A 57,671-nucleotide genomic window follows, 5' to 3' on the forward strand; every position below is an offset into this window, starting at 1 on the left:
ATCAAGCTGGTTGCCAACCACTAAGAAAGAATGTAAGATTAGAGGTTGGGATGAATTGGATGTAATTCTATTTAGTGGAGATGCCTACGTAGATCATCCATCATTTGGGCCTGCAGTAATTGGTCGTTTGTTAGAGAGTTATGGTTTGCGTGTTGCTATCGTTCCGCAACCAAGTGTTACAGATAATTTACAGGATTTTGAAAAGCTAGGAAAACCAAGATTGTTTTTTGGGGTAACTTCTGGGGTGATGGATTCTATGGTAAGTAATTACACGGCTAGCAAACGAAGAAGAGACAAAGATGCGTATACTCCTAATGGAGATATAGGCTTTAGACCTGATTACGCCACTACTGTTTATTCTAAAATATTAAAAGAAAAGTACCCTGATACTCCAGTTTTAATTGGAGGGATTGAAGCTTCGTTAAGACGTGTTACGCATTATGATTTTTGGTCTGATGCTTTAAAACCAAGTATTTTGGCTGAATCTGGGGCTGATATTTTGGTGTATGGAATGGGAGAGCAACCTTTGAAAGAGATTGTGACCTTAATGCAAAAAGGAGTTCCGTTTAGTTCTTTAAGAACCATTAAGCAAACGGCTTATTTGCAACCTAAAGAAGAACTCTTACAGAAAAACAAGAATTGGGTAGATAAAAGATTAAGCTCTCATGAAGATTGTCTGGCAGATAAAAAAACATTTGCGGCTAATTTTAAAGTGGTAGAGCAAGAGTCTAATAAGACTTATGGAGGTAGAATTTTACAAGATATTGGTGATGAGCTTTTGGTGATCAACCCGCCTTATCCAACCATGTTGGAAAAAGAAATAGATGCTTCTTTTGATTTGCCTTACACACGTTTGCCACATCCTAAATACAACAAGCGTGGACCGATTCCGGCGTTTGAAATGATCAAGTTTTCAATCAACACACATAGAGGTTGTTTTGGAGGGTGTAGTTTTTGTACCATTTCGGCACATCAAGGAAAGTTTATTGCAAGTAGAAGCAAAGAGTCTATTTTAAAAGAAGTAGATCAGGTAGCTAACATGTCAGATTTTAAAGGGTATTTGTCAGATATTGGAGGGCCATCGGCCAACATGTATCAAATGAAAGGAAAAGTACAGGAAATTTGCGACAAATGTGTGGCTCCTTCTTGTATCAATCCAGTGATTTGTTCAAATTTAGATACCTCTCATGCTGCTATGACAGATTTGTATCAATCGGTAGATAAGCATCCTAAAGTAAAAAAATCATTTATTGGTTCTGGAATTCGATACGATATGTTGGTGCCGGATTTTAATAAAAATGCGGATCCAAAAGAATTGGAGGCTTATACAGAAGAGGTGATTACACATCACGTGTCGGGTCGTTTAAAAGTAGCACCAGAACATACTTCGGACAAAGTTTTAAAATTGATGCGTAAACCATCGTTCTCAAACTTTCATGATTTTAAAAAGATATTTGATAAAATCAATTTAAGAAAGAAATTAAATTTACAGTTGATTCCTTATTTCATTTCAAGTCATCCACAGTCTGAATTGGAAGACATGGCAAATATGGCCGCAGAAACTAAAGATATGGGATTCCAATTAGAGCAAGTTCAAGGATTTACTCCTACTCCAATGACGGTAGCTACGGTTATTTATTACAGTGGTTATCACCCGTATACATTGGAAAAAATGGATACTCCAAAAACAGCCAAGGAAAAAGAAGAACAACATCGTTTCTTTTTCTGGTATAAAAAAGAAAATCAAGCTTGGATTCGAAATTCTTTGACAAAAATTGGAAGACAAGATTTGATTAGGAAATTATTACCAGATGGAAAATTTAAAAATGCACCTAAAAATTTCAAAGCTAAAAATACTTTTGATGATGCTGTAGATGTTCCTAAAGGGATTAAAAATAATAAATCTAAGCCTACTAGAGGAAAACGAAATCAAGATGGTTTTGTTAGTGTGCTAGGTGATAAAGATAAAAAGACAAATGTACCACCACAAAAACGCAAACCAAAAAGAAGAAGGCGATAAAAAAAAACTCGTAAATTTTTTACGAGTTTTTTAAAATCAAATTAAACCTTTTTAGACTTTGTTTGTCTTATTAAGGATTACAGTTTTTTGGTTAACTATTGTAGTTTTTTAATCATTGTTTTTGGTAATGATAACGATTAAAATTTGGTTAGTTTAAAGCTCTTAACAGATATGTTAAGAGCTTTTTTATTTTAATACTACCAATCGTAAAGCTAATGTAAAAAGTTTATTTTTGAAATTCAAAATAACTTTTTACTATGAAAAAAAATTATTTCTTTTTTTTACTATTTATTTCTGTGTTTGCAAATGCTCAGAAAAACGATGTTAGTGTGGATCTTTCAAGTCCCTACAAAACAATTTTTACACATCTTTATTTTTTACAGCCAGAGAGTTATGATCAGCAAAAAGCGGCGACAGCTATTTATGGTGAAACAACCAAAAAATCTGAGGAAATTGCGATAAAAATCAAACAAGTCTTGGATGGAAAAGGTCTAAAGGTAGATATGAAGTCACTACCTGTAGATGCTAATTATAAGGATACTATTACGGGATTTAATGAGAAATACCAGTATGTATTATTTCCAAAGGTAATGCCAGAAATCTATTTAGAAAAAATAGGAAACAAGTGGTATTACAGTCCAGAGACAAATGAAAAAATTTTTAGTTTATATAACAATGTGTATCCAGCAGGAACAGATTTTATCAAAAGGATTATTCCAAAAGTGGGGCATAAATCTTTTTTAGGTTTGGAGCTTTGGCAGTATTTGGGAATCATAATTTTTATAGTTGCCTGTTTCTTTCTGTTTGTTGTATTTAATAAGGTTGTTTTTTTTGTACTCCAGCGATTAGAAGGTTTTTTTATTAGGTTTTCACATAATTCTTTTAGCAAAATTTTTGACAAATTGGCAAGGCCGTCGTCTTTGTTGATTGTGTTTTATTTGATAGAAATTTACATTCCTATCTTGTTGTTAGATATTGATGTCAATTCATTTTTGATCAAGGGTTTAGAAATTGGTCGAATTGTTCTTTGGGTATATGTATTTTTAGAAATAGTAAGTGTTCTGATAGAGTTTTTTGTTTCTTATACTTCTAAAACAGACAGTAAATTAGACGATCAATTAGCTCCTATTCTGAGTAGATTGTTAAAAGCGTTGGTGGTGTTTTTTGGAGCTTTAAAAATGTTGACGGTTTTTGGGGTGAATACAACTACAGTTTTGGCTGGGGCATCTATTGGAGGTCTGGCTTTTGCGCTGGCATCTCAAGATACGGTTAAGAATTTGATAGGTACGTTTATGATTTTTTTAGACAAGCCTTTCCAGATTGGTGATTGGATTGAAGGAGGTGGTGTAGAGGGAACAGTAGAAGAAGTAGGTTTTAGGTCTACTAGAGTAAGAGCTGTAGACACATCTGTTTTTAGTATTCCCAACAGCAAATTGTCAGAAATAGTTATCAATAACAAAGGTTTGAGACAATATAGAAGATATCAGACCAAGTTGGGTCTAAGATACGATACGCCACCAGCGTTGATTGAGGCTTTTGTTTTAGGAGTCCGAAGATTGATTGAGATTCATCCAGAAACATTGACCAAGTCTTACAATGTAGAATTTGTGGGTTTTGGAGATTCTGCCTTAGAGGTGTTGGTCAATACCTATTTTATATCTCTAGAATGGGGAGTAGAACAATCGTCAAAACATAGGTTACATATCGCAATTATAAAATTGGCGGCTGAATTGGGTGTAGACTTTGCATTCCCATCTCAAACAGTGATGATTGAGCAGTTTCCAAATGGTGGAACAGTGGATTTGAAATACAACACGGATCAGGGTAGAATAGATGGTATTCTTAGTGATTTGGAGTCTAGTTTTAATAAATAGCAATTTTTTTATTCATTCTTTGCGATTCTAATAAAAAATATACTTATATTTGATATTATTGAAATAAAGATAGATTTTGTTTTGTTAAAAGTCATTGTTTCATAATTAATTGATTTAATTATATTCATGTTGATTATTTCTTCGCTGTCAAGCTGGTTACTTGACAGCGATTTTTTTTGAAATTAATTTGAGGAATCCTGTAAATATTTTCTGTAGTTTGATTTATAGTTGTACTTTTGCGTCCTGATTTTTAATAATAATCATGTATCAAGTAGTTCACATAGTATTCTCATACATAGCAAGTAATACAACTTGTAGTGGTGCTTTGGTGTTTGTTCGTAGGCGACGAATTAGCGAATAGCCTGTTGTTACAGGGTATTCAAAATTTTTAATTCTAAACAATCAAATACGAAAAAAAACTTTTAAAACACCAACATGAAAATTGTAACTGCTAACAAATCACACTTTAAATACGCGGACATTATTTGCGATACTATTGAGACTTCTGCAAGAGTAAGAGGAACAGGTATTGCTAAAAGAACTCCAGAGTATATTAAGAAAAAATTGGAAAGTGGAGATGCGGTTATTGCCCTTGATGGAATTAAATTTGCAGGTTTTTGTTATATTGAGACTTGGGAAAATAAATCTTACGTAGTACACTCAGGTTTGATTGTACATCCCGATTACAGAAATCAAGGATTGGCAAAAAGAATAAAGTCTAAAGTATTCGATCATTCTAAAGAAAAATATCCAGATGCTAAAATTTTTGGAATTACGACTGGTTTGGCTGTAATGAAAATAAACTACGAGTTAGGATATAAGCCAGTTACTTTTTCGGAGCTTACCAGAGATGAGGCTTTTTGGAATGGGTGTAGGTCTTGCAAAAACTTTGATATTTTAGAACGCAACGAACGCAAAATGTGTTTGTGTACGGGTATGTTACACGATCCAAAAGAGGTTGAGCGTAAAGCGGCCAAAGAGCCTAGTTGGGAGTTCAAGGTGAAATTATCCAAACTAAAAGATAAAATCTTTAGTAAAAAATCTTAATTGTTGTTTAAAAAAACGAATCCTACTCAGGATTGGTGTTTTCATAGGTTAATTTTTAATGTTTCATTCACATTCCGTATTTTTGCGGACTGAATATTAAATCATTACTGTTTAAAGGAAAGTGGTCATTGAGTATAGTCAAAATGAATAGTTCTAGACTACGCTCAAATACCTTTTAAAATATAAATATCATGGATAAAGTAGTATTGGCATATAGTGGAGGTCTAGACACCTCTTATTGTGTAAAATATTTAATCAACGAATTAAAGTTGGAAGTACATTCGGTTTTGGTAAACACTGGAGGTTTTACCAAAGAGGAATTGGCAACTGTTGAGAAAAAAGCTTATGAAATGGGCGTAACTTCTCATAAAAACAAAGATATTTTAGAGAAATATTACGATAAAGCTATCAAATACATGGTGTATGGAAACGTGTTAAAAAACAATACCTATCCATTATCAGTATCTGCAGAACGTGTATTTCAATCTATAGAAGTAGTAAAGTATGCAAAGTCTGTAGGAGCTAAATACATTGCACATGGTTCCACAGGAGCAGGTAATGATCAAGTTCGTTTTGATATGATTTTCCAAACCATTGCACCAGAAATAGAAATTATTACTCCTATTCGTGATTTAAAATTATCTCGTCAAACAGAGATAGATTATTTAAAATCTCATGGAGTAGATATGAACTGGGAAAAATCTAAATATTCTGTAAACAAAGGTATTTGGGGAACATCAGTGGGTGGAGTAGAGACTTTAAAATCTCAAAAAGCATTGCCGAGTGAAGCGTATCCAAGTCAGTTAAAAAGAGAAGATGAAGAAGAGGTTACGTTGACTTTTGAAAAAGGACAATTGGTTGCTTTTAACGGAGTAAAAGACACACCGGTAAACAATATTTTAAAGTTAGAAGAAATTGCTTCTGCTTTTGCTATTGGTCGCGATATTCACGTAGGAGATACGATTGTTGGAATTAAAGGGCGTGTAGGTTTTGAAGCTGCTGCTGCAACGGTGATTATTAAAGCTCACCATTTATTAGAAAAGCACACTTTGTCTAAAGCACAACAAATTACCAAAGAAGGATTGGCAACTACGTATGGAACATTTTTCCATGATGGTCAGTACTTAGAGCCTTTGATGCGTAACATAGAAAAGTTTTTAGAAGATTCTCAGTCTACAGTGTCTGGTGATGTCTATGTAACATTAAGACCTTACCACTTTATTACTACAGGAATAGATTCTAAATACGATTTAATGGCTTCTGGATTTGCAGATTATGGTGAAGAAAATAACGCATGGTCTAGTCAAGATGCCAAAGGATTTATAAAAATATATGGAATGCAAAACAAAATCTTTTACCACGTAAATAAAGATTTGTTAGATGCGTAATTAGTTGTTGGCTTTTGGCTGTTAGCCTTTAGCTTACAATAAGTAAATTAGAAACAGGCTAAAAGCCAAGTGCTAATAGCGAATAGCTAAAAAAAATGATAAAAGCAGGAATAGTAGGAGGAGCAGGATACACAGCAGGAGAGTTGATTAGAATTTTACTGAATCACCCTCAAGTAGCGTTAGATTTTGTGTACAGTACTTCTAATGCTGGAAACAAATTATATGCAGTACATGCTGATTTGTTAGGTGATACCGAGCAGGATTTTACAGATACTATTAATAAAGATGTTGATGTATTGTTTTTGTGTTTAGGGCATGGAAACTCAACTTCGTTTTTACAGAACAATACGTTTTCAGACAGTACTAAAATCATCGATTTAAGTAACGATTTTCGTTTGAATGCAGATATGGTATTTGAAGGGAAAGAGTTTGTGTACGGAATGCCAGAAGTACGTAGAGAAGAAATCAAAAAGGCAAATTATATTGCCAATCCTGGATGTTTTGCTACTTGTATTCAGTTTGCTTTATTGCCTTTAGCGAAAGCTAAAAAATTAGGAAACGATATTCATATCAACGCTACTACAGGAGCTACAGGAGCGGGAGTTTCACCAACCTCAACTTCTCACTTTCCTTGGAGAGATAATAACTTTTCGGTTTACAAACCTTTTACCCATCAACATTTAGGGGAGATAGGTGAAACCTTAGAAGGATTGCAGGGAGAAAAAGTTGGAGAGTTGTTTTTTATACCAAACAGAGGAAACTTTAGTCGTGGAATTTTTGCATCCGTTTATACTAAGTACGAGGGGACTATAGAAGAAGCTAAAGAGATTTTTACACGGTTTTATGCAGAGGCACCGTTCGTTCACATTACGGATGCACCTGTAAATATGAAACAAGTGGTGAACACAAATAAATGTGCCATTTCTTTAATTAAACACGGAGACAATTTGTTGATATATTCAGCAATTGACAACTTGCTAAAAGGAGCTTCAGGACAAGCGGTTCAGAATATGAACTTGATGTTTGGTTTTGAAGAAACTGAAGGATTGCATTTAAAAGGAACAGGATTTTAGCCACATTGTGGCATTTTTAAAGTCATCGAGGAGCCTGTACTGAGCTTTGTCGAAGTAGAGTCGAGATGAAAGTAAACCGCCAATAGCTAAGAGCTAAAGGCTAAAAGCTATCAAAAAAAATGAAATTATTTGACGTATACCCATTATACAACGTAACTCCTGTAAAAGCAGAAGGAGCTTATGTTTGGGACGATAAAGGAGATAAATATTTAGACTTGTATGGAGGTCACGGTGTGATTTCTATTGGTCATACGCATCCAACTTACAAAGCAGCAATAGAAAATCAATTGAGTAAAATTGGTTTTTATTCCAATGCGATTCAAAATCCGTTACAGCAAGAATTGGCTGATAAGTTAGGGGAATTGTCTGGATGTGGAGAGGACTATGCTTTGTTTTTGTGTTCATCAGGAGCAGAAGCAAACGAAAACGCTATTAAAGTAGCCTCTTTTTACAATCAAAAATCAAGAGTAATTGCTTTTAAAAATGGATTCCACGGACGTACTTCTGGAGCCGTTTCTATAACAGACAATTCAAAGATCATAGCACCGATAAATTCGCACAATCCAGTAACTATTTTACCGTTGAATGATATTGAATTGGTAAAAGCTGAGATTGCAAAAGGAGATGTGTCTTCGGTAATTGTAGAGCCTATTCAAGGAGTTGGAGGATTGGATCAGCCAACCACAGCATTTTTACAAGAAGTAAGAAAAATTACTCAGGAAAATAACGTGTGTCTAATATTAGATGAGGTACAATCAGGATACGGACGTTCTGGTAAATTCTTTGCCCATCAACATCACGGTGTTAAAGCAGATATCATTCCTATGGCAAAAGGGATGGGGAATGGTTTTCCTATTGGAGGAGTGTTGATAGCTAATCATATTGAATCTTGGTATGGAATGCTAGGAACTACTTTTGGAGGTTCTCACTTGGCATGTGCTGCAGGTATTGCTGTGTTAGATGTAATGAAGGAAGAAAATGTGATGCAAAATGTTGCTGAAATCAATACTTATTTTAAAAAGCAAGTAAAAGATTTATCAGGAGTAAAGCAGGTAAAAGGAGCAGGATTAATGCTTGGGTTGGAATTTGATTTTGAAGTAGGAGAATTACGTAAGAAATTAATTTACGATAAAAGGATATTTACAGGAGGAGCAATGAATAAGAACTTGTTGCGTATTTTACCACCTTTAAATATTACCAAGTCAGATATTGATGTTTTTATCAAAGCCCTGAAAGAATTATTATAAGATATATATTATTAGTAATTTTACAGAGTTCTTGAGCAATCAAGGACTCTTTTTTTGTAAAAAGAAGAAATAAATTAGAACAAGATTCAAAGAATTCCATTTATATGAAACACTACTTATCCATTCACGATTTACCAAGCATTAAAGACACGGTAAAAGAGGCGATTGAGTTAAAGAAAAACCCACTAAAAGACCAAGCTTTAGGAAAAAACAAAACCATTGGTCTGTTGTTTTTTAACAACAGTTTAAGGACACGTTTAAGTACTCAAAAAGCAGCCTTAAACTTAGGAATGGAGCCTATTGTTATGAATTTTGGTGCTGAAGGTTGGCAGTTGGAGTTTGAAGATGGACGAATTATGGATCAAGGAAAATCTGAGCATGTAAAAGAAGCTGCTGAGGTGATTTCTCAATACTGTGATATTATTGCCATTCGTGCTTTTGCAGGGTTGGAAGATAAAGAAAAAGACGAGGCAGAAGAAGTATTGTCTGCTTTTGTAAAATACGCTACGGTTCCCATTTTAAACATGGAGTCATCTGTTGGTCATCCATTACAGGCTTTGGCAGACGCCATTACTATTGAGGAACACAAACCTGCCAAAAAGAAATTAAAGCTAGTATTATCGTGGGCACCACATCCTCGTGCTTTGCCACATGCAGTAGGAAATTCTTTTGCAGAAATGGCTTTGGCTCACGAAGATGATTTTGAAGTAGTGATTACACACCCCAAAGGATATGAATTAAATCCAGAAAGAACCAAAGGAGCTACTATTGAATACGATCAAAAGAAAGCATTTGAAGGGGCCGATTTTATTTATACTAAAAACTGGTCATCATACAATGATTACGGAAAAGTAGCAAATACAGATGCTTCTTGGACCATTACAGCCGATAAAATGGAGGTAACAGACAATGCTAAGTTTATGCACTGTTTGCCTGTCCGTAGAAATGTAATTGTTGCCGATGAAGTGATAGATTCTGAAAACTCTATTGTCATCAAACAAGCCAATAACAGAACTTATTCTGCGCAAGTTGTATTAAAAAAGATTTTAGAGAATTTAAAATAAGGTCATCGATTGGTGGTTACAGAACGTAGTCGAAGTATATTTGTTATATACCTCGACTATGTTTGTGTACCAATTTAATAAATGGAAAATTTGTTAATTTCCTTTAAAATTTTTTTTGCTAAATAGTGGGTGTTAAAATTACTTATAAAATTATTTTTTTTATCAGAAGATTCAACTTCTACAGCAAAGCATGAAAGGTTGTATATTAACTTTGAATTGGCTAAATCATAAATACGAATATTAAACTGAATCTCATTGGAACGAGTTTCATGAATTCCTATTTTTTGCTTCGTAATATTTTGGTTGAAAATGTTTTTAACGGAAGGTACAATGATATAATCATGTTTTGTTAGTTCTCTAATTATTTTAAGATCTTTTTTAGATAGCTTTTCTTTGATAGGAAAGGGAAAAACATATTGACCTTTGTTGTTCTTTAATGTCTCAATTTGCATTAATCGACCCTTTAAAAAAGAATTTAAAGGGTGATTTTTAAATAAGTTATCAGAATCAGTATTAATGATTTTTTGATTTGAAATCAACCATTTTCCTTGTCTAAAATCAATAGTTTTATTGTTACTATTATAATCAAAAGAAGTGTATATGTTTTTTTGAAAAAAACAGGAAATTAAACAATTAATGATTATTGTGTAGATGAATATTTTTTTTATTACCATCCTAAACCAAATCTTAAGTGAATATTGATTGAAGATTCGAAATTGTTAGTCTTAAAATTACGTTGAATACCAAGTCCAAAACCTGTTTCATAGTTTAGGGAATTGTTAATATTTCTTCTAATTCCCCAAGTGATATTACTTTTTAGAATATTGTTTAGGTTGTATTCTTCTCTTTGATTGTTTTTAATAATATTATCTAAATAATATTTAGTCTGAAGACTTATAAAATTAGCACTATTGTTTTTAATGTCTTTTCCTTTGATTTGTCTTTTCTTAATATTATAGTACCATTTAGGCTCAATAGTTATAGATGGATTTGCTATAAAAAAGTTTTTACCAAAACCAATATCTGTTCCTATTTCTGTTCTTAATACTGTATTGTGTATAAGTTGAGTTTCATTGTATGCCCATATTCCGTATACACCTATTTGACCTCCATAAATATTTTTTTCAACTTTGCTTTCTTGTGAGTAAGAAAGCAAAGTGAAAAAACATAAAATAAATGTAATTTTATTATAGTTTTTCATGATAATTTAAAATTAATTTGAACCAATAATTCTTTTACCGTACCACCTACCATTATATAAAGCTGCACCATAAATATCAAAACTTTTTATTTCTTGAATTGTTTTGTAATTTGAAAAAGAAAAATTACTAAAACTAAAATTACCTCCTAGGGTGTGAGAATATCCAATCATAAATCCTAAGTCTATATATTTTTTAATACTATTGTCGCCAGATTTAATATGTTTTATATTACCAATAGTATATAGTTGATTCCAACTATCTTGATTACGTATTTTAAAAGCTGGTTCAGATGTGTTTTTTAAGACATTAGATAGTTGCTTTATCCCATTTTTTAATTGCTGTTGAGCTAAATTATTAATGGATTTATATAAATCTATTTTTGTATAATCTAAATGAATTTCATTAAAAAGAGGGACTTTAAGATTGATGTTAATGATGTTGTTCGGGATATCTACATTTGCTGTATTTAAAGGAAAACTATATATTCTTTCTTTGGAGACTTCTTTACCATAAGAGTCATAATATCTATTATAATACTCAAATTGATATGTATCGTTACTCCAATCGTTGTTGAAGTTATATATGGATGGTTTTTTTCTAATAAGACTCATGTTGTTGATACCTAACTGGACTTTTGAAGGGTATGATTTTTCCCAAAAAGTCCATCTCCAAACTTTTCTTTTTTTCTGAAATCTAACCTCCATTCCAGTAGAGTTAAATAAAAGATAGTTGTTGTCCCAATATTTTATTTTAACTCTTCTATTGTTTGGTGTGTAAACATATGTTGTGTGATTAATTCCTATTTTTTTCTCCCATAAACTATTTCTTCTTTCCTCGTCATAATCTAAATTGGATGAGTTTTCAAATGTCATTTCACTATCATTACTAGTTCTCATAGATGTTAATGGATGCTTAGTCTCATTCTTAATCTCGCCTATTTGGCTGTAATCGGAAATTATATTATTTTGAAGATTAAGTTTAATAAAAGTTACATTATTTTTAGCCTCTTTAATTAAAGATTTTCTAGAATTATTATGGTCTACTATTGGTTGTATATATACACCTTCAGATGTGTAACGGTATAGTTTATTGTCAATTATTAATTCTCTATTTTTATTTAGTAAAACTTGAAAATTTGGATCAAGTATGATTGTTTCTTCAAAGACTATTTCATCTTCGTTGTTTAAATAGAATTTTTCAAGATATTTTAATCTTTCATCATCGTTTTCAAAATACGGCTTAAGTGGTATAAAGCCAGATTGTATATTAGGTTTTACATATTGATTATAATATTTCTCTGGAGTTAATAGTTTTATAGATTCTATTTCTTTAAGGAATTCATTTTTATTATTAAAAGAAATTTTGTTGTCTACAAATTGTAAGTTTTTTATACTTGATACTTTTGTAGGTTTACCTTCTATCAATTCATTGTTTTTAGAACAGGAGGTACTAAATAAAAAATGACTGAGTATTAGTAAATGTATAAGATACCACGTTCTTTGTTTCTTTGTTTCTTTGTTTCTTTGTTTCTTTGTTTCTTTGTTTTCATAACAATTTTAAATTTTAGTTAAAATTTTTTTCTACGAATATATAAATCAATTAATAATTTTACCATCAATATGAAAAAAAAACTAACCATCGTAAAAGTAGGAGGAAACGTGATAAACAATACAGATGCGTTGGAGAGTTTCTTATCTGATTTTGCAGCTTTAGAAGGAAATAAAATTTTAGTTCACGGAGGTGGAAAACGTGCTACACAATTGGCAGGTGATTTAGGAATAGAAGCCAAAATGATCAACGGACGTAGAGTAACCGATGAAGCAACTATTGAAATTGTAACCATGGTGTATGCTGGTTTGTTAAACAAAAACATTGTAGCTACTTTACAAAGTGAAAATTGTAATGCTTTGGGATTGTCTGGTGCTGATGGAAATTCTATTCAGGCTCACAAACGCAAGGTAGTAGATGTCGATTATGGTTTTGCTGGAGATGTAGATGGAATTAATGCCACCAATATTGCTACGTTTATCAAAGGGGAAATGACTCCTGTTTTTTGTGCTATTACCCACGATGGAAAAGGGCAGTTGTTAAATACCAATGCAGATACTATTGCGAGTACCATAGCTGTAGGAATGTCTACATTATACGATGTTTCTTTGGTTTATACATTTGAGAAAAACGGAGTGTTGACATCTGTAGATGATGATAATTCAGTGATTACAGATATCGATTCAGAAAAATACAGTCAGTTAAAAGGAGATGGAATTATTGCCGATGGAATGTTACCAAAAATGGAAAACTGTTTTGATGCTTTGCAGAAAGGAGTCTCTGAGGTGATTATTGGAAATCCAACTGTGATAAAAAATAAAGAACAATTGTTTACAACGTTGACTTTGTAAAATTAGATAAGTTCTCGACTTCGCTCGAACACCATGTTATTAAGGTTATCGAACGTAGTCTAGGTTAAAAGAGGATAAAATAATAAGACAAGTTTTGGACTCTGTTCAAGTTTCATAATTGGTATAGGTCATCGAGCGGAGTCGAGATGTAAACATATTAAAATAGAATGAAAAATTCTCGATACAAATTCATTCCATTTTATTTGATGAAATCACTTGAATAGACAAATAATATCAAATGTCACTTCGAGTGATTTTGAAGAACTAAAAATTGTATCGAGAAGCATATTATGATAGAAAAATTACAAAAAGAAGCTTTAGAATTACTTCAATCTTTAATTCAAACCCAATCTTTTTCTAAAGAAGAAGGTGACACAGCCACTTTATTAACGAATTGGTTGCGTGAAAGAGATGTAGATATTAAACGTGATTTGAACAATGTTTGGGCAACTAACAAATATTTTGATGAAAGTAAACCAACGATTTTATTAAACTCTCATCACGATACCGTAAAACCCAACCAAGCTTATACTCGTGACCCTTTTGAAGCAAAAATAGAAGGAGATAAGTTGTATGGATTAGGTTCTAACGATGCTGGAGGTTGTTTGGTAGGATTGATATCTGCTTTTGTGTATTTCTATCCTCAAAAAGATTTAAAATATAATTTTGTGTTGGCAGCTACTGCCGAAGAAGAAATTTCTGGTGAAAACGGAATTGCTTACATGCAAAACATCATGCCTAAGATTGATGTGGCGATTGTGGGAGAACCTACCTTGTTAGATTTGGCCATAGCAGAAAAAGGCCTGGTAGTGTTTGATGGAAAAGTAACGGGAACTCCAGGACATGCAGCTCATATTCCGAATCATCAAAACCCAATTTTTAAAGCTATCAAAGATTTAGAGTGGATCAATTCTTATAAATTTCCTAAAGTATCTCCGTTTTTAGGAGAGGTAAAAATGACGGTTTCTCAAATCAATGCAGGAAATCAACACAATGTAGTGCCATCAGAATTAACTTTTGTGGTAGATTGTAGAGTGACAGATCAATATACCAATGCTGAGGTTGCAGAAATTATAGCTGAACATACCGAATGTAAGGTGATTCCTCGTTCTTTACGTTTAAATTCTTCTTCTTTAGATCCAAATCATGAATTGGTGAAATCTGGAATTTCTTTAGGTAAAAACACCTATGGATCCCCAACGTTATCAGATCAATGTAGGTTGACTTGCCAATCGGTAAAAATAGGACCAGGAGATTCTTTACGTTCACATTCAGCAGATGAGTTTATATATGTACAAGAGGTTTTTGATGGAGTGGCTTTCTACATAGATTTATTAAAGAAAATAGTTTAAATTTAAAACCGAGCATATTACGGTTTTTTATGAAAGAAGCATTAAGACAATTTATAGATAGTTTTCAATTTCTTACTCCTGAAGAAGTTGATATCATTGTAGACAATACAGTGTTGAAATTTACAAAGAAAGGAGAGTACCTATTAAAAGAAGGAGAGGTTTCTAAAGAGTGCTTTGCGGTTATAAAAGGCTGTATTCGTGAATTTGTTATCAAAGATGGTGTAGAAAAAACAGTGTCTTTTTTTACTGAAGGAGATCCTATAACGGCATTTACAAGCGAAATCACGGGGTGTCAATCCAAATCATACATTCAGTGTTTAGAAGATTGTGTTGTTACTGTCGGAAATGATTCTTTAATAGATGAAATGATTCAACGTATTCCTAGGTTAGAAAAACTCATTAGAGTGGAGGTTGAGAAAGAAGCAGGGAAAATGCAAGATAGAATGTCAGACTTTATGATTTCTACTCCCGAAGAGCGTTTTGTCACCTTAATCAACAATCAGCCTAACTTAATTCATAGAGTGCCCCAAGTGCTGATTGCTAGCTATATTGGAGTAACTCCAGAATCTTATAGTAGAATTAAAAAACGTGTTTTTGAGAAAATAAAACAGCATAATTAATTACAGTCACTTCCTATTGTTTGATGATCAGACAAAGTTAGATAAGGGATATTTTGACTTACTCCTTTTTGAATACAAGTTAATGTTGGATTTCTATCCACTTTTAAATCTACTAATTTTTGATTGTAACTTACGTTTAAACTATTTAGCTGGTTACTGCTACTGTAAAAATGGGTAAGTTCAGTATTGTGTTCCAAATTAATTTCCAATAACTGATTGTCGGAAATTAACAAGGTTTCTAAATCTGTGTTGTTTGTTACATTTAGGGTTGGAGTTAGTTTGTTACTAGCTGCTAAAATATTTTTTAGTCTTGTGGCAGATGTTACTGTGAGTTCTTTTAATAAATTGTGGCTTACATGTAGGGTTTCTATAGTAACATTAGCAATATTTAAATATTCTAAGTTGTTGTAAGAAGCGTTTAGTTTTTTAAGACTCGTTACATAAAAAACACCTTTGATTGTTTCTAATTCATTGGCTTGAACGTCAATCGATTTTAAATTAGGATTTTTAAAAAAGCTAATTTCTTTAAGGCGATTATCCATTAAATATAAGGTGTCTAAAAGTGTGTTTTGACTTAAATCTATACTGGTTATTTGATGACTAATAGCAATTAGTTTTGTTAAGTTTTTAAATCCTTCAACACCAGTTAGATCTTCTATACTTCCAAAATTATGTTCCTTGTTTAAATCCAATACACGAACTTTTTTAGCATCACTTTTTAGAATTTTTCCATTGATAGTTCTGTCAGAATCAATATTTTGGTTAATTAATATTTGTTCGAATTCAGGATCAGGAATAGATACTAATTGTTCTTCAGAACAAGATTCTGTAGTAATATGTTCATTCTTAATACAAGAATTTAAGATTAATATTAGAAGTAGAAATAGGTTGATTTTTAAGATATTCATTTTGATTTATAATTTTCTTTTCCAATACCAGCAATAGCCGATAATAAATAGTGTTGTGGATATTTCTATGGTTGCAAAAAACAAGTAATAGTTGGTAGTTGTTCCTATAAATAGAGTAGCTATCATAGCTAAGGATTTTATACTTGCTGCAATAATGTTTGTCCAACAATTATAGATAGGAGTTAATAATCTTGAAGCTAAAACCATGGCTATAGGCATCTCCATTAAAACAGCAGCAGCTAATAAAAAATTGTTAGACATTTTTAATCCTTCCACTTCACCAGTTAAATATTGATTTAATAGGTTCGCATCCATCAATCCAATAAGATCACAATATAAATAGTTTAAGGTAACAAAAACCCAAAGAGTACTCAGAATTTTCTTTTGTTGATTGAAATAAAGAGTGTTCATACTTTTGATGTTTTTTTCACTAACAAAAGAACAGCAAAACTAATTTCAGAAATAGCAGCAATAGTCAAAAGAATGTTAGAACTAGTAATGATTATACTGTTCTCAATTTCTGTGAAATAGATAGCGCAATCCAACAGGTAGCCAATTCCTCCAATAAAAAGTAATATAGATAATATTTTTGAAAATTGAGGATGCTTACAAGTTAAAATGGATAAAGCAATCATATGTATCCCAAAGAAGACTTCCCAAATGTAAACAGTATAGAAGTGGGCTTGCATGCAAAAATTAAAGATTTCAAGAGAAGCATATGTGGTGTGTATATTATACAGTGGAATAATATAATAAAGCATGTTAATAGCCATTATAAAAGTCATGGCTAGTCTTGAATATTTTGCAATTTCATTCCATACAGTATCGGTTTGTTTAAAAAAATGATATAGTAAAATAGTGATGAACAATTCAAAAACAATCACCATTCCATCTCCCAAAATACTAAGTTTAAATAATAGAATATTTTCCTGAATGTTTGTAAACGTTTGTGGTAGGTTATGGATGTCAATAAGTTCCATAGGAGCATAACCCATGCTAAAGCCGCCAACAACAGCAATGGTAAGGTATAGCAAGCCTATTAATTTTTGATTTTTCATAATACGTTGATTTGAATTATATTGCAAAATTGAAGTGTTTTGAAAAAACTTGCATTGACGTTTGGTAAGAAGTGCTTGCTAGGTGTAAAAAATAACTTTCATCAACAAAAGGTATATTATTTGTTCTGTACTTTTACATTGCAAATAAACAGAGATGAAACAAAAGTACTTAGTACCAATTTTGCTAGTTTTTACGATTGTTACTAGCCATGCTCAGCAAGTTTTAAAAGGAACGGTAGTTGAATATAATACAAATGAGACAATCCCATTTGTTACCATTATTCTTAAAAAAAAGTCAGTTGGGAACTATCGCCAATCAACAAGGAGAATTTACGTTGAAATATAACAAGAGCCAGTTGAAAGATTCTATTAGTTTTCAGGCTGTGGGCTACAAAACTCAAATTTTTGCTTTAAAAGCCATTCAGCAGAAATTTTTAAAGGTTGTGCTAAAAGAGGATATCACAGAAATCAATCCGGTGATTTTGGTTAATAAAAAATTATCAGCAGAAAAAATAGTAGAGAAAATCCTAGAAAAAGAAAAAGACAATTACGTATATCCTAAAGATAAAGTAAATAAGATTTTCTTTAGAAGATTTGACACCAATGATATTGAGCAGTTAGAATCTAAATATAAGAAAGTAGACATTCCTTGGCTGTCAGAAGCAAAGTTAAAAGAAGTAGAGAAGAAAGTGCCAAGGCATAATGAATCTCAAATTGGCTTTTTAGGAAACTTGTATATTTCACAAAAAGAAAAAGAGACCAAAGTAAAGCTGAAATCGTTGAAAACAACTTTGTATGAAACCAAACAAATAGATGAAATGGATTTTTTTAAGTCTTTTGATACCATGTTTTCTGATACTCATAAAAAAGAATATTGGCGTGTAAAAAGTGGAATTTTTAAACAGAAGCTAGATGTAGAAGAGTCAAAAGAACATCAAGAGACAAAAAATAGTTCAAAGAGAATTAAAAGAAGTTTTCTTGGAGGTGTTCGTTATTTCAGTTTTAAAGATAAAAAGGCTTGGGAGTTTTTGCACAAAACGAATAGATACCATTATGAAATTGTAGGAACTACGAGCTTGAATAATGAAGAGGTGTATATCATTCAATTTGAACCTAAAAGGAGAGGAGTTTTTAGAGGAAAAATATATGTATCTGTTCTTTCTTATGCATTGGTAAAAGCTAACTATGAGCAAATAGAGAATAAAGGTGCAGAAAAAATTAGCTTGTTTGGTTTTTATACTGAGCGAAAGAATTACAAAGGAGCTGTTTTTTTTATGAAAGTAGGGCAGTATTACAATTTAAAATTCTTTTCTAATTATATACACTATGATTATGGAATTGATAGGGAATTTGCCTTACAAAAAAAGAAAGATCGCTTTTTGTTTGACAAAACCTTAGAAGAAATTGAACTGGATTTCAGGCTAAAAACATCAGAAAAAATAATGTTTGATTATTTGGTGTTGGATAGTAGTGAAATTAGCAATAAAGCGTTTGAAGAATTTGAGGAAGAGAAAGTTGTTGATATTATTGAGACAAAGCAATCTGCTTCCGTTTTTAGAGATTTATTACATCCATCTGCCTTGCAAGAAATAGAAATGTACAAGCATTGGGAGATGGAGTAAAAGTGAAAAAACAGTATCTTTGCCCACATATTAAAAGAATCAATATGAAACTTTGGGATAAAGGATATGCTACCGATAAAAAAATTGACATTTTTACAGTAGGAAACGATAGAGAATTGGATTTACAATTAGCAAAGTACGACGTACTTGGAAACATTGCACAATCTAGAATGTTGAATTCTATTGGAACTATTTCTGATGAAGAACTAGAAAGTCTGGTAGCCGAATTGAACAACATTTTAAAAACGGTTGAAGATGGAACTTTTACCATAGAAGATTCTTTTGAAGATGTCCATTCTAAGGTTGAGTGGTTGTTGACAGAAAAGTTAGGAGATGCAGGTAAAAAAATTCACACAGCACGTTCTCGTAACGATCAGGTTTTATTAGATGTGCACTTGTATTCTAAAGATGCTATTCTTGAATTAAAAGATTGGGCTAAAAAATTATTCGATTTGTTAATTGAATTGGCGGAAAAATATAAAAATCACTTATTACCAGGTTATACACATTTACAAGTAGCCATGCCTTCTTCTTTTGGAATGTGGTTTTCTGCTTATGCGGAGAGTTTAATAGATGATGTATATTTTTTAGATGCTGCTTACAAAGTGGCAGATCAAAACCCACTAGGTTCTGCAGCAGGTTATGGATCTTCTTTTCCTATTGATAGAGAAATGACCACAAAAGAATTAGGATTCTCTGCTTTAAAGGTAAACTCAGTAGCCGCTCAAATGGGACGTGGTAAATTAGAAAAATCTATTTCTTTTGCCATTGCAAGTTTATCTGCAACCTTGGCTAAAATGAGCATGGACATTTGTTTGTACATGTCTCAAAATTTTGGTTTTGTAACTTTTCCAGATGAGTTAACTACGGGTTCTAGTATTATGCCCCATAAAAAGAATCCAGATGTGTTTGAGTTGATTCGTGGAAAGTGTAACAAATTACAGGCCTTGCCTTATGAGTTGACGTTAATCACAAACAATTTACCAAGTGGATATCACAGAGATTTACAATTGGTAAAAGAAGGATTGATTCCATCAGTATCTACCTTAAAATCTTGTTTAGACATGATGGTGTTCTCTTTAGAAAATATCATCATTACAGAAAATATTGTTCAAGATGATAAGTACAAGTACATTTTTAGTGTGGAAGAAGTTAATGCATTGGTACAAGCAGGAACTCCTTTTAGAGATGCCTATAAAATTGTAGGAGCTAAAATTCAGAATGGAGAATTTAAACCAAATTTAGATGTAAACCATACACACATTGGTTCTGTTGGAAACTTAGCTTTAGACAGAATTGTAGCTAAAATGGAAGCTTGTTTTTAAACAAATATTTAACGTAGATAAAAAACTCAGCATGTATATACATGCTGAGTTTTTTGTTTATAGACTATGATAAATTGACCTAAAGATAACTTTTATTTTGTGTTTTTTTAAAAAGGAATCTCAAACTTGCTTGATACTAAATTTTTTAGAATCAAACCAAAATCACAGATCATGCGATTATTGAAATTTAAGGCATTTGTTATCTTTTTGTGTTTTTTTACACAACTTCAGTCTCAAACAAGAGATATTAAAATGCACTCACACAACGATTATTCAAAACCAATTCCATTTTGGACAGCTTACAATGCAGGAGCTGCTTCTATTGAAATAGACGTAATAGCTCACGAAAATCAAATTTTTGTAGCTCATGATTTTAAAGATATCAAAAAAGAGATGAATATAGAAAACTTGTATGTTTTGCCTTTTTTAGATGCGATAGCATTGTATCCAAGAAAAGAAAAGGTGGCTTTTTTGATTGATTTTAAGACAGATTTTGACACGACATTTAAGGTGTTGGACTCAATATTAAAAAAATATCCAGATTTCAAAAACAAAGCTACATTGGTAATTAGTGGGAAAAGACCAAAAACATCGAATTTTGATACATATCCAGATTATATTTTATTTGACTATCAAGAGTTTTCTGAAAAAATAACCCTAGAGGAATTAAAAAAAGTAGGGATGTTTAGCTACAATTTCAAGAAAATTAGTAGCTGGAAAGGTAAAGGAGAGCTGGACAAAACATCGGAAACTAATTTAAAAGAATACATCAAATTGGCTCATGACAATTCGCAACCAATCCGTTTTTGGGCAACTCCAGATACCGAGAAAGCATGGGAAGTATTGTCTAAATTAGGTGTTGATTATATCAATACAGATCATACCAGAGCTTTGGCTGCTTATTTAAAAAAGTAGGTGTTTTGCACACAATTCTAACTTGTAAATAACAATTGTTTAACTTTTTACTCCTTCTCTAAGGTTTGTCTACAATATTATTTTAATTGAGAAAAGAAGATACATTCAATAAAAAATCTGAAGAAGAGCTTCTTTGTTTGATTAAGCAGGGTAATCAATTGGCTTTTAACCATATTTACAACAAATATTGGAAAAGGTTGTTTGCGTACGCTTATAACATTCTGAATGAAAAAGATATTGTTGAGGATGCATTACATGAGGTGTTCATTAAAATATGGACGAACAGAGTGTCTATTGAAATATCCAATTTAGAAAGTTATTTATTTGTAGCGGTAAGAAACAAGTCCATTTCGTTATTGGGAAAAGTACAGTTTACAGAATTTGATGAAAGTATAATGGATGACTTGTCTTTTTCACCCTCTGAAGAAGAGGACGATTTACGATATCAAAAATTATCAGCCAGTATAGAGGAGGTTTCAAAAGAACTGCCAGAAAGATGTCGAGAAATTTTTATGATGAGTCGCTATCAAGGATATTCTAACGAAGAAATTGCTAGCTATTATGAAATTTCTCATCGAACGGTAGAAAATCAATTGTCTATAGCCTTAAAGCACATCAGAAAATCTATAAGCAAACCTATTTAGTTTTTCGCACCTATTTTTTAAGTAGCCCAAATCATTTAGATTTTATTCTAAAATTCTCAGAAAAATAAGCTCACAGACCTAAAACAGCTCCAAAGTTTTTTTATTGTAAACTTAATATTATTGATAGGTTAAATGGTTTGTTTTTGCATTTTTTCTGTGTGAGTATCTGTGAAAGCATGTGTCCTTATTATGTAACGAGGATATTATGACCAAAAAAGAGTTTTTAGAGTTAATAAAGAAAGATGAGCTAGGGGAATGCTCTGCTGCTGAAAAAAGAACATTACAAGGGTATTGTGATAAGGTTCAGGCAAAAAATAAAATGTCTTCATGGAGTCTTTCCGATGAAGAAGAGCAAAGAATAAAATTATTACAAAGAATAAACATAAGCATTCGTAAAGAAGAGTTGCCTAAAAAGAAAGAACGCACTATTTTTAAATGGAGCGTTGCTGCAAGTATTGCGGTACTGTTATTTTCTTCGGCTATTTATTTTTATCAAACCAATTTACATAAGATTCCCAAAAATGCAATTTCACTAGAGTTGCACGATGGAACCATTATTTCTATAGATGAGCATGAAAGCCAAAATATTTTTAATGAAGATCGTCTAATCGGACATCAAAGCGGGAAAAAATTAGTCTACGGAACCACCTCTTTTATGGCAAGTGAAGTTCGATACAACACGCTTAGAGTTCCTTACGGAAAAACGTTTGAATTGACCTTAAGTGATGGAACCAATGTACATTTGAACTCAGGATCTTCTATGAAATATGCAACTTCATTTTCTAATAGTAAAGAAAGAAATGTGTTTTTAACAGGAGAAGCTTTTTTAAAAGTTACCAAAAATGCAAGCAAACCTTTTATTGTAAATGGTGATGCATTTAGTGTTCGTGTATTTGGAACAGAATTCAATGTAAACTCCTACCCAGGTGAAAATATTGCTGAGGTTGTTTTGGTAGAGGGTTCTGTAGGTGTATATACGGATGCTATCAAAACAAATCCTGCTAAAAGTATTCGTTTAGAACCTGGATATAAAGCAAGTTTTGATAAAAACAATAGAAGTTTGATAAAGAAAAAAGTATCTACAAAATCTTATGTTTCTTGGGTTGATGATATGTTGATTATCAGAAATATGACTTTTGAAGATATTTTGAAAAAACTAGAGAGAATGTACAATGTTAAAATTGTAAACGAAAATTTAAAACTATCTAAAGAAGTATTCAATGCAAATTTTGGAAAAAAACCAATCGCAATAGAACAAGTAATGCAAGAATTGAACATGGCCTATGGTATAAACTATGTAATTGAAAAAAATCTTATAACTATTAAATAATGAAAAAAACAACGCTTATGTAACAGGGAGTAATTCGTAAAAGGTACTAAAAAAGTACTTCATATATCTTGCTACGGGTATAATAGAATAACAAAAATCGGAAAATGTTGGCCCATTTTCCGATTGAATAAAGTAGTGAATAAAAAACAAAATTTATTACACACATTAACAGACTTTAAAGGTATGAAAAAAACCATTAAATTTTTAAGCAGGTTTAAAACAATTTCAAATTTTGCTCTTAGAATTAAATTTAGCATGCTATTTATCTTAGTAACGATATTTAGTATTCAAGCTAAAGACAGTATTCAACCACCTTCTAAAATTACGCTTCAATTACAAAACGCAAAAGTTAGTAGTGTTTTAGATGAGATAGAAAACAATAGCAACTATCGTTTTATTTACAAAGTAAAAGATGTTGATTTGAATAGAATAGTATCTATCAACGTTGAAGAAAAATCTATCAAAGATATTTTATCTCTAGTGTTTAATAACTCAAACACAGCATATAATATTGTTAACGAACGTATTTATTTGACATTTACTTCCAAAAATGAGCAAAACAAAGTTCAGCAAGCTAAAATCACAGCAAAAGGTGTAATTACGGACAAAAATGGAGATCCGTTACCAGGAGCTAGTGTTGTTGAAAAAGGAACAAACAAAGGTGTTGTTTCAGATTTTGATGGAAATTACACCTTTGATAGCTTTTCAGAAACATTAACTCTTGAGGTTTCTTACATTGGTTTTAAAACAGCTGTAAGAACCATTACGGCCTCAACAAATACGTTGAATTTTGTGTTGGAAGAATCTAGTAGCAAATTAGACGAAGTTGTAATGATTGGTTATGGAACCAATTCAAAAGAGCGACTTACAGGAGCAGTTGCCAGTATTACAGACAAACAAATTCAGAAATATGCCAATGCAAATTTTGACCAAGCAATTGTGGGAAAATTAGCGGGTGTTAATATTTTAACCAATGCTAGAAACCCAGGAGATGGTAACAGCATTACCATTCGTGGAGCGGGTTCTATCACTAGAGATGCGCAACCACTTGTCGTTGTGGATGGTTTTCCTCTGGCAGAAGGAAGTTCTTTAAACATTATAAATTCTAACGATATAGAAACTATTGATGTTATTAAAGATGCTGCTTCAGCTGCAATTTATGGTTCTCGTGCAGCAAATGGATTGATCATGATTACTACTAAAAAAGGGAAAAGAAAGAAGCCTGTTGTAGAGATTCGTTCAGTGATTGGAATGCAAGAAAGAACGGGCTCTTATGATTTGTTAAACGCATACGATGCAGCAGTGTTTTTTAAAGATGGACGTAACAATGCATATTTGAAAAACCATGCCAACGCAAATATTGATGATACAGAAGCAGAGCGTTTGGCAAATGGAGCCAATGTTCGTGAATTGATTTTAGATTACACAACACCTTACTTAAACAACGAAGCAGGATTGACAGATTTCGATTGGGAAGATGCTGTTTACAGAGTAGGAAAAATTGAAAATCATTATGTAAACGTTTCTGGAGCTACGGATAAAACGGATTATTCAGCTTCTTTAGGGTTTACAAACGAAGAAGGGATTGTGATTTCTGCAGATCAAAAAAGATACACGGCAAATTTAAAATTAAATACAGAAATTAACGATCAGTTTACTTACGGAATGAACATCAACGGATATTATGCAGATAGAGGCTTGACCAATGGGAGTGATAATTATAGATTTCCGATTGATCCAGCGGGTCGAGCAATGGTGTATATGTATCCTTTTTTTTCTGCTTATGATGATAGTGATCCTACAGGTTACAACATAGAAGCTCAGATAAATGCAAACAAGCCTTATAATGCCAACATGCAAGAGAATCCTGTGGCAATGGCAGCTTTGTCTAAATACCACAGAAGAGAATTTAAATCTTTTGGAAACACGTATTTGTCCTATCAACCTATAAAAAATTTGGTATTCAAAACATCTTTAGGGTATTTGTTGGAATCTAAGTTTACAGATCAGTTTGCTCCAATGTTAACAGGATCTTACAGACGTTTGATTAGCGAAAGAGACACTAGACAGGCTTCAGAAAGTAGAAGTGATCAGGTAGATGTACTTGTAGAGAATACATTAAATTATAAATTTGATATTGGAAATCATTCCTTCACAACTTTATTAGGACAGAGTTTTCAGAAAAGTTCTTATACTAGTTTGTCGGTTGTAGGAGATAATTTTCCTAATGATATTATCGAAAATGTAAATGGATCTACCACACAAACAGCAAGTGCATCAAGAAGTAAGTGGACACAGCTTTCCTATTTTGGTAGATTGATATACGATTACAAAGACACCTATTTCTTAACAGCTTCTATTCGTACAGATGGTTCTTCTAGATTTGGACAAGACAATAGATATGGTACTTTTGGTTCTTTTTCTGCAGGTTGGATTTTTAGTAATGAATCTTTTTTTCCAGAAAATGACTTTGTAACCTATGCTAAATTGCGTTACAGTTGGGGAGAAACAGGAAACAATCAAATTGGTAATTATTCACAATTTGCATCTATTGGTAGAGGGAAAGACTATCCTTACGATAACACACTTTCTGCTGGAGCAGCACCAACCAGTGCTCCTTCTTATTCCCTTACTTGGGAAACCAATACCTCAAACAACTTTGGTTTAGACTTGGCTTTTTTCAAAAAAATAAATTTAGGAATAGATTATTACATTGCTAATATTTCTGATTTGTTGTTAGATAGACCATTGCCTACACATACCGGATACAACAATTCTTTACAGAATATTGGGGAGATGGAAAACAAAGGATGGGAGTTTGAATTGAGTACTTCTCAATTAAAAGTAGGAAACTTAAACATAGGGTTCAATGCAAATTTAACCACTAATGAAAATAAAATTATATCGCTTGGTGGTGTTGAGGAAATGTATGAAGGAAGCAATCAACGTTTTATTACAAGAGTGGGAGAATCGTTAGGAAATCTTTATGGATATAAAATAATTGGACTTTTAAAAACAGAAGCAGAGGTTGCTGATTATAAAAACAAGAAAAATACAACATTTACTGCTGAAGTAGGTGATTATATTTTTCAAGATTCCAATGGAGATGATATAATTGATGCTGAAGATAGAGTTTTGTTAGGAGATTACAACGCGGAAGTAACTTATGGTTTTGGAATCAATATGGATTATAAAGGTTTTGATCTGAGCATGGACTTTAACGGAACTTTAGGAAGAGTGGCTTTTGATGAAAATACATCTAGATATTTAGAATATGGAGAGGCTTTTACAAACACAAACTATCATTATTTTAACAACTATTGGGATCCTATTAGCAATCCAGAAGGGTTTTTAGCTCCACCAGATGCTTATGGTAACACCTCTACTCGTCAAGCAAGTAGAAATCCTACAAATTACAACGTATTAGATGCGGATTATCTAAGACTGAGGAACATTCAAGTAGGATACAACTTGCCGTCAACTGCACTAAATTTTATGAAACTTGCTAGCATGCGTGTGTATGTATCAGCAAACAATTTGTATACCTGGACAGATTATAGAGGGATGAATCCTGATGGAGGAGACACAGGGAATCCTTTGAATAGAGGTCATGTTCAAGGAACTACTTCGGTGCCTAGAGTTGTTTCTGCGGGTGTTAATTTATCATTCTAATTTAAAAAATACGACAATGTACTTAAAACAAATATTTATATATTCTTTAACCATCCTTTTTTGTACTGCATGTACAGATGAGTTGGATCAATACCCTGAAACAAGTATTGTAGCCGATAATTACTACACTACTGAAGAAAATGTGGAATCTACCGTAACTGCTACGTACAACAGTTTGCAAGAATTGTATGATTATTACATGATTCTTTTTGGAGAAATTCCATCAGACAATACATATGTTCAAGCTCCTAACTCAAATACAGGAGTAAGTTCTTTAGAAGATTTTACGTGGACTAGTACTACAGGGTTTACCAATAGCATATGGGAAAATGCTTATGAAGGGGTATTGTATGCCAACACCGTGTTGGAATTTATAGACGATACAACTTATGAAAGTGAATCTATAAAAACGATTAGAAAAGGAGAGGTAACATTTTTAAGAGGATTTTTATACCATCTCTTGACAAGTATTTATGGAGATGTTCCTTTGGTAATTTCTATAGGAAATCCATCAGATGCTTTTGATGATACAAGAACCCCTTTGGAAGAAGTAAATGCACAAATAGAAAAAGATTTGTTAGAAGCAATTGCTTTGTTACCACAAGTTAATAGCACGGGTAGAGTTGATAGAAATGCTGCAAAAGCAATTTTGGCTAAGCATTATCTAAATAATCAAGATTATACAAATGCAGAAATTCAATTGCAATCTATCGTTACTTCTGGACAGTATTCTTTAGTAGATTTTGGTGATTTGTATGGTGTTGATAATGAGGGAAATTCTGAAGATATTTTTAGCGTTCAGTTTGCTTCAGAGTTGGATGATAAAAGTGAAGGAAGTAGTTATTATTATTCGTTTACACAGCCAGATAATGAAGGTGGAAAAGGAGCAATGGCAATGGAAAAAAGTCTCTACGATTTGTATGATGTTAACGATTTAAGAAGAACATTGATTAATGAATCTGGAAATACGTATTACATCAACAAATGGACCCCTTCTCCAAACACTAGTGTGGGAGATGCAGGTGACAACCATTACATTGTTAGATATGCAGATATTTTGTTGTTGTATGCAGAATGTTTGAATGAAAACAGTAAAACATCCGAGGCAATAACTTACTTGAATGTGGTTCGTAACAGAGCAGGTTTGACTAATACTATCGCAAACAATCAAGCAAGTGTTCGTGATGCAATTGCGTTGGAAAGAAGGCTAGAGTTGGTTGGAGAAGGGCACAGATGGTTTGATTTGTTAAGAACTAATAAAGCAAAAGAAACAATGGATACTTTTTTTGAAAGTCAAAGTCGTTCAACTGTTGTAGAATCTTTTAGATTGTTGGCACCGGTTCCACAATCTCAAATAGACATTACAGAAATGGAACAAAATCCAAAATATTAATTCACAATATTATAAATCATATTTTTATGAAACATTTTAAATGGATAGTAAGACTTAGTTTTTTAGTGAGTCTTATTGCAGGAATATTTACCAGTTCGTGTAACGTAGACACGATGAATTACTCTTTAGATGATAGCGATGTTTTTATTGATTCTATCATTATAGAAGCTTCTAACAATAGTTTTTTAGAAGAAGACATTGTAACATCTATAACAAATTATTCAAGATCTATCACGGCCTCTTTACCAAGTTCTAGTCAAGACAAAGAATTGGTGTTGAGTATATTTTTATCAGATGGAATTTCTACAATTCCAGCATCTGGAGAGGCATTTCCAACAGGAGAATCTTCATTAAAAGCTTTTGGTTTTGGATTGGAAGAAGCGTATTCACTTAATTTAAAAGTATTAGAGCCTTTTGAGTCAGATACAGAATTTATCTCTGTTTGGAGAGCAGAAGCGGGTGAGAAAATTACACTTCCGTTAATTGAAACTGGAAACTACAATTTTAAGGTTTTTTGGGGTGATGGAGAAAGCAGTATTGTGGCAACATATGATTTAGAATCTGCAAGTCATACTTATGCGGAAGCAGGAGATTATACCGTTACCGTTTGGGGAGTTCTTCAAGGATTCAACTTTGATTTGACCGATGCTAGTGCAGATAATATTTTAGATATTACAGATTGGGGAACCATCACACTAGGAAACGATGGAGGTTATTTTAGAAGTTGCGCAAATCTACAAATTAGTGCTTCAAACACACCAGACTTAAGTGAAACAACCAACTTTAGAACCATGTTTAGAGAAGCTACGTCGTTCAATAGCAACATCAATCATTGGGATGTGAGTAAGGTTGATAGTATGTGGGATATGTTTTACAAAGCTTCAAATTTCAATCAACCTTTAGACAATTGGGATGTAAGTAGTGTGACAACTTTTGAAACCATGTTCAACCAAACGGCTTTCAATCAAGATATTTCGGGGTGGAATGTAAGTAGTGCCACAACGCTAAAGAACATGTTTAGAGATTGTCCTTTCAATCAACCAATCGGAAATTGGGATATTTCTAATGTTACAAGTCTTCAATCAACCTTTAGAGATAATGATGCTTTTGATCAAGATCTTTCAGGATGGGGAGATAAATTACAAAACATAATTACCATGCGTGAATTGTTTAGAGGTTCTGATTACAATGGAGATTTGAGCGCTTGGGATGTGAGCAAAGTGGTAAGTATGTGGGACATGTTTAAAGATAGCAAGTTTAACAATGCTTCTGTTTTGGTTTGGAACTTAGACAATTTAGACAATATGGAAACCATGTTTGGAGGAGAAAGCGCTTTCAATCAAGATATTTCTGTGTGGGATGTAAGCTCTGTAGTAAACATGCAAAATTTATTTAACGGAAATACAGTTTTCAACCAAGATCTTTCAGGTTGGGATGTGAGTAATGTAAAATGTAATTACGCTTTTGATACAGGGGCATCACAATGGGAAGATGCTCATAAGCCGGTTTTTACTGCCGACCAATTTGACAACAATTCTTTTTGTAGTAGAGATAATTAATTCTTAGAAAAGAATTGTTGTCTTAAATAAACAAAGAAGAGGTCATTAACCTCTTCTTTGTTTTTACAAAAATTAGACTTTAATGATGAAAAAAATATAAAAATGAAAAATGTAATTTTAGTAGTAACAACACTATTTACCTTGATGATGTATGGATGTATGGAAGATGAAAGACAACCATCAGCTATTGCTAAAGAAGATCCAGACACTATTTCTAGAGACTCTACCAAGGCTATTTACCGTCAATTTTTCTTTAGTGGCTCGCACAATTCGTATTCTGGAAATTTAAGTGGAATGAAACGCGAGGGAATTAAAACACAGTTAGAACAAGGACTTCGTTTTTTTGAGTTTGATTTGTTTACTTACAATACTGAAAATAAAATGCAAATCTCAGTTTCGGAAGTTGCTGATGTATATACTGTTTTTGAGCTTCAAGAAACCTCTCATTTGCTTTCTTATACAAACAATAGTGGTGAACTAAGAATACAAAAACTGATTGATGGTGCGTCTGAATTGGTATTAGAAACTACGCTTGAATCCGGGGCTAGAAGTTTTACATCATTGACTTTCGAAAACAAAGAATATTTGATGAGCTTTCATGATTCTAGTAAAAAACTAACAATGTATCGTATAGAGAATACAAAACTGGAACTTCTTTTTTCTACAACAATGGAGATGGCAGAAGCTAGTTTGTCAACCTTTGTATTCAAAGAGAAAGCATACATAATGCTATATGATAACACAAGTAGCAAAAGTATAATCAATGAAATTTCTTTTGAAGGTACTAAAGCTGTTTTAGGAAAAGAAATGTATCAAATGTCTTCAGTTGTGGCTGGAGTTAAAATGACTCCCTTTGTACAAAAGGATGTGCTTTATGTTTTTCAACATAGCGATAATAGTGTTGCTAGTTTTTTGGTTGATAAAATCAATACTACGAGTGGAACATGGTCTGTTGAGTCAAGCGTTAGAGGGAGTTCAGATTTGTTAAAAGGAAATGTACAGGCTGTTCACAAAGAAAATCATTTGTATGTTAATAGTTATGCTGCTAACGGAGATGTAATTGGGGCACAATTGGTAATGGATCAAGAAAAACCAAACCTTGTCTTTGAGTATAGCAATAGTGAGGATATGATTTCAGGAGCAAATGCTTCTGTCTTTCCAGCAACAAAAGGGTATTATCTTTTTTTACAAAAGGGATTAGAGCTTCAGATGAATTTGATAACTATTGGAGTTTTAACGTTAGGACATGATGAACCAGGAGATGCCGTAGACCTTTCTGTAGACAATCCAAATTCCATTTTTTTGGCAGATTGGATTGCTTATATAGCCAATTGGAGCGATGAACATCCGTACCACGAACCACTTTTTATCATGACAGAGTTGAAAGAATATCAACAGTGGATGGCAGATGCCAAGTGGAGAAATATTATAGAATTGATGCAAGAAAATTTTGGAGAAAAATTAAGATATCATAGTTCTAATGGTTTTAAAAATGAAGACTTGGTTGACGAGTCTAAAATAGTAGATGGAGAAACACTTTATTTTATGGATGAAAATGGTGACAAAGAGCAAGGTTTGTTAGGTAAAGTTATCTTGTACATACAGCCTAATAACAATATCACCAAAAGTGCATATACCAATGATTTTATACCTTTTGAAACTGTTGACGGAGAACTTCAGGCCAATTTTTTACAACTAAAACGTTATAGAGAAAACAACAAATTAGTATCTCCAGATTGGAGAAAGCCAGGTAGTTACGGAAATGATTTTGGTGATTATATTGATCAAAAAGACAATAGCTATATCAGTAGAATTTTTCATATGGAAAGTTCTTTGGGAGACAGTCAATATGATAATATTCAGTGCACAAACGTGATGTTTGGAGTTTCTGATAGACCTTTTGATAAAGGCTTGTATTCAAATTATATAAGTCAGCAAAAAATAAAAAACACACTAGAACAAGTGCTAGGTTGTGATTAAATAGATGATTTTTTGTTTAGGTTTTGTTTGGAACTATGTCGTTGATATAGTTCAAAGCCTCACTAGTGATAAGAGTGAGGCTTTTGTTTTTTCATGAATTATGACTTCCATCACAATAAGGTTTATTTTGGCTTTTTCCACAACCACAAAGTGCAACACCACCTGTCTTTTCTCCTTTAAATCTTAATGGAGATCCTCCTCCTTTTTCTTTATGTGCACCATCGCAAAAAGGTTTGGTTTCTGAGTGTCCACAGGTGCAATAAGAATAATTTTTTCCTTCTTCTAATTCTACTATTGGCATAAATTATTTGTTTTAGTTGTGAGATAAAACTAAGTAAAAATGATTTTAGACAGCGTATAAATTAAGGAACTAAATTTTGATTAGTTTATTGTTATCTATGTGTTTTTTTACTGCTTTCAAACAATACATCTATTATTTTTGTGTTGTTTTAAAGTTTATATCTCATTATCATCCCTCCGTGAAAACTACTTAGAACGATTGCAGCATTTGGAGTTGCTTCAACTTTTTGTTGGGTAGTATCATTTTCTAAAGTGTAAGTTTCCAAATTTGCATTCAAATACCCAAAATTGATTCCCAAACTAAAACGATTAGAGATTTTTCTTAGATATCCTAAAGTGGTTGCAAAACCTATATTTCCTCCTTTTAGGGTTTGTTTACTGTCAATTTCTATTTCTTGATGGAAATAAAAATAACCGACAGAAGGCTCAAAAAAAAGTTCATTTTTTTCATTTCCAAAAGTAAAAGAGGAAATAGTGCTAATAGCAAGGTAATGAAGTTGCGATTTGTTTTTTAAAATTCCTTCTTCAGCAGGTTGATTTTCCGTTATGAAAAGTGTTGTATACTCTTCTCCTTCATTTCTGTTTTGTAAATATTTAAGACCTATACGGGTGTTTTTAAAAAACGTAGGTTTGTAATAACCAGTAATACTGTATTGCATTCCAGTGGTAACCGTTTGTGTAGTTTTTCTGTGAAATTGAGAAGCTGTTTGTTCTCCAGTAATTCTATAGGTACTTCCAACATTGGCATCTACAAAAAATCGGTTTTCAGAATGGTATTGAGCAATGGAGTTTTGTGTTATAAATAACAAAGCAAACCAAAGTATGTTTTTAAATGCAGTGTGTGTCATTTTAGGAGGATTATAGTGAAATTGAAAACTTGGATAAATATAAAAAAAGGTCTCTGCTTAGTAGCAAAGACCTTGTCTAAAAAATAAAGGTTTATTTTTAATGAGATCCATCGCAATAAGGAGCATTTTGTGTACTTCCACATGTGCATAAAAAAATCATTTCAGTTTCGGGAATTTTAAACAGCAAAGGTTTCCGAACAGTGTCTTTATGATTACCATCGCAAAAAGGCCTATCCTCACTTTTGTTACATGTACAATAAGCGTATGTTTTGTCTTTTGTAAGATGACAGGCTTTGGGAGTGGGAATCGGTTTTTGTGTCAAAGTTTATAGTTTATAACTGAGAAGAACTCCTAAATTTATGTTTGATAAATTGATTGCATTTTCTTTATCTAGTTCAATGGTTTCACTATTCTGGCCATCATTTAAGCGGTATTTTGTGATGTTACCACCAAAAAGACCAAGATTTAGCCCCAATCCAAATTTTTGAGTCAGCATTCTTTTGTAGCCAATATTCATGTCAAAACCAATATTACCTCCATTTGAGCTGATGTTGGCGGCATTTAATTTTACGGTTTCTTCATAAGTAAAATAACCAAGAGATACATCTATTAAAAGTTCATTTTTCTTGTTTCCAAAGCTATAATTAGATAAGAGACTTGCTGCAAAATAATTTACAGAACTATCTATGTTTAAAGTTCCATATTGAGTCGGTCTTCCATCGTTAAATTCTATAAAAGCATTGTTGATTTGACCACCATAATATGCATGTGTATATTTGAAACCAATTCCTGAGTTTTTTAAATATTTGTAATAAGAACTAAATGAAAACTGTGTTCCTGTTTTTATAATTTCAGAGATAGCTTTGCTAAACTCAGTACTTTTATCTAAATCACCCGTTCTAAAGGCAGGTCCAACAACAAAGTTGATCAACAAAGGATATTTAACAGTGTCTTTGTGACGATATAAATTGGCATTTTTAACCATTTTAGCATAATCAATAGCAAGAGAATCACTAGGTGATGCATCACTTTTTAAAATATCAGCAGCAAATCTGTGACAGCTAGATCCCCAAAATGAAGGCTTGTAATATTGCTTGATACCAATAAGATTTCCTCCGTTAGCTCTTGCAGAATCTTTGATGATTTGCAACATTCTATCATAACCACAGTTTGTTGTGGTTCCTTTGTCGTCTACTTTGATGGATCCAAGAAATTCATCTTTAGAATAATCTCTAGAGAAATGTTCCTCGGGTTCAAAAACTTGAATGGAATCCGTAGGTTTTAAAGCAGGATATTTTTTTACAAAATTACTTCGAATTAACGGACTACAAGAGGTTAAAACCAAGAACGTAATTAAAGGGAGTGTTAGTTTTTTTAGCATTTTTTTTTCGTGCTAAAATATACATTAAGATAGGGAATTAGGTTAATTTTTTATTAAAAAAAGCCCTTGACAAATTTATGTCAAAGGCTTAAATCTAAACTATTTTAAGTGTTTTATGCGTGAATAGCTCTATCTGCTGTAGCAGCCAAACAAGCTTCTTTAATTGCTTCTGTATATGTTGGGTGTGCATGAGACATTCTTGCAACATCTTCTGCGGATGCCCTAAACTCCATAGCCACAACTGCCTCAGCAATCATATCTGCAGCACGAGCACCAATCATGTGAACTCCTAAAATTTCATCTGTAGTAGCATCTGCTAATACTTTTATTACACCATCAGTGTCCATAGAAGCTCTTGCTCTACCCAAAGCTCTCATGTTAAAAGAACCTGTTTTGTAAGAAATTCCTTCTTCTTTTAGCTGTGCTTCCGTTTTACCAACAGAGGCAACTTCTGGCCAGGTATATACGACTCCAGGAATCAAGTTGTAGTTGATGTGTGGTTTTTCACCTGCAATCAATTCAGCAACCATAGTTCCTTCTTCTTCTGCTTTGTGAGCCAACATAGCACCTTTTACTACATCACCAATAGCGTAAATATTTTCAATATTAGTTTGTAAGTGATCGTTGGTTTCTATTTGTCCTCTTTGAGTCGTTTTAATTCCAATATTGTTCAATCCTAATCCTTTGGTAAAAGGAACACGACCTACAGAAATTAAAGAGTAATCTCCTTCAAAAACAACTTCTTCTCCTTTTTTATTGTCAGCCGTTACTTTCACTCCATCTCCCGTATTGGTTACAGATGTTACTTTGTGACTTACAAAGAATTTTAAGCCTTGTTTCTTTAAAGATTTTTGTAATTCTTTAGATAACATAGCATCCATTCCTGGAACAATTTTAGGCATGTATTCTATCACAGATACTTCTGCACCTAAACGTTTGTACACTTGTCCTAATTCCAATCCAATCACTCCACCACCAATCACAATTAAGTGTTTAGGCACTTCTTTTAATTTTAAAGCTTCGGTAGAAGTAATCACTCTTTCTTTATCAATATTGATAAAAGGTAAAGATCCTGGTTTAGATCCTGTTGCAATAATGGTTTTTGAAGATTCAATTTTTTCTACAGAACCATCGTTTTTATGAATGTTGATGTGTGTTGTGTCAAAAAATTCTCCACGACCTTCATAAACATCAATCTTGTTTTTGTCCATTAAAAAGTTGATTCCCGCAGAAGTTTGAGAAACTACTTCTCCTTTACGTTCAATCATTTTAGGAAAATCTAAAGTGATGTTTTCTACACCAATTCCATGTTTGTCAAAATGAGATAACGCATCATGATAGTGATGAGAAGAGTCTAATAAAGCTTTAGAAGGAATACATCCTACATTTAAACAAGTACCACCCATGGTGCTGTACTTTTCTATAATAGCAGTTTTTAATCCTAATTGTGCGCAACGAATAGCTGCTACATATCCTCCTGGTCCAGAACCGATCACGGTTACGTCGTACTTGTTCATGAAAGTATATTTTTATTTGACTTTGTGTATAACAAAAGTAAAGAAAAGCGGGCAAGTCTGTTTGTCGAAGTTCTTTAAAAAACGTTTTTTTACTATTTGTTGATTTTTTAATTGTTTTCTAAATAGGAAAGCCTAATATTTTTCCCATTCCTACAGTAAATAACCAACCTCCGTAGATGGCATGTTCTACACTTACCCAAAACCATGATTTTGTTTTGGAATAGGTATAAGCAAAAATATATCCTCCTATAAAAGTCATGAGCAGTACCAGCCAGTTGTGAAACATTAAATGACCAATTGAAAAAATAAAAGCGTTGATTAGATAAAATAATTGTGGTGTATAAGTGATTTTTCGATACCTGTAAAAAAAGAAAACTCGGTAGATGTACTCTTGAGGGATAACGGATAAAAAGGTGTAAATCAACAGCATTCTAAACCATAAAGTAGGTTGTGTAGTGATTGATGTAAACAACAACTCAGGATTGGTGAATTGGATATATAGCAATGTTGATGAAAAAATAAATAAAGAACGAATTCCTACTTTTTTCCAAAATTGAATAGGTTTTACTTGCTTGGTTTTCTTAAATAATGAACTTCTATAACGGATGCTCAAGTAAATAATATAAACAAAAGGAATGATGGATATTTGTAGTTTTAACTGAGCTGAAAATTCAGGAAGTCCAAGAAATATGGGGAATATCACAAAGAATACTATAAGTTCTGTAAAATGTTTTTTAGCTAACATCTGGTGGTTTTTGCTTAGGTCGTAAAAAAGAGAGATAACTTAGAGTATGAGGTTGGATTTTAGAAACAAAATCAGCGCAGATTTTGACGGTATTTTTTCTGGAAGTACATAAAGTAATTGTATAACAAATAATTTACTTCGTAACCATAGTTTATGCTGGTGTCGTAATCTATTCTCATGCAATACAAATCGCCACTATATCTTGTAGGCTGAAAAACACGAATATTCCAATTGTTAACGTAGATTTGATTCTTAATTTCTAAGTAAGATTGACTGTAAAAACCTCGTGGTCTAGCGTTGGTGATGAGCCAAGTGTTAAAACCAGGATCTATGATGATGATTTCGTATTCCTCCTCCTCGTTTACAATTCTTATGGTGTCGGTTTCTGAGTGAATATTTTTATCAACAACATTGTTTTTAGTCGAGCTGCAATAAACCATAGAGGCAGCAATTATAAAAGAAAAAAAAACTTTTGATAAAAGAGATTTCATGTTCATGTGATTTGTTTAAAAATACAAAAAAAGAGTTGTTGATTAGTGAGTTAAGAAAAAAATAAGACAACTAAAGTAAAGGAATTTCTTATGGTATAGATTAACAATTGTATTGTTCTAAGCAATTTATTTTTTGTCATTTGTTATGCATTTTAGTAGTTAGTGCATTTATTTATGAAATTTATATCTAAATTAGCACTGTTCCTGCTTAAGAGGAAACCCTTAAATGAAAACAATAAAAATTGTGCTTGTCTGTCTGTTAATGACAGTAAGCTTTATTTGGTGTTTTGTCTTTTTTGATCAAGACTACCAACCTACTACAGATTTTGACGAAACGGAATCTCACCTACTAGTTTGGTCTGACATTCATAAAAAAACTTATTTAAATTTTATTAAAAATTTAGCTGAAGACAATCATGTTACGGTATACGTTCCTAAGATAACCCCAAAGGAAGGTTTGTATGATACTCTTAAGGCTTTTGGTGTGAACATGGATAGTATCAAATTAGAATCTGTAATTAATGACAATATCTGGATTAGGGATTTTGGACCTGTTTTTTTAATGACTGAAAGCGGAAAAACCAAAACGTTAAGTTTTAAATATTACAATAAAAATATTTTCCCTTACGAATATCAATCTTTAACCAAAGAGAGATTGAGAGCTTCTAATATGATAGGCATTGGAGGAGCAAGGGAGCTAAATGGCAAAGGACTAGCTATATTAATTGAAAAACACGAGGAAGCTATAAATCCAACGCTCACTAAAGACGACATTGCTAGAGAGCTGAAAAAAAAATTGGGAGTAAAAAAAATAATTTGGTTAAAAAAGGGACTTCCACAAGATGAAATGTTATTAGATACTCCGATATTTGATAATATATATACCAATGGAGCTGGTAGTCACATTGATGGTTTTTGCAGATTTATTTCGTCAAATACTGTTTTGTTAGCCCAAGTAAATCGTAATGAAATAAACTCTAATCCCATTATGAAAATAGCCAATGATCGGCTAGAAGAAAATTATAAGATCCTTAAAGATGCTTTGGATCAAGATGGGAAGTCTTTAAATATAATTAGAGTTCCCATGGCTCCACTACTAATAGAAGAAGTTAAAAACTTTAACGGAACCATGAGTTTTGTTAGGTCTAATAGTTATTTAAACTTTATTGTTACCAGGCATAAAGTTATTGTGCCAAGCTATGCACAACACATGAAAAGTGAAGATGCTATTTCTAAAGATTTAGAAGTAGAAAACAGGTTTAGAGATGTTTTTCCTGGAAAAAAAATAGTCATGTTGGATTGTGTTGACTTAAATAGATTTGGTGGTGGATTTCACTGTATAACGATAAATAAACCAAAGAAAAAGAAAAAAGTATCATAGCGTAGATAAGCTAACACTAGTTGCTGTTTATTTTGTACCTGTTACAGATATCTTGTTTAAATATGCAATTATTGGCTGTTTTCAACTTCTTAATCATATTGAAAAATTTTAAACTGAAAGATGTGTGATAAAAGAGCTGGATATCAGTAGATAGATAGCTCTTTTAATTAACTAGTATTTGGGATTAAAATAAATTCTTAAAAGTGAGGTCAACGGCTAGATAATGCACATTGTTACTCATTTTTTTTCCTATTAAATCATTCATATAACCAATGTTAAAACTACATTTTTGCTCAGGAAATAGCATAGAATAGTAGAGTGTAAATCGACTATCATGATATTCCCATGTACTCCATTTGTCAGTTTTGTCGGTAGTAAACAAAAGTTCAGTTCCAAAAATTAACTTTCTTGTTTTTTGATGATTTATAAACGCACTTACTTTTCCTGCAAATCTAGATCTAAATTCTGCAGATTCTTTATAGGGTTTAAAATCAGAAAAATAAAATAAACGATATTCTGGTCTGTAAGAAAAAGAAAGATCTACTTTGTTAACCTTAGTTAGGTAATATATTCTACCGTAAAACCTTAACTCTTGTCTAGATAGTGATTCTTTTTTGCGATATGGATTAGATGTTTCATAAAAGTTTTGCCAACTATATCTAAAAGCTCCACTGTATTTCCAATGATTTTTAAAATGATGGGAAAACTCTTGATTAACAACATAAAGAGCATCATGATCATAAAGATTATAATTACTCGAATTGCTAGAAGAACTATGACCAATATATGTAGTAGAACTGACTGTTTTGTTAAGATCCTGTTTTAAACCTAAAGCAAACCAGCTAACAGTGTTAACTTCTTTCCCTAATCCTGGAGGAATAATTTGAGCATTTACTATTGAGCTGTAAATAGCAATACAAACACAGATAATTATTGTTTTTCTGAAATTTTTCATAATGTCTAATCTCTGGTTTTGCTTAATATTTTTCCACTTTCATCTAGAACCAAATCCCAATCGGTATTTAGTAAAGAATTAAGGTCTAGTTTGTAAACAACATAGCTGTGCGATGAGGTGCGTTCTACATCGTGCACTCTATAATTTTTGAAATTGGTTTTAATTACGTTTTGTACTTTGTCAGGAAGTTTGTTTTTAGAAATGTCTTCTTTGTGTTTTACAATTTTACCAGTGGGTGTGTACCAAATTTCATGATCTTTATTCCAGCCGAGTTCAAATTCTACTTGATAATTAGTCCCTTTCTTTTCCCATTCCACATCTTTTGCTTTGGGGTACTTAAGATTAAAGTTGTTAAGAATTACCGAAGGGACTTTGCTTGTAAAAACGTCTTGTGCTTGTGTGTAGCTCATAGAAAATACGACTAAAATTAATGTGATTTCATTTTTCATTGTATGTATGTTTTTAAATGATACATCAAAGAAAATAGAAGAGTTTGAAAAGAATTGGGAATTACTGAACGGGATGAAAATCTACTTTAAAACAATGTAGGTTGTTTTCATATTTGTAGTGAATCTGGTAATGGTATAAGTCTGTAATAGCTTTTACAATAGCTAAGCCTAGTCCTGAATTTTCGGATAAAGCATTTGATTTATGAAAACGATTAAAAATTTTATCACCTTTCAGGCTTTTGTTGATTCCCGTGTTAACTATTTCAAAAGAAGTAGAGTTGATTAGTATGTTTAACTCTCCATGATCTACATTGTGAAGGATAGCATTTTTAATAAGATTTGTAATAAGAATACGTGCTAAAGAACTATCCATATTACTGCGTAAAATAGCATTTTGGTTAAAAGTAATGTTGATGTTTTTATAGGTTGAAAAATCACTGAGTTGCTCTAAACTTTCTTTCACAACTTTGTTAATGTTAACGGATACATTGTTGAAAAAATGTTTGTTGTCTATTTTAGAAAGTAATAATAAAGATTTGTTGAGTTGAATTAAACGTTGAACAGTTTGAAAAACATCAGATATGGTGTTTGCTTGTTCTGTGTTTAGTTGTTCTTTTTCTAATAACAATTCTAGTTTGCTGGTTATAATAGCCAAAGGAGTTTGTAATTCGTGTGAGGCATTTCCTATAAATTCTTTTTGCTGTTCAAATACAGTTCTATTTTGTACAAGTAAATCATTAATTCCTTGTTGTAAATCTAAAAATTCTTTGGTTTGAGTATTTACGGAAGGTAGCTTTTGAGAACTTTCTAATTTGTATGTTTTTAATTGATGGAGTAGATTGTAAAAAGGATCCCATAATTTTTTTAGTACCACATTGTTGATGAAAATAGTAGAAAAGACCAATAATAAATAAAGCCAAATGGTGTCAAACAACAATTCTTTAACCAAATCATCTTCTTCTACCATAGAGTTGGCAATGTTTAACAAGTAATATTTGTTGTGAATCTGAAAAGCACTTGTGAGCATTCTTACAGGTTCTAATTCGGGTTCTTCATCGTCAAAATCCTGCATGTAAAGAATGGTGTCTCTGTAAATATCAGTGATCGATAAAGCTTTTTCAGAGGAAATTTCTTCAATGGTAAAAAAGCTCTCGTCAAAGTATTTTTTGGTTAAAATACTAGGATCCTTTTTTGCGTTTTGAATAACTATACGTTTGTGATTTTCTAATCCTTCATCAATACTATCTTTAATTTCTTGGAGCATGTTTAAATAAAAAACAACAGCCCATAGCGTAATAATTAACAGTATAGAAGATGATAAATATTTGATGGATTGATTAAGAAGTTTCACTTTTCTACTATTTTATAACCAATTCCATATACAGATTCAATTTTAAGATCTGCTTTAGATATTTGTAGCTTTTTTCGGATATTTTTAATTTGAGAATATACAAAATCAAAATTATCTACCTGATCTATATGGTCGCCCCAAACGTGTTCTGCTAGTGCAGTTCGCGTAATTAATCGATCTCTATTGAGTAAGAAATAATTAAGAATATCAAATTCTTTTCGGTTTAAAGGTATATTGGTTTGATTTACAAACAATAGTCTGTCTTCTATTTCTAATTTTAGATTTCCGTAAGTAATATTGTCTTTTCCGTTGAGAGTTTTTCTTCGAAATAAAACTTTTACGCGTGCATTTAATTCTGCCAAATGAAAAGGTTTGGTTAAATAATCATCGGCTCCTAATGATAATCCTTTTAGTTTGTCATCCAAAGCATCCTTAGCAGAAATAATAATCACATTTTCACCTTTAGCTTCTTTTTTAAGATTGTTTAATATATTTAAACCATTTCCGTTGGGTAGCATAATATCTAGTAAAACACAGTCGTATTCATAAATAGCTATTTTGTCTATGGCTGTGTAATAATCTGATGCAGTTTCTACCAAAAACTGTTCTTTTTCTAAAGAATCTTTGATGTTTTGTAATAGTTGAGGTTCGTCTTCTATAACTAAAATTTTCATACACTAAAGTTCAGATTGAAATTGGGAAAGAAATGGGAATTAATTTACCTGATGTGAATTTAAACATTTTCTAAAAGAAAAAAGCTGAATATCTATTAAGATACTCAGCTTTTTTGATTTGTTGATGATGATATTTTACAACAACCCAGCTCTCTTTAACAAAGCATCTGGTTTTGGTTCATGACCTCTAAATTGTTTGTATAATTCCATCGGTTTTTGTGTCCCTCCTTGGCTCAAAACAAAATCTTTAAATTTACTAGCTGTTTCTTTGTTAAAAATTCCTGTTTCTTTAAAATATTCAAAAGCATCAGCATCTAAAACCTCTGCCCATTTGTAAGAATAATATCCTGCTGAATACCCTCCTTGAAAAATGTGTGAGAATGCTGTACTCATACAGTTTTCTGCCACATCAGGATATAATTGTGTGCTTTTAAAAGCTTCTGTCTCAAAATCCTTTACATTAATTTTTGAGTTGCCTACTGCCAAATCGCTTTCGCCGAGCGAATGCCAAGCCATGTCTAGAATTCCAAAACTTACTTGTCTAAATGTTTGTAAACCTTCTAAAAAGTTAGAGGCTTTTTTAATTTTTTCAATCAACTCAATAGGGATGATTTCACCTGTTTTGTAATGTTTTGCAAACAGTTCTAATGCTTCTTTTTCAAAACACCAATTTTCCATTACTTGGCTAGGCAATTCTACAAAATCCCAAGAAACAGAAGTTCCTGACAAACTAGGAAAAGTTGTGTTGGCTAACATTCCGTGTAAAGCATGTCCAAATTCGTGAAACAAAGTTGTGACTTCGTTAAAGGTTAATAAACTTGGTTTGGTAGCGGTAGGTTTGGTAAAGTTACATACAATAGAAATATGAGGTCTAGAGTTTTCTCCATCTTTTATCCATTGGCTTTTGTATCCTGTTTTCCAAGCACCGTTACGTTTACCTGGTCTTGGATGAAAATCTGCATAATAAACCGCTATAAAATCTCCGTTCTCATCGGTAACTTCATAGGTTTTTACATCTGGATGGTATTTCTGAATTGTGGTTACTTCCTTAAAATGCAAGCCGTACAATCTTTTTGCAATTTCAAAAGATCCGTCAATAACGTTTTCTAATTGGAAATAAGGTTTTAGAATTTCTTCGTCAAAGTCAAACAACTCCTGTTTTAGTTTTTCGCTGTAATAACCTCCATCCCATTTTTGCAAAATTTTGATTCCGTCTTTTTTGGTAGCAAATTCTTGTAGTTGGTTGAATTGTTCAACAGCTTTTGGTTTTGCTTTTTCTAAAAAATCTTCTAAGAAAGTAGTTACTTTTTCTGCGGATTCTGCCATACGTTCTTCCAGCACAAAATGAGCGTGATTTTTATAGCCTAGTAATTGTGATCGTTGGGCACGTAATTTTACCATTTTCAAAACAATTTCTTCATTATTGTATTCATTGTCTTGAAATCCTTTTTTACCAGCCACAATAGACAGTTCCTTACGCAATTCTCTGTTGTCTGCATAGGTCATAAAAGGAATGTAGCTAGGATAGTCTAAGGTAAAAATCCATCCTTCTTTGTTTTTGCTTTTGGCGGTTTGTGCAGCATCTTCTATTGCTCCTTCTGGCAATCCGCTTAAGTTTTCTTTGTCGGTAATATGAAGTTCGTAATTCTGAGTTTCTGCCAATACATTTTCTCCAAAAGTCAGAGATAATTTAGAAAGCTCAGTGTCTATTGCTCTTAGCTTTTCTTTGTCAATGTCGTTTAAATTGGCACCATTGCGAGAAAAACCTTTGTATTTTTTTTCTAGCAACATCAATTCTTCAGCAGTTAATTTTAGCTCATTTCTTTGTTCGTAAATAGTTTTTACACGTTCAAACAATTCAAAATTCAAACTTACATCGTTAGAAAAGGCTGTTAAAATAGGAGAAACCTCTTGTGCAATTTTTTGCATTTCGTCATTGGTTTCTGCGGAATTTAAGTTGAAGAAAATAGAAGAAATTCTACTTAATTTGTATCCTGAAAAATCCAAAGCTTCAATGGTGTTTTCAAACGTAGGAGCTTCAGAATTGTTGACAATTGCATCAATTTCTGCTTTAGATTCTTTGATGGCTTGTTCAAACGCAGGTTGGTAATGTTCGTTCTTAATTTGCTCAAAAGGAGCTGTAGTGTAAGGTGTGTTAAATTCTTGTAATAAAGGATTGTTCATAGATGTCTTAAATTAAACCTTTGGATTTTATTTCTATATATCGGTTAATGGTGTCAATGGTCAGTTCTTTAGGAGTGGTTAATATGGAATTGATTCCGTATTTGTGCAATTCTAAGACCATTTGTTCTTTGTCGTAAATAAATTTTTCTGCTATTGTTTTTTTTACAACTTCTGATTGAGAGGTTGTTTTTTGTTTTGCCAATTCTAAAACTTCAACATTTTTAAAAAAGATAACAATCAGCAAATGACTTTTGTTGATGGCTCTAAGATAGTTCATTTGTCTATCCAAAGCATCCATACTGTCAAAATTGGTGTACAAAAGTAACAAACTTCGTTGTCTAATATTTTGTCTTACCGCTCCGTACAACACACCAAAATCGGTTTCTTCGTAATTGGTTTTTACATTGTACAAGGATTCTAAAATTAGACCCATTTGATGATTTCTTCGTTCGCAACCTACATAATCATTCACCTTTTTTGAAAACGAAAACAAACCTACTTTGTCTTGTTTCTGAATCACCACATTGCTGACAATCAACGATGCGTTGATAGCGTAATCCAACAAACTCAATTCGTCAAAAGGCATTTTCATAGTTCTTCCTCTGTCGATTAGCATAAATACTTGTTGGGCTTTTTCGTCGACAAATTGATTTACCATCAATTGATTTTTTTTAGCAGTAGCTTTCCAGTTGATGTCTCTAATATTATCTCCCTGAATGTATTCTTTGATTTGTTCAAACTCAAAAGAATTTCCTATTCTACGCACTTTTTTTATTCCGTAAGCGGAAGACATGCTGTTGATGGTTTTCAAATCAAATTGTTTGAGTTTTAAAAACGACGGATACGTTTTTATCATCATGCTGTTGTCTATAGCATATTTTTTAAGAATTAAATTTAAAACAGAAGAGGTGTAAATATGGGTTTTTCCAAAGTGGTATTCTCCTCGTTCGGTAGGTTTTAGTTGGTATGTAAAAACTTGAGAAGTTTGGGTCTTTAATTTTTGTAGAATAGAGAAATTACGAATTTGAAATTGATGTGGAATTTCATCAATAATCTCAATGTTTACATCTATCGGATATTTGTTTTTTACTTCTAAAGTGATGGTGTTGTCATCTCCGTTAGATAGTTTTTCAGGAACCCAGCGTTTGGCTTCTATTCCCTTTTTTTCTCTGAAAAGTATAAAAACATCCAAACCAAAAACACCTACAAAAACAGCAGTTAGTAGCTGACTAATTACAAACAATTCTTTGATGAAAAAGCTAAGCGAAAATAGTACAACCAGCCCAGACAAAATGTAAAAAAACAAGTTGCTGAGGTAGATACTTTGATAGCCTTTTTTCAAACTATTTGTAGACGTTTCTTGTAGCATAAATTAGCTTGGTATTTCGGTAGATTGAATGCTGTCTGTAATAATTTGTGCTGCGGTAATTCCTTCCATTTCTCGTTCAGGAGTTACAATTACTCTGTGTTGTAAAATAGGTACAGCTACTTGTTTAATGTCTTCAGGTGTAACAAAATCACGACCGTTGATGGCTGCAAAAGCTTTAGAGGCTTTTAACAATGCAATAGATGCTCTAGGGGAAGCTCCTAAATATAAAAAGGAATTGCTACGAGTGCTCACAACAATATCTGCTATGTATTTTATCAAATTAGGTTCTACAATTACTTGTTTTGCCAATTCTTGATAAGCCAAAATTTGTTCTTTGTTAATGCTCTGAGAAACCAAATCTACTTTAGGTTCTTTGGCTTGGTGTTCTCTAGTGATGATTTCAACTTCATCGTTTAGATTAGGATAATCTACTGTGATTTTGAATAAAAAACGATCCAATTGTGCTTCTGGCAATCGATAAGTTCCTTCTTGATCTACTGGGTTTTGCGTAGCCACTACCATGTATGGAGCTTCTAAAGGAAATTCGTGACCATCAATGGTAATTTGTCTTTCTTCCATTACTTCAAACAAAGCCGCTTGAGTTTTGGCAGGTGCTCGGTTAATTTCGTCAATCAAAATTAAGTTGGAAAAAATAGGTCCTTTTTTAAATTCAAATTCTGATTTTTTCAAATCAAAAATGGAAGTTCCCAAAACATCCGAAGGCATCAAATCGGGTGTAAATTGAATTCTTTGAAAATCAATTTGTAAAGTTTTTGCCAACAATTTAGCAGTAACTGTTTTTGCCACTCCAGGAACACCTTCTATCAACACGTGACCTTCGCACAAAAGAGCTGTCAAAAGTAAGTTGACCATGTTTTTTTGACCTACAATTACTTTGGATATTTCTTGTTTGATGGTGTTGATGCCTTGATGTAACTCTGTCAAATCAATTCTATTTGAAAATTCTAATTCTTCCATGCGTTGGTGTTTTTATAAAAGTCTTCTATTTCTTTGTTAAGTCTTGTGAGCAACTCAATAGACGATGTTTCTCGGGTTTTGATAACGTTGATAAAACGAATCAATTCTTTGGTTTTTTGTTTGTCGTAGCCAGATTTTAAACTGAGTTGTTCTACCAATTTTGGATTGGTTTTGTCGGTAACAATATTGTAAGTATGCCTTATGTTCTTGAAAAAGATATGGATTTTTTGTTGTACTATGGGTTGAAAATTATCTGCTTCTTCATAAAGTAAAGCGATGGTTTCTACAAAGTCCATACTTGTGTTTCTAACTTTTGGAAGGATAGGAATAATGCGTTGTTTTCTTTTGGCATTGATGATGAAAAACAAAAAAACTCCTATTAACAGAAGACACCAAGCCCAATACAATTCTTTTTGTTTTTTTATAAAACGTAAAGGACTGTTAGAAATATCTGCATCGGTTTTGTAGTTACTTTCAAAGTAAATAAAGGTACTATTGTCTACAAAAGTAGAAGTGGACCCGTTTTGTATAACGGTGTGTGTGTTGTTTATATTTGAGTTTGGAACTTTGGTAGGAATGTAAGATAATAGTTGATTGATGTATTTTGTATTAGATGTTTCTAATAAATAATAATTGGTAAAAATTTCAGGTTGGGTATGCAGATAAACCAATCCTTTTTTAAAAGGAATTTCAATAAAATTAGTTTTTTCAAAAAGAGTGTCGTTGCTTTTAAAGGCAATTTCCCCCAAGCTTTTTATATTGCTACTGTCTTTAAAATAATTTTGATAAAATTTTAGTTTTGCTTTGTAGGTAAGTGATTCTGGTTTTTGAACGAAACTCAATGTTAGTGAGTCCGTTTTCATAAGGTTTTTGCCTTTAAAATTTTTGACGATTTTTAGGCTGTCTAACAACGAACTAGAAAACTGATTGGCACTGATAAATGCTGTATTTCCGTTACCAATAAATGCTAGCAGCTTGTCTTCAGAAGTTTTGTCAGGAAAAAAACCATCATCTATGTTGATGTATGTATTGTTTTGTTGATAATTGATGCTTGGATCCTCTTCGGTAAATTCATAAAATGTATTTTTTAGAGTCACCAATTTTTTTTGATAAAAAAGCGTATCAAGTTGATCATAAAAGACCTTTAAATCGTACGGATTTGTTTCGTTTTCATGATAAGTTCTTTGCCAAATAACTTTTTCAGGAGTTATGTTTTCCAATACAATTGTCAAAACAACCAAAACAATTCCTAAAATGATAAAACCTTTTTTCTTCATCTATGATAAGTCTTTTAAGAATTGTTGATATTTTGTAGCTATCTGTTGATGAGAATCTGCATCTATGGCAAATTCACCATACCAAACATATGTGTAGTAATAAGAAACGTTTTTAAAGTTTTTGTGATAGGGAGTTTCTTCGGTTTCTAGTTGATAATCTATGGTGGTTTTTAGGTTGCTCAATTCAATAATTCCTTTTTCAGATAGTTTTTGTAAAGTCCATAAATGGTGGAATTTTACAGAAAGACGATAGTTTTCTTCTTTTACTGCGTTTTGAATTAAAACTTCAAAATTAGAAGTTTCAATAGTTTCTACTTCGCTCTGATAACTAAGAGGATTGTTGATCTTATTTTTTCTAAAAATCCAAGTTCCTTCTTTGTAAAAAAACATACGAGCTATAATGTACACCGCTGCAATGGTAACAAAGCAATAAAAAATAAGTTTTACATAATACAGGGCATTTTTGGCAATACCCAATTGTTGAAGAAAAGAATAGAGCAATTCTTTAAACCATTGCTTTATCAATAAAATAAAAGGAGGTTTTTGGTCTACATATATGTATTCTTTACCAGTGTAAGATTCTCTAAAATTAACAGGAATACTTCTGCTAATTCTTTCAGTTTGCTGAATGGTGTCTTGAGCCCAAGAAAAACAACTATTCATCCAGAGCAGTAAAAGCGTAAAGAAATGTTTGGTGTTTTTTACGTTCATAAAGCAAAAGATTCCGATGTTATTTTACGTGCAATTTTATTTGGATAGATAAGAAAGTAATAAGAAATAAGGCTAAGAGTGCTTAAAATAATGATGGCAGCAAGAATTGTAGGCATATCATTTCCGTGTCTAGAAACAAATCCTTCAAGAAATCCTGCAGCAATGGTAAAAGGAAAGGTCGCAATCATAATTTTTATACCATCTCTCATTCCTCTTTTAAAAGAATCAATTCGTTTGTAGGTTTTAGGAAAAATAATACTTGCACCTAGCATCAACCCTACAGCACCTTCTATTACAATTGCAAATATTTCCATGGCACCGTGAATCCAAATTCCTTTCAAACTTTGAAGAAATACACCGTGTTTGGCAAAAAGATACTGAAAAGAGCCCAACATAATTCCATTGCTCAATAGTACGTAAGCAGTTCCAATTCCACCTGTAATTCCAAAAGCAAAAGCTTTCAATCCTACATACAAATTGTTAAAAGTAATTCCAATAAAACCTCCCCAATTGGTTCCAGAATTGTAAACGGCAGTTGGGTTTCCATTTTTAATGTTTTCTAAGGTTTTGTTTACATAGCCATCAGATAAAATTAGGCGGATAAAACTATCGTCAAAAATAGCAGATAGCACCCCAATACCTACAGAAAGTCCAAAAATGGCAAACGATAAGTAAATGTATTTTTTATAACGGTAAAGGATAAGTGGAACATCAATTAAAAAAAAGTGCAAAACTCTATTTTTTTCTTCTTTTCTAGATTTGTAAATTTTTTGAAAAGCTAAGATGGTTAGGTGATTTAGGTAAACCACCAATTTGCTTTTGGTGTAGTATGTCTGAGCAAAAGCCAAGTCGTTGATTAAGTGTAAATAGAGTTTGGAAAGCTCTTCTGGGTTGCTAATGTTTTTTTCTTGTATTGCGCTTTCAAAACGCAACCATTTTTCTTTATTTTGTTTGATAAATGCAACCTCTCTCATAGAGTAACAAATTACACGATTAAATGGCAGAAATACAAATTACTACAACTCAAAATGTAAACTTAGATTTTAAATCGGCGGAGTTGAATCATCGTATTTTTGCTTGGTTTATTGATAGCATGATAAAGTCAGCCTACATTGGGATTTTGATGTATTTGTTGTTAGGAATTTTAAACCTAGGCAAGTATTTTGAAAGTTTAGATACTTGGTCTATCATGGCGGTTGTTATTGTTTTAGGAATTCCCGTAATTTTTTACACGTTAACTTTAGAAACTTTGTTGGGCGGACAAACTGTGGGGAAAAAATTAATGAAATTAAAAGTCTTAAAAATTGATGGTTATCAAACCAGCTTTATTGATTTTTTTATTCGTTGGGTAATGCGTATTGTAGATGTAAATATGTTTTCGGGCTTTGTGGCTTTAATTTCTATTGGTAGTTCTTCTAAAGGACAACGACTGGGAGGTCTTGCTTCTGGAACTGCAGTGGTGAGTTTGAGGAATAAAGTAGATATTAGTCATACTATTTTAGAAGAAAATTTAGAAAACAACTATCAGCCTACGTATACATCGGTTGTGAAATTGTCAGACAATGATGTTCGAATCATCAAAGAAAATTACCTGAAAGCAAAACGTAAAAATGATGAAGAATTGTTGCTAAAACTGAAAAACAAAGTAGTTGTGGTAATTGGTCAAGAACCTGTAGAGGAACATTCTATGGTTCAGTTTTTAGATGTAATTATTAAAGATTACAATCACTACACTCAAAATATGTAAGCAATAAAAAACCTCTTTTAAAATATAAAAGAGGTTTTTGTATGTTTTAAGCTTCTGAAATTCCTATTTCTTCTAATTCGTCTGTTGGGTTTTTAGGATCGGGTCCGTATTCATTTGAACCCTCGTCTCCATTTGTACAAGCTAAAATCAAGCTGTATATAGGGATTAGTAAAAACCATCCAGACTTTCCTACATCGTGCATTCTTCGTACACCAACAGAAAGAGAAGGCAATAAGATAGCCAAGCTGTATACAGTGCTTAAGTAGTTAAATTCTAAAGCTGGTCCTATGGCTCCTAATAGGATTGATATTAGAGTGTTGAACAACGCAAACATCCAATATTCTTTTCTTCTAGCACGTCCGTTAAAGTCTACGTACTGTTTTAATACTTTTAAATACCAATTCATTTTTTATAGTTTAATTTTTAAGCATAAAGCTAATTAAAAAAACATTTAAAAAAGTTGTATAATGTTAGTTTTGTAGTTTAACCATTGATGTTGGATAACTCTTTTGGATTTTTCCCGTATTTGTTTGTTTCTAAATCGCCTTCTTTTACAAGTAAGTACAAACAGTAGGGGAATAAAAATCCATACAGCCCTGGTTTTCCAGTGTCTTGAACTCTACGTGCACCAACAGCAATAGAAGGGATTAAAACCGCAGTAATGTAAAGAACACCTAGCCAGTTAGCATAAAAGGGTTCACCTAATAAAGTAAAGTTAAAAGCATCTAATTCTAAAAAACCTCCTATTTTATGAAATCCCGTAAACATCAATTTGTTGATGATTAAAAAATAGAAATACTCTTTTCTTCTGGCTCTTCCATGAAAGTTAGCATATTGTTTTAAAACTTTAAAATACCAGTCCATAGAATGTTGTAAGGTTAGATGTTGCAAATATAAGGAAACAAAATATAGAAGATTGTTTTTGATAGGCATGACAAATAGAATATAATTTATTTGCAAATTCAAAAATCTATGCTAAATTTGTGTCAATGAAATTAGATAGAAAAAATATTTGGTGGTGGTACACTCTTAGTAATTAAGCGTGAGTATCATTGTGTATTTTTAAAAATATAAATATATAAAGGCTTATCTCACGATAAGCCTTTTTTTATAGTGTATAAAACCGAATGAAGAAATTACAATTTAAGACAGTTATTAAGGAACAGATGGCGGATACGGTAACACCTGTTTCGTTATACTTGAGGTTTAGAGATCGTTTTGCAAATACAGTATTATTAGAGGGATCAGATTATCATTCCAAAGAGGATAGTTATTCTTTTTTAGGAATAGATCCATTGGTGCATATAATGGCGGAAAATGATTCGTTGAATTTAATGTACAAAGATGAGTTGTTGAGTAGTGCACCTTTGCAAAGAAATTTTCATGAAATTTTTCAGTATTATTCTGATTTAATTCAAACAGATTCTCCCGATGCTTACAAGTCTTTTAATGGATTGTATGGTTACACAACTTACGATGCCGTTCAGTATTTTGAAAACATCAAATTGCATGCAAAACAAGCAGAATCTGCCATTCCTTTTTTACATTATAGTTTTTTTAGGTATGTAATTGCGATCAATCATTTTAACGATGAAATGATTGTGATAGAAAATGTGCCTGATGGTGAAGAATCTAATATTGATGAAATTATCACTATTGTAAACAATCCAACTTATCAAACGCAGCAGTTTTCTTATTTAGAAGATAGCGAGACCTCTTCTTGTACAGACGAGGAATTTAAAGAATATGTAAGAAAAGGAAAAGCCCATTGCAAGCGAGGAGATGTTTTCCAAATTGTGTTGTCTAGACAATACCAACAAAAATACAAAGGAGACGATTTTAATTTGTACAGAGCATTGCGATCAATCAATCCGTCACCATATTTATTTTATTTTGATTATGGTAGTTTCCGTTTGATGGGATCATCTCCAGAGGCACAAATCAAAGTTCAGAAAGGAGTAGCTACTATCAACCCTATAGCAGGAACGTTCAGAAGAACAGGAAATGCAAAAGAAGATCATTTGTTAGGAGAAAAATTATCAAACGACAAAAAAGAGACCGCAGAACACGTAATGTTGGTAGATTTAGCTCGTAATGATTTAAGCAAACATGCCGACAATGTAACGGTTGAAGTTTTTAAAGAAGTACAGTATTTTAGCCACGTAATCCATTTGGTTTCTACAGTAGATGGTAATATTAAAGGAAACCCATTAAAAATAGTTGGAGATACATTTCCAGCGGGTACCTTGAGTGGTGCTCCAAAATACAAAGCGATGCAATTGATAGACACTTACGAATCTCAAAGTAGAGGTTTTTATGGTGGTGCTGTGGGTGTGATTGGTTTAACAGGAGAGGTGAATTTAGCCATTGCAATTAGATCTTTTGTAAGTAAAAACAATACGCTGTATTACCAAGCAGGAGCAGGTATTGTAATTGATTCTACAGAAGAAGGAGAGTTGCAAGAAGTAAATAACAAATTAGCTGCGTTAAAGAAAGCTTTAGTGTTGGCAGAGAAAATATAAATTTAGTGTCTGGTGACAGGTAGCAAGTGTCAAGATAATGGCTTATGGCCTTAAAATAAGATACTAGATACCCGATACTAGATACCTGATACTAAGAGATATGAAAATATTAATAATAGACAACTACGATTCTTTTACCTACAACCTAGTGCATATGGTAGAAGAAATTACAGGAGAAACTCCAGATGTTTTTAGAAACGATGAAATTCCATTAGAAGTGGTTGGAGAATACGATTTGATTATGTTGTCTCCAGGACCTGGAATTCCTGATGAAGCGGGAATTTTAAAGGAAGTTATTGCGGAGTATGCTGGAAAGAAACCCATTTTTGGAGTGTGTTTAGGTTTGCAGGCAATTACAGAAGTTTTTGGTGGGAAAATCATGAACATGGATAATGTGTTTCATGGGGTAGCCACAGAAATGGAAGTAATTGATGAAAACGCAATCATTTTTAAACATTTACCAAAGCTTTTTACCGCTGCAAGATATCATTCTTGGATTGCTGATGTGAACACAATGCCAAAGGAATTGAAAATAACATGTGTAGATGAAGAAGGTGGAGTAATGGCCATTCAACATAAAGAATTCAACATTAGTGCAGTACAATTCCATCCAGAGTCTATTTTAACTCCAGACGGAGAATCGATGGTTAGAGAATTTATAGAAAACGCAAAAAGATAATAGACTTTAGCTGTTAGCCAATAAATAGTTAATAGTCAGGAGCCAAAAGCTATAAGAATTTATGAAACAACTATTATCCAGATTATTTGAGCATGAAAAACTAAGTCAACAAGAGGCTAAAGAGGTTTTGATGAAGATTGCAAATGGGGATTTTAATCATTCTCAAATTGCATCTTTTGTAACCATCTTTTTGATGCGACCTATTACAGTTGCAGAATTGGCTGGTTTTAGAGAAGCGTTGTTAGAATTGGCTTTGAAAGTAAATTTGTCAGAGTTCAATACCATTGATTTGTGTGGAACAGGAGGAGACGGAAAAAACACATTCAACATTTCTACACTAACTTCTTTTGTGGTTGCAGGAACAGGAAATAAAGTAGCAAAGCATGGAAATTACGGTGTGTCTTCAGCATCGGGTTCGTCTAATATGTTAGAGCATTTAGGATATCAATTTACCAACGAAGAGAGTGCTTTAAAAACACAGTTAGACAAAGCAAATATTTGTTTTTTGCATGCTCCACTATTTCATCCAGCAATGGCCGCTGTAGGTCCTGTTAGAAAAGAATTAGGAGTTAAAACGTTTTTTAATATGTTAGGACCTTTGGTAAATCCTAGTATGCCACAAAATCAGTTGGTAGGTGTTTTTAATCTGCAAGTAGGTAGATTGTACAAAGAAATCTTAAGCAAAACGTCTGAGAATTTTGCGGTAGTACACGCATTGGATGGTTATGATGAAATTTCATTAACAGGTCCTTTTAAAATATACACCAAAACAGATGAGCAAATATTAAAACCAACAGATTTTGGCTTGAGACAAATCAAACAGTCCGATATTTATGGTGGAAATACAGTGCCTGAAGCAGCAACTATTTTTACTACTATTTTAGATGGAAAAGGAACAAAAGCTCAGAACAATGTAGTGTTAACGAATGCTGCTTTTGCATTAAGAACTATAGATCCTAATGTTTCTTTTAAAGAAGCTTTTCACAAAGCAAAAGATAGTTTGATGGGTGGAAAAGCCAAAGAATGTTTAAAGACATTGATTGAGCTATAAGTGAAAAATAAGCATAACGAATGGAAATAAAGCAAATTCGTAACTGAAAATTCGTAATTGAAACATGACAATTTTAGAAAAAATAGTAGCATATAAAAAAAAGGAAGTCGCTAAGATAAAAGCGGAAGTTCAAATTAAAAAATTGGTGGAAAGCCCTAATTTTAAAAGAACACCACTTTCTTTAAAAAAATCTTTGTTAGAAGTTGGATCGACAGGAATTATTGCAGAGTTCAAAAGACAATCTCCATCCAAAGGCATTATCAACGACAAAGCAGATATTCTAGAAGTAACAAATGGTTATTTAGATGCCAATGTTGCTGCTCAGTCTATTTTAACGGATACTCATTTTTTTGGTGGAACCATGGTAGATTTGATGAAAGCTAGAAGTATTAATGACGTAAAACCAATTCTTAGAAAAGATTTTATTGTGGATGGTTTTCAGATTGTGGAAGCTAAAGCTATTGGTGCAGATGTTATTTTATTGATAGCGGCTTGTTTGACCAAAGAAGAATTGAAAAACTACGGTCAATTGGCTACAGATTTAGGGATGGATGTGTTGTATGAAATTCATACCCAAGAAGAATTGGATAAGATAGATGCCAACGATAAAATTATAGGAATCAACAACAGGAATTTAAATACGTTTAAGGTAGATTTAGAACATTCAATAGAATTGTCTTCTAAGATTCCAGACAGCTGTATCAAAGTTTCGGAGAGTGGAATTAGTGATCCTAAAATTATTATGGGATTGAAACAATACGGTTTTCAAGGGTTTTTAATTGGAGAAAATTTTATGAAGACAGCAAATCCAGGAGAGGCTTGTAAAGAGTTTATTGGACAAATGTAACATAGTATCAACTAGCTAGTACTTAGTATCAAGAATTATTTAGATACCAGAAACCAGATACCGAAAAATATGAAAATCAAAGTTTGTGGAATGAGGGATGCAGAGAATATCAAAGCAGTAGCAGCTTTGCAGCCAGATTATATGGGTTTTATATTCTATCCAAAATCACCACGTAATTTTGAAGGTGAGATTCCTGAGATTGACGAAAAGATCAAGAAAACGGGAGTATTCGTCAATGCATCCATAGATTTTATTATAGAAAAGGTAAATAAGTACGCTTTCAAAGCAGTGCAACTTCACGGAACTGAGTCGGTGGCTTTTTGTCAGGAATTGAATAGTTACGATTTGAATATTGAGTTATTTAAAGTCTTTTCAATTAAGGATGAGTTTGATTTTTCTGTATTAGAAAACTACGAACCCTTTGTAGATTGCTTTCTTTTTGATACCAAAGGAAAAGATAAAGGAGGGAATGGTTATACGTTTGATTGGTCGGTGTTAAAAAACTATTCATCCAAAAAACCTTTTATTTTAAGTGGCGGAATTGGAGTAGATGAGGTTGAAAAAGTGAAAGAAATTTTACAGACGGATTTGCCAATCTATGCGTTGGATATCAATAGTAAGTTTGAAACAGAACCCGCTGTGAAAGATATCGCTTTGTTGCAGCAATTTTTTAAAGAAATTAAAGGTATTCGAGCGTAGTCGAGAATACTGATAAATAATCAAATAAATATGTCAAAATTTCAAGTAGATGAAAATGGATATTATGGGCAATTTGGAGGAGCATATATTCCTGAATTGTTGTATCCAAACGTTAAGGAATTAGAAGATAATTATTTAAAAATTATTGAATCTGATGCGTTTCAAAAAGAGTATTTGTATTTGTTAAAACAATATGTGGGTAGGCCAACTCCTTTGTATTTAGCTCCTAATTTGTCTGAAAAATATGGAGCTCATATTTATCTAAAAAGGGAAGACCTAAATCATACAGGAGCTCATAAAGTTAACAACACCATTGGTCAAATTTTAATAGCTAAAAAGCTAGGTAAAAAGAGAATTATAGCAGAGACAGGTGCTGGTCAACACGGTGTGGCAACAGCTACTGTTTGTGCCTTGATGAACTTGGAATGTATTGTGTTTATGGGAGAGGTAGACATCAAACGTCAATCTCCAAACGTGGCACGTATGAAAATGTTAGGAGCAACAGTGGTAGCTGCAACTAGCGGTAGTAAGACATTAAAAGATGCAACCAATGAAGCTATTCGTGATTGGATTCAGCATCCAGAAGAAACGTATTATTTGATAGGTTCTGTAGTGGGGCCGCATCCTTATCCAGATATGGTAGCACGTTTACAAGCTATTATTTCTGAAGAAATCAAATGGCAATTAAAAGAACAAACAGGAAAAGAAAATCCAGATGCTATTATTGCATGTGTAGGTGGAGGTTCTAATGCAGCAGGAGCATTTTATCATTATTTAGATGATGAAGAGGTGAAATTAATTGCGGTAGAGGCAGCAGGTTTGGGAGTAGATACAGGAGAAAGTGCTGCAACTTCTCAGTTAGGACAAGTAGGGGTAATTCATGGTTCTAAAACCATTTTAATGCAAGATGAATATGGACAAATAACAGAGCCTTATTCCATTTCTGCAGGATTGGATTATCCTGGAGTAGGACCAATTCATGCCAATTTGTTTGAAAGTGGGAGAGGAACTTTTTTAAATGCAACAGATGACGAAGCTTTGCAGGCTGCTTTTGAATTGACAGAATTGGAAGGAATTATTCCTGCCTTAGAAAGTTCTCATGCTTTGGCCATTTTAGGTAAGTTGGACTTGAAAAAAGACGACGTGATTGTGGTGAATTTATCAGGAAGAGGAGATAAGGATATGGAAACGTATATCAACTATTTAGAAGCTAGAAATAAATAATTATGAGTAAATTAAATACATTATTTCAAGAAAAAACAAACAGATTGTGTTCTGTGTATTTTACATCGGGGTATCCAGAGTTAAATGACACGGCTACGATTGTGAAAAGTTTAGAAAAAGCAGGAGTTGATTTTTTAGAAGTTGGTTTTCCTTATTCAGATCCTATGGCTGATGGGCCTACGATTCAAGAAAGTAGTGCGGTAGCGCTAAAAAATGGAATCAATTTAGATTTAATTTTTAATCAATTAGAATCTATAAAAGAGGAGGTGAATATTCCGTTGGTGGGAATGGGGTATTTGAATCAAATGTTGAGGTATGGTGATGAGAAATTCTGCCAAAAATGTCAGTCTGTAGGAATAGAAACGTTGATTTTACCAGACATGCCAATGATTGAATATAAAACAATATACAAGGATATGTTTGCCAAATATGGATTGACAAATGTGTTTTTAATCACTCCACAAACCACAGAAGAGCGCATTCTTAAAATAGATGAAATGACAAATGCGTTTATTTATGTAGTTGCCTCTTCTTCTATTACAGGAGCAAAAGGAACGATATCTGAAGAGCAAATTGCTTATTTTGATAGAATAAAATCT

The 57,671-nt window shown here is 32.5% G+C and carries 53 protein-coding genes (2 of these 53 cut by a window edge); 28 read left to right on the plus strand and 25 right to left on the minus strand.

Annotation, left to right across the window (positions count from 1 at the left end; genetic code table 11):
* The 7 genes from Q4548_RS03000 to Q4548_RS03030 all read left to right on the plus strand — a co-directional run.
* Positions 1–2,020, plus strand: the 3' portion of a protein-coding gene (locus Q4548_RS03000) for a YgiQ family radical SAM protein (RefSeq protein WP_303451321.1). The gene continues 20 nt to the left of window position 1, outside the view; the window shows 2,020 of its 2,040 coding nt (coding positions 21–2,040); the start codon falls outside the window, past its left edge; the stop codon is at positions 2,018–2,020.
* Between the two features lie 257 nt (positions 2,021–2,277).
* Positions 2,278–3,894, plus strand: coding sequence for a mechanosensitive ion channel family protein (locus Q4548_RS03005; RefSeq protein ID WP_303451324.1), 1,617 nt, complete (start codon positions 2,278–2,280; stop codon positions 3,892–3,894).
* A 435-nt stretch (positions 3,895–4,329) separates the two neighbouring features.
* The gene (locus Q4548_RS03010) at positions 4,330–4,941 is read left to right on the plus strand and encodes a GNAT family N-acetyltransferase (RefSeq protein WP_303451327.1); all 612 of its coding nucleotides are present in this window, start codon (positions 4,330–4,332) and stop codon (positions 4,939–4,941) included.
* A 191-nt stretch (positions 4,942–5,132) separates the two neighbouring features.
* On the plus strand, positions 5,133–6,329 hold the full coding sequence (locus tag Q4548_RS03015) for an argininosuccinate synthase (RefSeq protein WP_303451331.1): 1,197 nt from the start codon (positions 5,133–5,135) through the stop codon (positions 6,327–6,329).
* 95 nt (positions 6,330–6,424) lie between these two features.
* Positions 6,425–7,402 carry an N-acetyl-gamma-glutamyl-phosphate reductase gene (argC, locus tag Q4548_RS03020; RefSeq protein WP_303451335.1) on the plus strand — a complete coding sequence of 326 codons (978 nt, stop codon included), beginning with the start codon at positions 6,425–6,427 and terminating at the stop codon, positions 7,400–7,402.
* Positions 7,403–7,521: 119 nt separating this feature from the next.
* A complete protein-coding gene (locus Q4548_RS03025; protein ID WP_303451337.1) occupies positions 7,522–8,649 on the plus strand; it encodes an aspartate aminotransferase family protein in 1,128 nt (375 codons plus the stop codon).
* 104 nt (positions 8,650–8,753) lie between these two features.
* Positions 8,754–9,713: an N-acetylornithine carbamoyltransferase gene (locus Q4548_RS03030; RefSeq protein WP_303451340.1), complete on the plus strand. Its 960-nt coding sequence runs from the start codon at positions 8,754–8,756 to the stop codon at positions 9,711–9,713.
* Positions 9,714–9,787: 74 nt separating this feature from the next.
* Here the strand turns inward: Q4548_RS03030 and Q4548_RS03035 are convergent, their stop codons facing one another.
* The 3 genes from Q4548_RS03035 to Q4548_RS03045 are packed head-to-tail and all read right to left on the minus strand — an operon-like array spanning position 9,788 to position 12,339.
* Positions 9,788–10,387 carry a hypothetical protein gene (locus Q4548_RS03035; protein WP_303451343.1) on the minus strand — a complete coding sequence of 200 codons (600 nt, stop codon included), beginning with the start codon at positions 10,385–10,387 and terminating at the stop codon, positions 9,788–9,790.
* Positions 10,381–10,914, minus strand: a complete 534-nt coding sequence (locus Q4548_RS03040; RefSeq protein WP_167896631.1) for a hypothetical protein — start codon at positions 10,912–10,914, stop codon at positions 10,381–10,383. The genes Q4548_RS03035 and Q4548_RS03040 overlap by 7 nt, the downstream gene beginning before the upstream one ends.
* A gap of 12 nt (positions 10,915–10,926) precedes the next feature.
* Positions 10,927–12,339 (minus strand): hypothetical protein, encoded by a 1,413-nt coding sequence (locus Q4548_RS03045; protein WP_303451350.1) that lies wholly within the window; start codon positions 12,337–12,339, stop codon positions 10,927–10,929.
* Positions 12,340–12,534: 195 nt separating this feature from the next.
* On the opposite strand from Q4548_RS03045, the gene argB reads away from it, so the two are divergent.
* From argB to Q4548_RS03060, 3 genes are all read left to right on the plus strand, one after another.
* Positions 12,535–13,314: an acetylglutamate kinase gene (gene argB / locus Q4548_RS03050; RefSeq protein WP_303451353.1), complete on the plus strand. Its 780-nt coding sequence runs from the start codon at positions 12,535–12,537 to the stop codon at positions 13,312–13,314.
* Positions 13,315–13,604: 290 nt separating this feature from the next.
* Positions 13,605–14,666: a M20 family metallo-hydrolase gene (locus Q4548_RS03055; RefSeq protein ID WP_303451355.1), complete on the plus strand. Its 1,062-nt coding sequence runs from the start codon at positions 13,605–13,607 to the stop codon at positions 14,664–14,666.
* 29 nt (positions 14,667–14,695) lie between these two features.
* Positions 14,696–15,286 carry a Crp/Fnr family transcriptional regulator gene (locus Q4548_RS03060; RefSeq protein ID WP_303451358.1) on the plus strand — a complete coding sequence of 197 codons (591 nt, stop codon included), beginning with the start codon at positions 14,696–14,698 and terminating at the stop codon, positions 15,284–15,286.
* On the opposite strand, the gene Q4548_RS03065 is transcribed toward Q4548_RS03060, so the two are convergent.
* From Q4548_RS03065 to Q4548_RS03075, 3 genes are read right to left on the minus strand one after another with little or no spacing between them, the layout of a single operon-like run.
* Entirely contained in the window at positions 15,283–16,194 is a 912-nt protein-coding gene (locus tag Q4548_RS03065) for a hypothetical protein (RefSeq protein WP_303451360.1), read from the minus strand. The two genes, Q4548_RS03060 and Q4548_RS03065, sit on opposite strands and share 4 nt — an antisense overlap.
* Before the next feature lie 6 nt (positions 16,195–16,200).
* Positions 16,201–16,605 carry a DUF6326 family protein gene (locus Q4548_RS03070; protein ID WP_303451362.1) on the minus strand — a complete coding sequence of 135 codons (405 nt, stop codon included), beginning with the start codon at positions 16,603–16,605 and terminating at the stop codon, positions 16,201–16,203.
* Positions 16,602–17,252 carry a DUF4386 domain-containing protein gene (locus Q4548_RS03075; protein ID WP_303451365.1) on the minus strand — a complete coding sequence of 217 codons (651 nt, stop codon included), beginning with the start codon at positions 17,250–17,252 and terminating at the stop codon, positions 16,602–16,604. The genes Q4548_RS03070 and Q4548_RS03075 overlap by 4 nt, the downstream gene beginning before the upstream one ends.
* A gap of 254 nt (positions 17,253–17,506) precedes the next feature.
* Between Q4548_RS03075 and Q4548_RS03080 the strand changes: the two genes are divergently transcribed.
* The 9 genes from Q4548_RS03080 to Q4548_RS03120 all read left to right on the plus strand — a co-directional run bounded on the left by Q4548_RS03080 (position 17,507) and on the right by Q4548_RS03120 (position 31,692).
* The gene (locus tag Q4548_RS03080) at positions 17,507–18,874 is read left to right on the plus strand and encodes a hypothetical protein (RefSeq protein WP_303451369.1); all 1,368 of its coding nucleotides are present in this window, start codon (positions 17,507–17,509) and stop codon (positions 18,872–18,874) included.
* Positions 18,875–18,918: 44 nt separating this feature from the next.
* On the plus strand, positions 18,919–20,199 hold the full coding sequence (argH, locus tag Q4548_RS03085) for an argininosuccinate lyase (RefSeq protein ID WP_303451371.1): 1,281 nt from the start codon (positions 18,919–18,921) through the stop codon (positions 20,197–20,199).
* A 252-nt stretch (positions 20,200–20,451) separates the two neighbouring features.
* Positions 20,452–21,114, plus strand: a complete 663-nt coding sequence (locus Q4548_RS03090) for a hypothetical protein (RefSeq protein WP_303451374.1) — start codon at positions 20,452–20,454, stop codon at positions 21,112–21,114.
* An 86-nt stretch (positions 21,115–21,200) separates the two neighbouring features.
* Entirely contained in the window at positions 21,201–21,758 is a 558-nt protein-coding gene (locus Q4548_RS03095; RefSeq protein WP_303451377.1) for an RNA polymerase sigma factor, read from the plus strand.
* Between the two features lie 205 nt (positions 21,759–21,963).
* Complete coding sequence (locus Q4548_RS03100; protein WP_303451380.1) at positions 21,964–23,088, plus strand: FecR family protein; 1,125 nt, start codon at positions 21,964–21,966, stop codon at positions 23,086–23,088.
* 183 nt (positions 23,089–23,271) lie between these two features.
* Complete coding sequence (locus Q4548_RS03105; RefSeq protein ID WP_303451383.1) at positions 23,272–26,760, plus strand: TonB-dependent receptor; 3,489 nt, start codon at positions 23,272–23,274, stop codon at positions 26,758–26,760.
* 16 nt (positions 26,761–26,776) lie between these two features.
* Positions 26,777–28,153, plus strand: coding sequence for a RagB/SusD family nutrient uptake outer membrane protein (locus Q4548_RS03110; protein ID WP_303451386.1), 1,377 nt, complete (start codon positions 26,777–26,779; stop codon positions 28,151–28,153).
* 26 nt (positions 28,154–28,179) lie between these two features.
* Positions 28,180–29,712, plus strand: coding sequence for a BspA family leucine-rich repeat surface protein (locus Q4548_RS03115; protein ID WP_303451389.1), 1,533 nt, complete (start codon positions 28,180–28,182; stop codon positions 29,710–29,712).
* Between the two features lie 102 nt (positions 29,713–29,814).
* Complete coding sequence (locus tag Q4548_RS03120; RefSeq protein ID WP_303451392.1) at positions 29,815–31,692, plus strand: hypothetical protein; 1,878 nt, start codon at positions 29,815–29,817, stop codon at positions 31,690–31,692.
* A 91-nt stretch (positions 31,693–31,783) separates the two neighbouring features.
* Here the strand turns inward: Q4548_RS03120 and Q4548_RS03125 are convergent, their stop codons facing one another.
* From Q4548_RS03125 to Q4548_RS03155, 7 genes are all read right to left on the minus strand, one after another.
* Positions 31,784–31,993 carry a CDGSH iron-sulfur domain-containing protein gene (locus tag Q4548_RS03125; protein ID WP_303451395.1) on the minus strand — a complete coding sequence of 70 codons (210 nt, stop codon included), beginning with the start codon at positions 31,991–31,993 and terminating at the stop codon, positions 31,784–31,786.
* Positions 31,994–32,141: 148 nt separating this feature from the next.
* Complete coding sequence (locus Q4548_RS03130) at positions 32,142–32,840, minus strand: hypothetical protein (protein WP_303451398.1); 699 nt, start codon at positions 32,838–32,840, stop codon at positions 32,142–32,144.
* Positions 32,841–32,937: 97 nt separating this feature from the next.
* Entirely contained in the window at positions 32,938–33,162 is a 225-nt protein-coding gene (locus Q4548_RS03135) for a CDGSH iron-sulfur domain-containing protein (protein ID WP_303451401.1), read from the minus strand.
* A gap of 3 nt (positions 33,163–33,165) precedes the next feature.
* Positions 33,166–34,221: a hypothetical protein gene (locus Q4548_RS03140; protein WP_303451404.1), complete on the minus strand. Its 1,056-nt coding sequence runs from the start codon at positions 34,219–34,221 to the stop codon at positions 33,166–33,168.
* Between the two features lie 113 nt (positions 34,222–34,334).
* A complete protein-coding gene (lpdA, locus tag Q4548_RS03145; protein ID WP_303451407.1) occupies positions 34,335–35,738 on the minus strand; it encodes a dihydrolipoyl dehydrogenase in 1,404 nt (467 codons plus the stop codon).
* Positions 35,739–35,856: 118 nt separating this feature from the next.
* Positions 35,857–36,483 carry a type II CAAX prenyl endopeptidase Rce1 family protein gene (locus Q4548_RS03150; RefSeq protein WP_303451410.1) on the minus strand — a complete coding sequence of 209 codons (627 nt, stop codon included), beginning with the start codon at positions 36,481–36,483 and terminating at the stop codon, positions 35,857–35,859.
* Positions 36,484–36,554: 71 nt separating this feature from the next.
* Entirely contained in the window at positions 36,555–36,974 is a 420-nt protein-coding gene (locus Q4548_RS03155; protein WP_303451413.1) for a DUF6146 family protein, read from the minus strand.
* A 226-nt stretch (positions 36,975–37,200) separates the two neighbouring features.
* Between Q4548_RS03155 and Q4548_RS03160 the strand changes: the two genes are divergently transcribed.
* Complete coding sequence (locus Q4548_RS03160) at positions 37,201–38,355, plus strand: agmatine/peptidylarginine deiminase (protein WP_303451416.1); 1,155 nt, start codon at positions 37,201–37,203, stop codon at positions 38,353–38,355.
* Positions 38,356–38,539: 184 nt separating this feature from the next.
* Here the strand turns inward: Q4548_RS03160 and Q4548_RS03165 are convergent, their stop codons facing one another.
* From Q4548_RS03165 to Q4548_RS03210, 10 genes are all read right to left on the minus strand, one after another.
* Entirely contained in the window at positions 38,540–39,310 is a 771-nt protein-coding gene (locus tag Q4548_RS03165) for a DUF2490 domain-containing protein (RefSeq protein ID WP_303451419.1), read from the minus strand.
* Between the two features lie 5 nt (positions 39,311–39,315).
* Positions 39,316–39,759 carry a PepSY-like domain-containing protein gene (locus tag Q4548_RS03170; RefSeq protein ID WP_303451424.1) on the minus strand — a complete coding sequence of 148 codons (444 nt, stop codon included), beginning with the start codon at positions 39,757–39,759 and terminating at the stop codon, positions 39,316–39,318.
* 61 nt (positions 39,760–39,820) lie between these two features.
* Entirely contained in the window at positions 39,821–41,110 is a 1,290-nt protein-coding gene (locus tag Q4548_RS03175) for a HAMP domain-containing sensor histidine kinase (protein WP_303451427.1), read from the minus strand.
* Complete coding sequence (locus Q4548_RS03180; protein WP_303451430.1) at positions 41,107–41,784, minus strand: response regulator transcription factor; 678 nt, start codon at positions 41,782–41,784, stop codon at positions 41,107–41,109. The genes Q4548_RS03175 and Q4548_RS03180 overlap by 4 nt, the downstream gene beginning before the upstream one ends.
* 135 nt (positions 41,785–41,919) lie before the next feature.
* The gene (locus Q4548_RS03185) at positions 41,920–43,968 is read right to left on the minus strand and encodes a M3 family metallopeptidase (RefSeq protein ID WP_303451431.1); all 2,049 of its coding nucleotides are present in this window, start codon (positions 43,966–43,968) and stop codon (positions 41,920–41,922) included.
* A gap of 7 nt (positions 43,969–43,975) precedes the next feature.
* Complete coding sequence (locus tag Q4548_RS03190) at positions 43,976–45,337, minus strand: DUF58 domain-containing protein (protein ID WP_303451434.1); 1,362 nt, start codon at positions 45,335–45,337, stop codon at positions 43,976–43,978.
* A 3-nt stretch (positions 45,338–45,340) separates the two neighbouring features.
* Positions 45,341–46,315 carry a MoxR family ATPase gene (locus Q4548_RS03195; RefSeq protein ID WP_303451437.1) on the minus strand — a complete coding sequence of 325 codons (975 nt, stop codon included), beginning with the start codon at positions 46,313–46,315 and terminating at the stop codon, positions 45,341–45,343.
* Entirely contained in the window at positions 46,303–47,592 is a 1,290-nt protein-coding gene (locus tag Q4548_RS03200) for a DUF4350 domain-containing protein (RefSeq protein WP_303451439.1), read from the minus strand. The genes Q4548_RS03195 and Q4548_RS03200 overlap by 13 nt, the downstream gene beginning before the upstream one ends.
* Positions 47,593–48,255 carry a hypothetical protein gene (locus Q4548_RS03205; protein WP_303451442.1) on the minus strand — a complete coding sequence of 221 codons (663 nt, stop codon included), beginning with the start codon at positions 48,253–48,255 and terminating at the stop codon, positions 47,593–47,595.
* A 44-nt stretch (positions 48,256–48,299) separates the two neighbouring features.
* Positions 48,300–49,277 carry a stage II sporulation protein M gene (locus Q4548_RS03210; protein WP_303451445.1) on the minus strand — a complete coding sequence of 326 codons (978 nt, stop codon included), beginning with the start codon at positions 49,275–49,277 and terminating at the stop codon, positions 48,300–48,302.
* Positions 49,278–49,300: 23 nt separating this feature from the next.
* Here Q4548_RS03210 and Q4548_RS03215 point away from each other — a divergent pair, with 23 nt between their 5' ends.
* The gene (locus Q4548_RS03215) at positions 49,301–50,050 is read left to right on the plus strand and encodes an RDD family protein (protein ID WP_303451448.1); all 750 of its coding nucleotides are present in this window, start codon (positions 49,301–49,303) and stop codon (positions 50,048–50,050) included.
* Between the two features lie 46 nt (positions 50,051–50,096).
* Here the strand turns inward: Q4548_RS03215 and Q4548_RS03220 are convergent, their stop codons facing one another.
* Together Q4548_RS03220 and Q4548_RS03225 are read right to left on the minus strand one after the other, a co-directional pair.
* Positions 50,097–50,456 carry a DUF805 domain-containing protein gene (locus Q4548_RS03220; protein ID WP_303451450.1) on the minus strand — a complete coding sequence of 120 codons (360 nt, stop codon included), beginning with the start codon at positions 50,454–50,456 and terminating at the stop codon, positions 50,097–50,099.
* 77 nt (positions 50,457–50,533) lie between these two features.
* On the minus strand, positions 50,534–50,914 hold the full coding sequence (locus Q4548_RS03225) for a DUF805 domain-containing protein (protein ID WP_303451453.1): 381 nt from the start codon (positions 50,912–50,914) through the stop codon (positions 50,534–50,536).
* Between the two features lie 263 nt (positions 50,915–51,177).
* Here Q4548_RS03225 and Q4548_RS03230 point away from each other — a divergent pair, with 263 nt between their 5' ends.
* The 7 genes from Q4548_RS03230 to trpA form a co-directional block, all read left to right on the plus strand.
* Positions 51,178–52,572 carry an anthranilate synthase component I family protein gene (locus tag Q4548_RS03230; protein ID WP_303451456.1) on the plus strand — a complete coding sequence of 465 codons (1,395 nt, stop codon included), beginning with the start codon at positions 51,178–51,180 and terminating at the stop codon, positions 52,570–52,572.
* 100 nt (positions 52,573–52,672) lie between these two features.
* On the plus strand, positions 52,673–53,251 hold the full coding sequence (locus tag Q4548_RS03235) for an aminodeoxychorismate/anthranilate synthase component II (protein ID WP_303451459.1): 579 nt from the start codon (positions 52,673–52,675) through the stop codon (positions 53,249–53,251).
* A 61-nt stretch (positions 53,252–53,312) separates the two neighbouring features.
* Complete coding sequence (trpD, locus tag Q4548_RS03240; RefSeq protein WP_303451462.1) at positions 53,313–54,302, plus strand: anthranilate phosphoribosyltransferase; 990 nt, start codon at positions 53,313–53,315, stop codon at positions 54,300–54,302.
* 64 nt (positions 54,303–54,366) lie between these two features.
* On the plus strand, positions 54,367–55,149 hold the full coding sequence (gene trpC, locus Q4548_RS03245; protein WP_303451464.1) for an indole-3-glycerol phosphate synthase TrpC: 783 nt from the start codon (positions 54,367–54,369) through the stop codon (positions 55,147–55,149).
* 69 nt (positions 55,150–55,218) lie between these two features.
* Positions 55,219–55,848: a phosphoribosylanthranilate isomerase gene (locus tag Q4548_RS03250; RefSeq protein ID WP_303451467.1), complete on the plus strand. Its 630-nt coding sequence runs from the start codon at positions 55,219–55,221 to the stop codon at positions 55,846–55,848.
* A gap of 30 nt (positions 55,849–55,878) precedes the next feature.
* Positions 55,879–57,072, plus strand: coding sequence for a tryptophan synthase subunit beta (gene trpB, locus Q4548_RS03255; RefSeq protein ID WP_303451471.1), 1,194 nt, complete (start codon positions 55,879–55,881; stop codon positions 57,070–57,072).
* A 2-nt stretch (positions 57,073–57,074) separates the two neighbouring features.
* Positions 57,075–57,671: the 5' portion of a tryptophan synthase subunit alpha gene (gene trpA, locus Q4548_RS03260; RefSeq protein WP_303451473.1), read on the plus strand. It continues 171 nt past the right edge of the window; the window shows 597 of its 768 coding nt (coding positions 1–597); its start codon is at positions 57,075–57,077; its stop codon lies off the right edge, out of view.

Source organism: Wenyingzhuangia sp. 2_MG-2023 (assembly GCF_030548295.1).
GTDB lineage: Bacteria > Bacteroidota > Bacteroidia > Flavobacteriales > Flavobacteriaceae > Wenyingzhuangia.

Excerpts from the sequence above, each read along its gene's own strand:
- Q4548_RS03005 (WP_303451324.1), top strand. The coding sequence starts at position 2,278 with ATGAAAAAAAATTATTTCTTTTTTTTACTATTTATTTCTGTGTTTGCA.
- Q4548_RS03010 (WP_303451327.1), top strand. The coding sequence starts at position 4,330 with ATGAAAATTGTAACTGCTAACAAATCACACTTTAAATACGCGGACATT.
- Q4548_RS03015 (WP_303451331.1), top strand. The coding sequence starts at position 5,133 with ATGGATAAAGTAGTATTGGCATATAGTGGAGGTCTAGACACCTCTTAT.
- argC (WP_303451335.1), top strand. The coding sequence starts at position 6,425 with ATGATAAAAGCAGGAATAGTAGGAGGAGCAGGATACACAGCAGGAGAG.
- Q4548_RS03025 (WP_303451337.1), top strand. The coding sequence starts at position 7,522 with ATGAAATTATTTGACGTATACCCATTATACAACGTAACTCCTGTAAAA.
- Q4548_RS03030 (WP_303451340.1), top strand. The coding sequence starts at position 8,754 with ATGAAACACTACTTATCCATTCACGATTTACCAAGCATTAAAGACACG.
- Q4548_RS03035 (WP_303451343.1), bottom strand. The coding sequence starts at position 10,387 with ATGGTAATAAAAAAAATATTCATCTACACAATAATCATTAATTGTTTA.
- Q4548_RS03040 (WP_167896631.1), bottom strand. The coding sequence starts at position 10,914 with ATGAAAAACTATAATAAAATTACATTTATTTTATGTTTTTTCACTTTG.
- argB (WP_303451353.1), top strand. The coding sequence starts at position 12,535 with ATGAAAAAAAAACTAACCATCGTAAAAGTAGGAGGAAACGTGATAAAC.
- Q4548_RS03055 (WP_303451355.1), top strand. The coding sequence starts at position 13,605 with ATGATAGAAAAATTACAAAAAGAAGCTTTAGAATTACTTCAATCTTTA.
- Q4548_RS03060 (WP_303451358.1), top strand. The coding sequence starts at position 14,696 with ATGAAAGAAGCATTAAGACAATTTATAGATAGTTTTCAATTTCTTACT.
- Q4548_RS03065 (WP_303451360.1), bottom strand. The coding sequence starts at position 16,194 with ATGAATATCTTAAAAATCAACCTATTTCTACTTCTAATATTAATCTTA.
- Q4548_RS03070 (WP_303451362.1), bottom strand. The coding sequence starts at position 16,605 with ATGAACACTCTTTATTTCAATCAACAAAAGAAAATTCTGAGTACTCTT.
- Q4548_RS03075 (WP_303451365.1), bottom strand. The coding sequence starts at position 17,252 with ATGAAAAATCAAAAATTAATAGGCTTGCTATACCTTACCATTGCTGTT.
- Q4548_RS03080 (WP_303451369.1), top strand. The coding sequence starts at position 17,507 with ATGAGACAATCCCATTTGTTACCATTATTCTTAAAAAAAAGTCAGTTG.
- argH (WP_303451371.1), top strand. The coding sequence starts at position 18,919 with ATGAAACTTTGGGATAAAGGATATGCTACCGATAAAAAAATTGACATT.
- Q4548_RS03090 (WP_303451374.1), top strand. The coding sequence starts at position 20,452 with ATGCACTCACACAACGATTATTCAAAACCAATTCCATTTTGGACAGCT.
- Q4548_RS03100 (WP_303451380.1), top strand. The coding sequence starts at position 21,964 with ATGACCAAAAAAGAGTTTTTAGAGTTAATAAAGAAAGATGAGCTAGGG.
- Q4548_RS03105 (WP_303451383.1), top strand. The coding sequence starts at position 23,272 with ATGAAAAAAACCATTAAATTTTTAAGCAGGTTTAAAACAATTTCAAAT.
- Q4548_RS03110 (WP_303451386.1), top strand. The coding sequence starts at position 26,777 with ATGTACTTAAAACAAATATTTATATATTCTTTAACCATCCTTTTTTGT.
- Q4548_RS03115 (WP_303451389.1), top strand. The coding sequence starts at position 28,180 with ATGAAACATTTTAAATGGATAGTAAGACTTAGTTTTTTAGTGAGTCTT.
- Q4548_RS03120 (WP_303451392.1), top strand. The coding sequence starts at position 29,815 with ATGAAAAATGTAATTTTAGTAGTAACAACACTATTTACCTTGATGATG.
- Q4548_RS03125 (WP_303451395.1), bottom strand. The coding sequence starts at position 31,993 with ATGCCAATAGTAGAATTAGAAGAAGGAAAAAATTATTCTTATTGCACC.
- Q4548_RS03130 (WP_303451398.1), bottom strand. The coding sequence starts at position 32,840 with ATGACACACACTGCATTTAAAAACATACTTTGGTTTGCTTTGTTATTT.
- Q4548_RS03140 (WP_303451404.1), bottom strand. The coding sequence starts at position 34,221 with ATGCTAAAAAAACTAACACTCCCTTTAATTACGTTCTTGGTTTTAACC.
- lpdA (WP_303451407.1), bottom strand. The coding sequence starts at position 35,738 with ATGAACAAGTACGACGTAACCGTGATCGGTTCTGGACCAGGAGGATAT.
- Q4548_RS03150 (WP_303451410.1), bottom strand. The coding sequence starts at position 36,483 with ATGTTAGCTAAAAAACATTTTACAGAACTTATAGTATTCTTTGTGATA.
- Q4548_RS03155 (WP_303451413.1), bottom strand. The coding sequence starts at position 36,974 with ATGAAATCTCTTTTATCAAAAGTTTTTTTTTCTTTTATAATTGCTGCC.
- Q4548_RS03160 (WP_303451416.1), top strand. The coding sequence starts at position 37,201 with ATGAAAACAATAAAAATTGTGCTTGTCTGTCTGTTAATGACAGTAAGC.
- Q4548_RS03165 (WP_303451419.1), bottom strand. The coding sequence starts at position 39,310 with ATGAAAAATTTCAGAAAAACAATAATTATCTGTGTTTGTATTGCTATT.
- Q4548_RS03170 (WP_303451424.1), bottom strand. The coding sequence starts at position 39,759 with ATGAAAAATGAAATCACATTAATTTTAGTCGTATTTTCTATGAGCTAC.
- Q4548_RS03180 (WP_303451430.1), bottom strand. The coding sequence starts at position 41,784 with ATGAAAATTTTAGTTATAGAAGACGAACCTCAACTATTACAAAACATC.
- Q4548_RS03185 (WP_303451431.1), bottom strand. The coding sequence starts at position 43,968 with ATGAACAATCCTTTATTACAAGAATTTAACACACCTTACACTACAGCT.
- Q4548_RS03190 (WP_303451434.1), bottom strand. The coding sequence starts at position 45,337 with ATGCTACAAGAAACGTCTACAAATAGTTTGAAAAAAGGCTATCAAAGT.
- Q4548_RS03195 (WP_303451437.1), bottom strand. The coding sequence starts at position 46,315 with ATGGAAGAATTAGAATTTTCAAATAGAATTGATTTGACAGAGTTACAT.
- Q4548_RS03200 (WP_303451439.1), bottom strand. The coding sequence starts at position 47,592 with ATGAAGAAAAAAGGTTTTATCATTTTAGGAATTGTTTTGGTTGTTTTG.
- Q4548_RS03205 (WP_303451442.1), bottom strand. The coding sequence starts at position 48,255 with ATGAATAGTTGTTTTTCTTGGGCTCAAGACACCATTCAGCAAACTGAA.
- Q4548_RS03210 (WP_303451445.1), bottom strand. The coding sequence starts at position 49,277 with ATGAGAGAGGTTGCATTTATCAAACAAAATAAAGAAAAATGGTTGCGT.
- Q4548_RS03215 (WP_303451448.1), top strand. The coding sequence starts at position 49,301 with ATGGCAGAAATACAAATTACTACAACTCAAAATGTAAACTTAGATTTT.
- Q4548_RS03220 (WP_303451450.1), bottom strand. The coding sequence starts at position 50,456 with ATGAATTGGTATTTAAAAGTATTAAAACAGTACGTAGACTTTAACGGA.
- Q4548_RS03225 (WP_303451453.1), bottom strand. The coding sequence starts at position 50,914 with ATGGACTGGTATTTTAAAGTTTTAAAACAATATGCTAACTTTCATGGA.
- Q4548_RS03230 (WP_303451456.1), top strand. The coding sequence starts at position 51,178 with ATGAAGAAATTACAATTTAAGACAGTTATTAAGGAACAGATGGCGGAT.
- Q4548_RS03235 (WP_303451459.1), top strand. The coding sequence starts at position 52,673 with ATGAAAATATTAATAATAGACAACTACGATTCTTTTACCTACAACCTA.
- trpD (WP_303451462.1), top strand. The coding sequence starts at position 53,313 with ATGAAACAACTATTATCCAGATTATTTGAGCATGAAAAACTAAGTCAA.
- trpC (WP_303451464.1), top strand. The coding sequence starts at position 54,367 with ATGACAATTTTAGAAAAAATAGTAGCATATAAAAAAAAGGAAGTCGCT.
- Q4548_RS03250 (WP_303451467.1), top strand. The coding sequence starts at position 55,219 with ATGAAAATCAAAGTTTGTGGAATGAGGGATGCAGAGAATATCAAAGCA.
- trpB (WP_303451471.1), top strand. The coding sequence starts at position 55,879 with ATGTCAAAATTTCAAGTAGATGAAAATGGATATTATGGGCAATTTGGA.